This is a genomic window from Pseudomonas sp. LB3P58 (assembly GCF_054897895.1).
The window spans coordinates 2492941-2550611 of the sequence record NZ_JBUBVE010000001.1; the positions used below are offsets into that span (position 1 = coordinate 2492941).

A 57671-nucleotide genomic window follows, 5' to 3' on the forward strand; every position below is an offset into this window, starting at 1 on the left:
GGTGCCGTATAAGATTCGACGCAACCTGTTTAGAGAAGAACTCACTCCCGAAGCGCCTACGGAATGGGAGTTCCGGTATATCTATTTTGCAGGCGGCACCAATGATGTCGAGTCTGAAATATCCGCCTTCGCCATCGATCTCACGCCGCCTTATAAAGTAAAAACCCCGGCCTCCGACCGAACCCCTGGAGCTCCAACATGGCCTGCCGATTTAGGTCCGGCTGTTCCCATCGATGAGGGCTACCTTGAAGGCAAGACCGGTATCATCGTGAAGCCAGTGATTCCGGCAAATTACGAAGCAACTGACGTATACAAATTTTTCTTCGGGCCTGCGCCGGATCCAGGTCGCGACACTCCCGTGTTCCAGGGAATATTGTCGACGGCTCGAGAGGCTGAAATTCCCGTTGCTGTATTTGTCGCTGCCGCTGATGGCCCCAATCAGCTTATCTACGTGTCCACAGACCTGGCAGGTAATGAAGGACGCCGGTCAAACTTCAGTCTGCGAACCGTGCAGCATGCGCAGGATCCGGATCCCGACACGGTCAAACCGCCAATTGTGACGTTGGCCAATGGTACGGACGGTGATGGCTTGATCGATCTTGCAGACACGCAAGTGGATGGCCGAGGTGTTGAGTTCAAAGTCACGGTCCCTACACCCAACGCTGAGGCGGATACAATCCTTGGCTATTGGGGTGGCCAAGAAGTCGGCCCCGAACAGCGTGTGGGTGCTAACACCGAACTGACCTTTCACGCCCCCTATGCGCTTGTACGGCGAGTGTATGGCGAGACCGATGGTATCGTCGTGACCAATGTCAGCTACAAGATGTTTCGTGGTGGCAGGCCGTTGGCTGACTCGGATGTTGATATCGATGTTGATGTTTCGTTTATTGGTCCGGATCCGATCACCATTGGTCTGGAAGCGCCAACGCTGACAACAACAGACGGCAGTGACGACGAAATCACCGAGGGCGATTACGGAGATACCGCAATCACCGCGAATATCGTTATTTTTGCTGCGCCACCGACAGAAGAAGGTTGGTTGATCGACTTGTTCTATGACGACATCAAAATCGGTAACTCTATCCCTCTGACAACTGGACAAGGGGGCACTACCATTCGCCGTGTTATTCCTTGGCCTACTGTTCAGGCTCAAGGCAGTGGGACGAAAGTTCTGCGTTATACCTTGCATTCTCCAGGTTCGCGAAATCCAACGAACTCCAGACCGAAAGATATCCCAGTGGAACCATTCCCGATTGAAATGGCTGCACCGGAAATCATGAATCTGGCTGGACCGGCAAGAAGGATTGGTTGCTCCACATTGAACTTCCCTACTGCGACCGTTCCCAATGACGGTACTGCGAGGCGAAACCTGATTGTGCGTGTATTGCCCAATCCATACACGGTCGATGGAGAGACCATTACTTTGAAGTATCAGGCATTTAGTCAAGCGACGCCGCCGGAGCCAATCCCAGGCACCGATGCAGAAGCGACTTATCCGATTACAGGAATATTTCCTGGAAGCGGCGCTCTCATTGAGATTGGCGAATATGCCGAAGACTTCAGACCAGCCCACTTGGCAAATGGCGTAGTGACTTATTCCATTTCCCGCGGTGGTGCAGGTATCAACCCAACCCCAGATTCACTGCCTGCTATACGCGCTCTGGATCTTGATGATAGTGAAGGTCGGTATTGTGAAGAGTTTGTGACCATTCCAGCTCCATAAGTTGTTGGTTAAGGGGCGGCGCGATCAGGAGGATCGTGGCCGCCCCTCCGTACTTAATATCTGGAATCAGAATTATCCAGCCTGAAAGGTTTTTCGTGTGCCAAATGAGGATATGTCCTACATAAACTTGTGAGTCTTCTCTATAGCCTTGCGACCCTCTAAGAATGGCTACAACTGCCATTTCGCCAGCCAAAAGCAGGTATTCATTATGCGAGGTAAGTCATTATCGGGTCCAAGCCGTTCACGGCGTTACATTGTGTTGAGCCCATCGTTGTTGACAATCTTTAGCGCCTTCGTCAGCGCAGCGCCGGTCGTTGGCGGCCAGGAAACGGTAAACGGTGGAACGCCGGAACAATGGGACCTTGCTCAAAACGCCACTCTGACGGTCAACGGCGCGCAAACGCTGGCCATCAACTCTGACAGCTCTACGCTGATCGTAAATCCAGGAAGCACGACACAGCAGATATCGGCTCGCAACGGGTCAACGGTCAATCTGAGCGGCACGACCGTTTCAGCTACTGGTGGTCTGGCGGCGGTTTTCTTGAGCAGCACTCAAGCGAGTATCGACAGCAGTACGATTACGGGGAATCGTGTAGGACTTCAGGTGGTTCGCGATGCGAATACGCAGAACGGCTCCAGCGTTTCTGTCGCAAACGGAACGAAGATCACTGGAGTGACCGGGGGAGCGCTGGTCAGTGCCTACAGCGTCCTGAATCTCAATGATTCCGACCTTCTCGGAACCGGGACCAGCAGTTACGGACTACGGTTGAGGAGCGGTCAGGCGAATACCCGAAACAGCACGATCATTGGTGGCCAGGAAGGTGTAGTTATCGACCTTGACCCTAACCAGGTTCAACCCGCGGTGCTGAATCTTGAGAACACGACGGTGCAAGGTAAAACCGGTGCAGCGATTCTGGTTGATTTTTCCAACGCCTCGGATTCGACGGCAGCCATTACGTTGACCAACTCTCGCCTGCTTGCAGGAAATGGCACGCTGTTGGATGTCAGAGGGGGCGCGAATACCTCGCTGGTGGTCAACGACAGTACGCTGACTGGCGACATCGTTACGGAGCAGGGCAGCACCACTAAATTGACCTTGCAAAACAACTCGACACTGTCGGGACAACTGCAAAACGTGGCCGGCGCCACGATCAACGACAGCTCCCAATGGGTGTTGACCGGTAATAGCAGTATCGATCAATTGACCCTTAACAACGGTGGCTCCGTAGTCTTTGGTGCCAGCGACGCGTTCTACCAACTGAACGTAAACTCACTGTCTGGAAATGGCCGCTTTGTGATGGGCACCAACTTCACTACAGGTGAGACTGATGTGCTCAATATCACCGGTACCGCCCAAGGGACACACGAACTGTTGATCGCGAGCAGTGGTGTTGATCCGGCAGGCGGACAACCTATCCGCGTGGTGCAAACAGCAGGAGGCGACGCTCAATTCTTCATGAATCGCGACGTCGATCTGGGTACGTATTCCTACGGTTTGGCGAAAAGTGGCAACGATTGGATACTTGATCCCAGTACGCGAACGATCAGTCCGGGGGCTCGTTCCGTGCTTGCATTGTTCAACACGGCTTCGACTGTATGGTTGGGCGAGTTGACCTCGTTGCGCACCCGTATGGGTGAGTTGCGCTTCAATGGCGGTCAATCCGGCGCGTGGGGCCGTACCTACACCAACAAATACAACATCGCCGATGGCTCAGGTGTCGGTTATCAACAAACCCAGCAAGGTTTCACCCTGGGCGCGGATGCGGCGCTTTCTCTCGGAGACGGCCAATGGTTAGTGGGGGTAATGGCGGGTCAAAGTCAATCTGATCTCAATCTCAATGCCGGTACTTCAGGCCGCGTGGACAGTTACTACATGGGTGCCTATGTCACGTGGTTAGACACCCAGACAGGCTATTACCTCGACGGTGTGTTGAAGGCAAACCGTTTCCGTAATGATGCCAAAGTGGCGTTGAGCGATGGGACCCGAGCCAAGGGAGACTATGACAACTCGGGGCTGGGTGGTTCTGTCGAGTTCGGCAAACACATCAACCTCGACAATGGCAACTTCCTTGAACCCTTCACTCAATGGTCAGCCGTGGTCATCCAGGGCAAGGACTTTTCCCTGAGCAACGACCTGCAAGCTGAAGGGGATCGCACACGCTCGTTTATCGGGAAGGTGGGCGCTACCGCTGGCCGAAATATAGCGCTGGGGCAAGGACGTGTGGTACAGCCGTATCTTCGCGCCGCATGGGCTCATGAATTCGCAAAAAGTAATGAGGTGCAAGTCAACAACAACGTGTTCAACAACGACCTGTCAGGCTCCCGCGCGGAGTTAGGCGCTGGCATCGCTGTAGCAATGACCGATAATCTCAACGTGCATGCAGACGTTGAGTACAGCAACGGTCAACACATAGAACAACCTTATGGTGTAAATTTCGGTCTTCGTTATAGGTGGTAAGCAGTCTGTGAAAGCAAATAAAAAAGGAAGCAACTGCTTCCTTTTTTATTTTCAGATCAAACGGTTACGCCGCTTGCGTTAGATTGCGAGGCTGATGAAATGTGGCAAAGGCGCCTTTTGCTGAAAAGATCACATCAAGCGTCAGCTGTTTAGGGATGTCATCGTCTTGATTTTCGACGATAACTTTTCTCAGTGTCCCGGAAAAAATCCCTGAAGTCTCATCAAGTTCAAGATCGGCTGTTCCCGAGAGCTGGGTATAAATAATCGGTTTGGCTGGATCGCTGCTATCGGCGAATGTCAGGCGTACTTGATGTGAATCCGGCTTCAGTTCGTAGGACTTATTTTCCAATCCCTTGGTAAACGAAAGAATGATTTCTTTTGTCGTGTATTCCGGCTGTGGCTCGCGTTGCCGGGCAAACATGACGTAAGCCTCGCCATGAGGCAGTGGGAAAGTGCTCTCCGAGAGTTCTACCAGACCTGCGCTGTATGGTTCTCTGCCGTTTATTGTCCCGGCACAACTACCTGCACCCACGGCCTGTCTGCGTTTCTGCGTAATCATGTTCATCAATACCATCTCCATAGTCATGACAAGGTATCCCGCTATTAAAGAAATGTCCGGGATGGGGTATAAAACCGCCATTGGGCGTCGCTGTAAACTGTCAAACTTGACAGTTTACATAGTCCTGTTGTTGTGGTTTTTATCTGGTCGTTTGGAGCGAAAGGAAAGTTTTATTAGCCGATCCATACACTTAGCCACGTCGAACCTGCCAGCAAAACACCCATGGAGCGATTGAAGTTTCGCAAGGCTTTGGTTGAACGAAGCCATTGATTGACACTCGACCCAAGAACCGCCCAAGCAGTCATACAAGGCAGGGCTATACCGAAAAATGCAAAACTCAAATAAACGATGTGATCGGCGCGATTGTCGGCAAACACGCTGACGACGGCCATGGCCATCATCCAGGTCTTCGGGTTTACCCATTGCAGGCCTGCGGCGGTCAAAAGGCCCGGACGTTTTTGATTGCCGGAAACATCGGGATCGAAGTTATCAGTCGCAGAATGGTAAATCTGCCATGCCAGGTAGCTCAGCCAAGTGATGCCAAGCCATTGCATGGCGTTTTGCAGCAGTGGAATACGGCTCAGGAACTCACCCAAACCGCAACCCACCAGCAGGACGATGATTGCAGCACTGGCGCAGGCACCAAAGATGATTGGCAATGTAGCCTTGAAGCCAAACTGAGCACTGTTGCTCAGCACCAGAATATTGGTCGGCCCCGGCGTGATGGAGGCGACGAACGCAAACAACATAAAAGGTAGCAAGGTCGGGAAGGTGGACAACATGGCATCAGGCTCCGTGGATTAACTCAGGAGCCAATCCTCACAAAGCCTGCTTCACGCGTCTGGAAGATTTGAGCAGCGCTTGCGATACAGCGCCGGCGTCAAGCCATATGCCCGGACAAACCAGCGACCCAAATGACTCTGATCGGCAAACCCCAGTTCCATCGCCACCGTCGCCGGTTGCTCGCCACGGGCCAGCATTCGCCGGGCAGTGGCCAGGCGCAATTGCACCAGATACGCGTGGGGTGCCAACCCATAAGCGGCCTTGAAGGCGCGGGTCAGGCGGAAGCGATCAACTCCGGTGACGGCGGCCAGTTGGTCGAGGCCGATGTGGTATTGAGCGTTGGTGTGCAGGTATTCCCGAGCCTTCTGCGCCACCAGCGGCAGGCGCGGATCCTGGCCATAGCGGGCGCGCCAGTGCAGGTGACTGGTCAGGCGTTCGAGCAAACCGTCGAGGGCGGTCTGGCGGACGATTTTCAGCTCGCCGTGATGCAGGGTTTGAAACGCCTGGCTGGAGGCGTGGGCCAGTCGCGAGTCGCTGGCCAGGGTGTTGGCGAAACTCAATTGACTGTTGTCGGGGGCATTTTCGAAGACTGCACTGAGTTCACGTTTCAGCCATTGCGGGTCGAGGTACAGCATGCGGTAGGTGAAACCGTCTTCGGTTGGCGCGTCGCCGTCGTGGATGTCACCTGGCTCGAGCAGAAACACCTTGCCCGGCGTGCTTTGGTGCTTTGTTCGCCGACAGTGAAACTGCTGAACCCCTTGTTCGGTGACGCCCACCAGATAGCTGTCATGCCAGTGCGGGTCGTAGGCATGGCCTTCGAAATGCGCGCGCAGGGTCTCGATGCCGGTGTCGGCGTCCTGGGCCAGGTCGATCCAGTTGTGAGTCGTCATGCTGCACCTGTGAGACGGATAGCCGACTTATTTAACGCTCGCGCCGAGGGTGATGACTAGAACGTTTGTGCAGGGATCAGTTGAACAGTCCCGCCGCGATGTTGATCGAGAACCCGAGAATGGCTGTGTTGAACAGAAAGCCGATCAGCGACTGCGCCAGGACAATCTTGCGCAAATCCCGAGTCGCCACGCCAACATCGGACGTCTGCACCGCCGCGCTGATGGTGAACGAGAAATACAGGAAGTCCCAGTAATTGGGGGTTGTCAGACCTTCAGCAAAACGCAGTGCGGGCTCTTTGCCGCCCCAGGTGTAGAACAGACGGGCGTAGTGCACGCTGAAAATCACCCCGATCAGCAGCCATGAACCGATCACGGTCAATGCAGTAAAACCGTAATGCAACAGCTTGCGTGTGGTTTCCAGGTCCCTGCTGCCGGCCAGTTCAAAGGCGATGGTCGCCAGGCTCGCCATCGCGGCGATGCATACAACAAACAGCACCAGCCCGGCGTTTTCGTCTTCGACCTCGGCAATGCGCTTCACGTCCGGCGCTTTGGCGCGCGCGGTGAGCCAGAGCATCAGGACCAGGTAAGTCCAGACCCCGGCGTTCCAGCCGAAGAGGATTTTGCTGATGATCGAGTCGGCCGGCGCCAGAATGCCCACTGCGACGCCGAGGGTGGCAGCGGCGGACAGGCGAGGGTGGGTGCGGGCGAGGAAGGGCATGTGAACTCGATACGTCAGGGCTTTGCAAACACCTTAGCCCAGCGCGGTCGGGTGTGACCACAGACGATCAGGCAAACGCTGATCCTGTGGGAGCGAGCCTGCTCGCGATGAGGTCGTAACATTCAACATCCATGTTGACGGTTACACCGCTATCGCGAGCAGGCTCACTCCCACATTAGGCCGGTGTTGTTGGTTAGAGGTCTTTATGCCGTTTGCGGACCAACTTCATCACCACCACAAAAAACACTGGCACAAACACCACCGCCAGCGTCGCCGTGATCATCCCTCCAATCACCCCCGTGCCGATGGCTTGCTGGCTCGCCGAACTGGCCCCGGTGGCAATCGCCAGCGGCACCACACCAAGAATGAACGCCAGCGACGTCATTACAATCGGCCGCAGTCGCAGGCGCGCGGCTTGCAGGGTGGCGTCGATCAGGTCATGGCCTTCGTCGTACAGGCTCTTGGCGAATTCGATGATCAGGATCGCGTTCTTCGCCGACAGCCCGATGATAGTGATCAATCCGACCTTGAAAAACACGTCGTTGGGCATCCCGCGCAAGGTCACGGCCAGTACCGCGCCGAGTACGCCGAGCGGCACCACCAGCAGCACCGAGGTCGGAATCGACCAGCTCTCATACAACGCGGCCAGACACAGGAACACGATCAGCAACGACAAACCGAGCAGGATCGGCGCCTGACTGCCGGACAAGCGTTCCTGCAACGACAACCCGGTCCATTCCTGCCCCAATCCCGCCGGGCCAAGTGCAACCAGTCGTTCGATTTCCGCCATGGCTTCGCCGGTGCTGTGACCGGGCGACGGTTCGCCGGAAATGCTGATCGCCGGGTAGCCGTTGTAGCGAGTCAATTGCGCCGGGCCCTGGGTCCACTTGGCCTGGACGAAGGCCGACAACGGCACCATTTTCCCGGCGCTGTTGCGCACGTGAATCTTCAGCAGATCGGCGACCTGACTGCGCTGATCGCCTTCAGCCTGAACCACCACACGCTGCATCCGCCCCTGATTGGGGAAGTCGTTGATGTAGGCCGAACCGACGGCGGTGGACAGCACGTTGCCAATGTCAGCAAAGGACACGCCCAGCGCGTTTGCCTGTTTGCGGTCGACTTCCAGTTGCACCTGCGGCGCTTCGGCCAGCGCGCTTTCGCGCACGTTCATCAGGATCGGACTTTTCTCGGCAGCCGCCAGCAACTCGCTGCGCGCCTGCATCAACGTGGCATGGCCGAGGCCGCCACGGTCCTGCAAGCGGAACTCGAAACCGCTGGAAGTGCCGAGGCCATCTACCGGCGGTGGCAGTACTGCAAACGCTACGGCGTCCTTGATCTGGCTCAACGCGATGTTGGCGCGATCGGCAATGGAACTGGCCGAGTCGTCGCTACCCCGATCAGACCAGTCTTTGAGCGTGGTAAACGCCAACGCTGCGTTCTGCCCGCTACCGGAGAAGCTGAAACCGAGAATCACCGTGCTGTCGCCGACACCGCGTTCAGTGGCGTTGTGGGCTTCGATCTGCTCGACCACCTGCACCGTGCGGTTCTTGCTCGCGCCTGGTGGCAGTTGTATGTCGGTGATGGTGTAACCCTGATCCTCCACCGGCAGGAACGAGGAGGGCAGTCGACTGAAGCACACGCCCAATCCGATCAGCAGCACGCCGTAGATCAACAGGTAACGGCCCGTGCGTTTCAGCGCATAGGCGACCCAGCCCTGATAACGCTCGGTCAGTTGCTCGAAACGCCGGTTGAACCAGCCGAAGAACCCGCGCTTCTCGTGATGTTCGCCCTTGGCAATCGGCTTGAGCAACGTTGCGCACAGCGCCGGAGTCAAGGTCAGGGCGAGGAACGCCGAGAACAGAATCGAAGTCGCCATCGACAACGAGAACTGCCGGTAAATCACCCCGACCGAACCCTGCATGAACGCCATCGGAATGAACACCGCGACCAGCACCAGCGTGATGCCGATGATTGCGCCAGTGATCTGCTTCATCGCCTTGCGTGTTGCCTCTTTGGGCGACAGGCCTTCGGTGGCCATGATTCGCTCGACGTTCTCCACCACCACAATCGCGTCATCCACCAGGATGCCGATCGCCAGCACCATGCCGAACATGGTCAGTACGTTGATCGAGAACCCCAGCGCCAACATGGTCGCAAACGTGCCCATCAGCGCCACCGGCACTACCAGCGTTGGAATCAGCGTGTAGCGGATGTTTTGCAGGAACAGGAACATCACCGCGAACACCAGCAACATCGCCTCGCCCAGGGTGTAAACCACCTTGGTAATCGAGACTTTGACGAAGGGCGAGGTGTCGTACGGGATCTTGTACTCGACGCCTGCCGGGAAGTAACGCGCCAGCTCATCCATCTTCGCCCGCACCAACGTAGCAGTGCTCAGGGCATTAGCGCCCGGCGCCAGTTGCACGCTGACGGCGGTCGACGGTTTGCCGTTGAGGCGGGTGGAGAACTGGTATTCCTGACTGCCGATCTCGACGCGCGCCACGTCTTTGATGCGCACAGTTGAGCCGTCGGGATTGGCTTTCAGGACGATGTCGGCGAACTCTTCCGGTGTCGACAACTGACCTTTGACCAGAATGGTTGCAGTGATTTCCTGGGTGGTGCGGGTCGGCAAATCGCCTATGCTACCCGCCGACACTTGCGCGTTCTGCGCGACGATGGCGGCGTTGACGTCAGCCGGGGTCAGGTTGAAACCGATCAGCTTTTGCGGGTCGATCCAGATTCGCATGGCCCGTTCGGCACCGTACAGCTGTGCCTTGCCGACGCCGTCCAGGCGCTTGATCTCGTTCATCACGTTGCGCGCCAGGTAATCGCTGAGCGCTACGTCGTTGAGTTTGCCGTCGCTGGAGGTGAGGGTGATCAGCAGCAGGAAGCCGGCGGAGACTTTCTCCACCTGCAAACCCTGCTGCGTCACCGCTTGCGGCAGGCGCGACTCGACCACTTTCAGGCGGTTTTGCACATCGACCTGCGCCATTTCCGGGTCAGTGCCCGGCTGGAACGTTGCGGTGATGGTGGCGCTGCCGAGGCTGCTTTGGGATTCGAAATACAGCAGATGGTCAGCGCCGTTGAGTTCTTCCTCGATCAGGCTGACCACGCTTTCGTCCACGGTTTGCGCCGAAGCGCCCGGGTACACGGCGTAGATTTCGACTTTCGGCGGCGCGACGTTGGGGTATTGCGCCACCGGCAACTGCGGAATGGCCAGGGCGCCGGCCAACAGGATGAACAGGGCAACCACCCAGGCGAACACCGGGCGGTCGATAAAGAACTGCGGCATAAAAAGCGTCCTGCTTACTGACCAGAAGCCTGGGCAAGTGGAAGAGGGGTGTCGTCGATCTGCACTTTTTCGCCGGGACGGGCGTGTTGCAGACCTTCGGTGACGATGCGATCACCGGGCTTGAGGCCGCCGGTGACAATCCAGCGATCGTTCTGCACGGCGCCCAGTTCGACCGGTTGCTGGCCGACCCGCTGTTCGGCGTCGAGCACCAGCACTTGGGCGATGCCGGCGCTGTCACGCTGGATGGCCCGTTGCGGCACACTGATGCCTTGCTGAATGACCGCTTGCTCCAGACGCACGCGCACGAAGCTGCCCGGCAGCAAGTCGAGGTCCGGGTTGGGGAATTCGCTGCGCAGGATGATCTGGCCGGTACCCGGGTCGACGGTGATGTCGGCGAACAGCAACTTGCCCGGCAACGGATAGAGGCTGCCGTCGTCCTGGATCAGCGTGGCTTTGGCCTGGTCCTGACCGACCTGCTGCAACTGGCCGGAACGGAACGCCCGGCGCAGGTCGTTGAGTTCGCGAGTCGATTGGGTGAGGTCGGCGTGGATCGGGTTCAGTTGCTGAATCAACGCCAGCGGCGTGGTTTCGTTCTGCCCGACCAGTGCGCCTTCGGTCACCAGCGCGCGGCCGATGCGCCCGGAGATCGGCGCCGTGACCGTGGCGTAACCCAGGTTGAGTTTCGCCCGTTCCACGGCGGCTTTGTTCGCGGCGACGTCGGCAGCGGTTTGCCGGGCATTGGCCCGGGCGTTGTCATAATCCTGGCCGCTGATGGCGTTGCCTTCGATCAACTGCGCGTAACGCTGCTCTTGCAGGCGCGCCTGGAACGCATTGGCCTCGGCCTTGCGCAGCGCCGCTTCGGCACTGTCCAGGTCAGCCTTGAACGGCGCCGGGTCGATACGGAACAACACTTCGCCTTTTTTCACATCACTGCCTTCACGGAACGCCCGTTGCAACACCACCCCGGCCACCCGGGCGCGCACTTCGGCAATCCGTGGCGCGGCAATCCGCCCGCTCAGCTCACTGGTGATCGACAGGGGGCTGGCTTGGATGGTTTCGATCCGAACCGTGGCCAGAGGCGCCTGTTCTTCGGCCGTCGAGGCCTTGTCACAAGCGCTCAGCGTCACCGCCAGTGCAATCAGGCTGAGCCTGGCAAGCAGATTCTTTGACATGTAATACCCCAATAATGACCCCCCGCATCCTACGGGGAGGCGACGAGGGTAGCGGTGAAGCTTTGTAGGCGCTGTGTGAAATTGTGTAAGGGTTTTACTCAGGCACGGGTGAGGGCGTATATCCTTCGCAACTTGATTACTTTTGCGCCTGCCAGGCCGCCTTCGCGAGCAAGCCCGCTCCCACATTTGAAATACATTCCCCTGTGGGAGCGGGCTTGCTCGCGAAGAGGCCGGATCAGGCACCACAGCACTTTCTGGAACACCCCACATGCCCAACATCCTCCTGGTCGAAGACGACACCGCGCTCTCCGAACTGATTGCCAGTTACCTGGAACGCAACGGCTATAGCGTCAGCGTGATCAGCCGTGGTGACCATGTGCGCGAGCGTGCGCGGGTCAATCCGCCGGACCTGGTGATCCTCGACCTGATGCTGCCGGGGCTCGATGGCCTGCAAGTCTGCCGCTTGTTGCGCGCCGATTCGGCCACGCTGCCGATCCTGATGCTCACCGCCCGCGATGACAGCCACGATCAGGTGCTGGGCCTGGAAATGGGCGCCGACGACTACGTCACCAAACCCTGCGAACCGCGCGTGTTGCTGGCCCGGGTGCGGACTTTGTTGCGGCGCAGCAGCCTCACCGAGCCGCAGACCGCCAATGACCGCATTCTGATGGGCAATCTGTGCATCGACCTCTCCGAGCGCACCGTGACCTGGCGCGAGCAATTGGTCGAACTGTCCAGCGGTGAATACAACCTGCTGGTGGTACTCGCTCGGCATGCCGGCGAAGTGCTCAGTCGCGACCAGATTCTGCAACGCCTGCGCGGCATCGAATTCAATGGCACCGACCGCTCGGTGGACGTGGCGATTTCCAAGCTGCGGCGCAAGTTCGACGACCACGCCGGCGAGGCGCGCAAGATCAAGACCGTGTGGGGCAAGGGTTACCTGTTCAGCCGTTCCGAGTGGGAATGCTGAGTCGATGTTCAGAATCCTGTTTCGCCTGTACCTGGTGACCATCGTTTCGTACAGTGCGGCGATCTATCTGGTGCCTGACGTGGTGATCAAGGTCTTCCAGGAGCGCTTTGTCACCTACAACCTCGATTATTCGCGCGGGTTGCAAACCCTCATCGTCAAACAGTTCCACGCCGTGCCCCCGGAGCAGTGGCCGGCATTGGCCGCGGAGATGGACAAGGAATTCCAGCCGCTGCACATCGTCCTGACCGGTAACGACGACGCCGATTTCACCCCTGATGAGCGCAAACGTCTGCAGCGTGGCGAGCACGTCGTGCGCATTGGCGACTGGGGCTGGCGCACCCTGGCGGTGTCGCCGCTGAACGAGCGGACGGTGGTGGAGATGGTCGTGCCGCCGGACCCGATGGACGTGAGCCTGTTGTACTGGAGCATCAACGTGCTGATCGGCGCGACCATGCTCGCCTGCCTGTTGCTGTGGCTGCGCCCGCACTGGCACGACCTGGAGCGCCTCAAAGGTACGGCTGAACGTTTCGGCAAGGGCCACTTGAGCGAGCGCACACAGATTTCCAAAAGCTCCAACATCGGTAGCCTGGCCAATGTCTTCGACACCATGGCCGGCGATATCGAGAACCTGCTCAACCAGCAGCGGGACCTGCTCAATGCCGTCTCTCACGAATTGCGCACGCCCCTGACACGACTGGATTTCGGTCTGGCGCTGGCACTGTCCGACGATTTGCCAGCCGCCAGCCGCGAGCGCCTGCAAGGTCTGGTCGCGCACATTCGCGAACTCGATGAGCTGGTGTTGGAACTGTTGTCCTACAGCCGCCTGCAAAACCCGGCGCGGCTGCCGGAGCGGGTCGAGGTGTCGCTGGATGAGTTTATCGACAGCATCCTCGGCAGCGTCGACGAAGAACTGGAATCCCCGGACATCGTTATCGATGTGCTCCTGCACGGACAACTTGAACGCTTCGCCCTCGACCCAAGGCTGACAGCCCGCGCTATTCAGAACCTGCTACGCAATGCGATGCGTTACTGCGAAAAACGCATTCAGATTGGTGTGCAGGTGTGTGCCAAGGGGGCTGAAATCTGGGTGGACGATGACGGGATCGGTATTCCGGATGAGGAGCGTGAGCGGATATTTGAACCGTTTTATCGGTTGGATCGAAGTCGGGATCGGGCCACGGGTGGGTTTGGTCTGGGGTTGGCAATCAGTCGTCGGGCGTTGGAAGCTCAGGGTGGCACGCTTACCGTCGAAGCGTCGCCATTGGGCGGGGCGCGATTCCGTTTGTGGTTGCCAGCTACGGCTTGAACCTAGAGCACCCGAATCGACGGACGGTAGTGATTATCGGGCTGTTTTCGGCCTGACCTGTCACATTTGACAGTAGCCAGACAGGCGCCATGGATGTTCCATAGCCTCCACAGCCTTCCACCTTTTTCATCCCCGGAACGCTGCCAATGACAGGGAGCGCTTCCATGACCGACATGTCCGTACTGACGCTATACGCGCCACGAATTCCAGGCTGGCAAGGGGTTGTGCCTGGCGCTATCAACGCTCACGGCGGAATTCCACTGGCGCTGACCTATCTCTATCCCGGTCAAGGGGTAAAAGTACTGGTCGACGCTTATCTGGAACAATTGGCCGAAGACAGCATCGATCTTTACCTCAATGGCGTTGTGGTGGATGTGGCTATCGTCAAGTCCACGACGGACAAGCTGTTTACCCTGTACCTACCCGTTCAAGCGCTGCTCGACGGACTCAATACCCTCCACTACACCATCCGGCGCGGTTCGGAGAATATCGACTCTTCGACGACGTTGCGGGCGTGGTTCCACAAGCGACGCCCAGGGCTCAAGGACCTTGAAGGTAACCACGAGTGGCACTCGGAACTGGCGATCAACGTTTTACCGCCCAACGTGCTGGACGACGGGGTAGACCCTGAACAGGCCCGGCAAGGGGTGATTTGTACCGCGTTTTATCCTTTGACGAGAGCGTTCGACAAGATCCGCGTGAGGTGCGGGGGCGAAACGATTGACCACGTAGTCACCGAGGATGAGGCGAGATCCGGCGACCCCGTTCAGGTTCGGATCGAGGAAGCGGTGTTCAAAAAGGTCGGTGACACCGCGAAATGCGTCCTGACCTATACCGTGTGGGACTGGATTGGTAACAGCGTTGATCTGGACGCGCTCTGGTCGGCAGCCCTCGAACTGTTCGTCAGCCTGAACGGCATCTGGTTCGAAGCACCGATGGTAAACGAAGACCCGGAGGATACCTCGGACGATCCGGACAGTATCGATTTGGGCAAGCTTCGAGGAAATCCGGCGATCGCCCAAATACACGCGCGTCAATGGCTGAAGGACGACATCATTGAGTTGACCTGCACGTTCACGTCAGCGACGGGTTCGACCGAGGTGCTGACCTTGAAAGAAAAAGTCGACAGCACAGGGGTCACTTACAAACTGAAGGTGCCCAACGCTCAATTCGTGGCGGCGGTGGGTGGTTCCGCCACCTTCAAATATAAGTTGCTGCGCGCTGGCAAAGAGGTTGGACGATCCTTCACGACTCGGGTCGATGTGATTGGTGAGGCGCTGATCGATCTGCCGCTGGTGACGGTTGTTGGTGTACCGGGACTGGTGGTTGATCCGCTCGCCAGTTTGGCTGGCCAAATCGCGCGCGTCGAATTTGCCCAAGCGCAGACGGGCGACCAATGCCAACTCCTTGCCCGCCCCGTGACGGCGGACGGCTTGCCGACATTTACCGCCAAGCCGTTCAATGCCAATAACCGGGTCAATAACACGCTGGCGATTGAAGATCTGGTTGCCCGACACGGCACGGTGATCCGCTTAACGTGGGAGCTGACGCGAAACGGCATCAAGACCCGTTCGAACCCTACATTGCTGACGGTGCAGAAAATTGCCGATGGGGATTCGAGACTGCCAACGCCGAAGGTGCCTCAGGCGCCGGATGACAAGGTGTTGGATTTGACCAAGTTTGAAGGTGATGCCGAGGTGAAGGTGTTGCCGTGGTTGGGGATTCGGGTTGGGCAAGAAGTTGAACTGAAGTGTGTCGGGATCGATAGCGCGGGCGCTGAGTATGTGATTCCACTGCTGGGAGCACATAAAGTAACAACGGCGGAGATGAACTCGGGGCTTAGTGTGCCGGTGCCGCGGGGGAAACTGCAGGTATTGAAGAATGACAGCACACTAAAGGTGAGATTGAGTGTTTTGTTAGGTCAGAAAACTGAGGAGGTAAGGCCGGTTCTGTTTCCAATGCGTGAATTGAATGTACGAGCTTTACCCGCGATTCTCACTGAAAACTTTGATGATCAATTGATGAAATTTATAGTTTCAGGTTCAGTGATTGAAACCTCAACTATGACGATTGGGTTTGTATCGGGGAACGGGGTGGTGGGGATTACAACTGCTTCGGAAGGGTTCTTTGATATCCCGGGACAGATAGAACGTCAAGTTTTGCATATAGGTTATAAGCATTCGGGGACACACCGCATTGCGTTGACCCTGAAGAAACCATGCCTTGAAGTCTCGTTCTGGTATGGCGCGACGAATGAAGTCACGAATATCGCATTTTTCTATGGGGTAAACGGCCTGTTAGGACAGCGACCTTTGCTTGTGAACTCAAATGGTGCTTGTGGAATGGTTTTTTCTGAGCCCGGCATTGTTCGAATAGAGATCCAAAACTCAAATCACGACTGGCTTTTTTTTAGATAACTTTTCATTTATTTGAGTCGTTGACTATATCGGGGGCATACCCCCATAGGCGCTAACCAAACATTACAGATGAGCAAATAACCAAATAACGGGACGGATTTATTTAACGGTCAGTTAGCGTCTGCATTCTCTCGTAGCAGCTGCCGAGCCTGCGAGGCTGCGTTCGAGGACGCAGTCCTCGCCAACCCGGCGGAAGCGGTTTTCCTGAAAGAACCGGTTGCCTGGTTTTACGAGTGCTGCGCACTCGAACGCTGCCTCGCGCTGCTCGACAGCTGCTACAGGGGGTTAACCTGGCATTTCGGTTGATGGGATCAACCCAACCCCAGCCACCTGCATCCGCTCGATTGCTGCGGCCAGCGAGCCGTCCAGATCAATCGCCCGACACGCATCCATCACCACAATCGCGTTAAACCCTGCCGCCCGCGCATCCAGCGCAGAGAACATCACGCAGAAATCGAGTGCCAGCCCAACCAGATAAACCGTGTCGATACCGCGTTCTTTCAAGTACCCGGCCAAACCTGTGGTGGTCGTTCGGTCCGCCTCCAGAAACGCCGAATAACTGTCGATGTCCGGGTTGCAGCCCTTGCGGATGATCAGTTGGGCGTGGGGCAGGTCCAGATCCTTGTGCAACTCGGCACCGGGTGTGGCTCGCACGCAATGGTCCGGCCAGAGCGTCTGTTCGCCGTAAGGCAGTTGAATCACGTCGTAAGGTGCGTGGCCCGGGTGGCTGGAGGCGAAAGACGCATGTCCGGCCGGGTGCCAGTCCTGGGCAATGATGACTTGGGTGAACCGGGCGCCGAGGCGGTTGATCAGTGGGACGATCCGGTCGCCCTCCGGCACCGGTAGATGGCCGCCGGGGATGAAGTCGTTCTGTACGTCGATGACCAGCAAAGCGGTGCGTGAAGAAATCGGCATGGGATGGTTCCTCCTTGGAATGAGACACCGAGCATAGTGACAAAACGGATCACGCGCTAAGCCGGCCTCTCAACAATTTCGCCATGTCCTCCAGATCCACCACCGGGTTATGCCCGATCAGCATCCAGGCATGTTGCATGTCAGCCCAAAAGACAATGTTCATCCCGTACCGGCGCTCCTGGGCGAATTGCCGGCTGCCGCTGTTGGAGCGGGTGACGCACAGCGCCATGGGACCGTGCGCCGGGTCCAGGTAGGTGATCTGGGCAATGGCGACGCCGTCGTACTCGAGGATTTGCGCGCGCTTGAGCTCGGAGCGTGGCAAGGCCAGTTGCGCCGGCACAAGATTCAGGCCCAGACGTGCATCGATGGTCCGCAGTTGCGCTCGCTGAGCGGCTTCGTCAGTGGGCAAGTGGTCCAGGGTTTGCGGCACGTAAAGCGACATGTACTCGGCCACCAGCCCGCGCCAGTTTTCCTTTTGCTGGCTCAACTGCCAACCGAGGAACAGCCGGTCCGCCAACACGCCACTCACCACCAACCCGGCGGCCGCCGCGAGAAACCAGCGCCGATTCATGGCCGGGCGTTCAGGTGAAGGCAAGGTGTCGAGCATCGATTGCAAGCGGTCCACGGGCGCCTGGCGACCCAGCTCATCGTAGGCCTCCTTGAACGGCAGGCTGCTGCGGGCCAGCCATTGCAGGCGCAGATTGAGCGTAGGGTCCTCGGCAATGGCCGCGTCGATGCGGGTGCGCTGTTCGCTGTCGAGCTGGTTGTCGAGGTAGGCCACCAGTTGCTCATCCGAGAGTACCGTCGGGCGTGCGTGATCGTTCATCGACGTTCTCCAGTGGAAGGGTTCGGCACGGCGTGCAATGGCGGGTATTCGGCCAGTTTCGCCCGTGCAGCGGCCAGGCGACTCATGACGGTGCCGATGGGCACGTCCAGCACGTCGGCCACTTCGCGGTAGGACAGACCTTCGACATAGGCGAGAAACACCGTTTCCCGCTGGGTTTCGGGCAAGGCATCCACACGCCTGATCACCTGCGCCGCGAGGACATGGGTTTGCGCCGCGTATTCACCGTCGAACGACAAGGCGTTGTCGGCATCCACCAGCCCCTGTCCATGACGCACTCTTCGGGAGCGAACTTCGTTGAGCCAGATCGAGTGCAGAATACTCAGCAACCAACGGTCCATGCGGGTGCCCGGGACAAACTGCCCGGCACGCTCGAGCGCCCGCACGCAGGTGGCCTGCACCAGGTCTTCGGCGACATGCCGTTGCCGGGACAACAGCAGGCCGTAGCGCCATAAACGCGCCAGGTGCTGGCCCAGTTCTGCCCGTATTGCCTGATCGCTGGCGATGGCGACCTCCGTCTGCTCGGTGTGTCAGGTTTTCGATGAATCGTTGATGGCTTCGGCCAGGTCCTGGTATTCCTCGCAGGTTTTGCTGCCGCAGATGGTTTTGATCTGCTGCAACTGCTCCTGCGCCAGGTCCAGCCGACCTTTGACCACATACGCTTCGCCGAGGTATTCGCGAACTTGCGCGTAGTGCGGGTCAAGTTTGACCGATTGCAGGTAATAACCGATGCCTTCGTCGGTACGCCCCAGTTTACGCGTAGCGTAGCCGCGATAGTTCAAGGCCTCGGCGGTGTTTGGCTGTTTGAGGGTGTCGAGCAGGGCCAGGGCTTCTTCGTAGCGACCGTCCTTGGCCAGGCGATAGGCGTAAACGGTGCGGTCGGCGTCCGGTACCAGGCTGCTGGTTTGCTTGAGGCATTTTTGCGACCGGGAGTCGAAGACCTGCCCTTTGGGGCAATTCGGTCTTGCGGGGGCGTCATCGCCACCACCATTGGCGAATGCAAGCGAACTGGACAAGGCGACTGCCAGCAGCAACTGGACGGTTAACACAACGAAACGGGTGTTCATGGGTGATGCTCCACAGGTTAATTCGCTTCAGTTCGTGCCATGCCCCGGCAACATGCGGCGCAAAGTGTTATCACGCAAGCTGAAATGGTGAACTCTCAGGGGGGATGAAAGGTGAACACCACAGGGTGAACAATTATTCATTTCTTTCTGGCGGTCTGTGCAAGGAAAGCTCAAATCGAGGCGCTATGCTCGACAGCATTCGTTGTCGATCTGGAGCACTGCCATGAAAGATCAGGTCCATCACTCGGCGGCTGCCGGCTATAGAACCGGCGCTGATACCTACGTTCGCGGTCGTCCGGATTATCCGCCGCAAGTGGCCGATTGGCTGACGGGCACCCTTGGTTTGAACGCGGACAACGCCGTGGTTGATCTGGGCGCCGGCACTGGCAAGTTCACCGGTCGGCTGATGGCGACCGGTGCGCAAGTGATTGCGGTGGAGCCGGTGGCACAGATGCTTGAGAAATTGTCCGAAGCTTTCCCCGAAGTGCTGGCCGTCAGCGGCACCGCCATGGACCTGCCGCTGCCGGATGCATCGGTGGACGTGGTGATCTGCGCCCAGGCGTTTCACTGGTTTGCCAGCGCCGAAGCACTGACCGAAATTGCCCGTGTACTCAAACCCGGCGGCAAACTGGGGCTGGTGTGGAACCTGCGGGATACCCGGGTGAGCTGGGTGCCGAAACTGGATGCGATCGTCAATGCGCTGGAGGGCGATTCCCCGCGCTATTACACCGGGGCCTGGCGACAGGCGTTTCCGCATCCGGCGTTCGGACCGCTGGCGGAACAGCGTTTCAGCCATGGGCATACAGGTTCGCCTGAGGACGTGATTTTCAACCGCGTGCGCTCCACCAGTTTTGTGGCGGCATTGCCGGCGAGTGAGCGGGCGAAGGTTGACGAGCAGTTGAGAGCGCTGATTGCCGCCGAGCTCGAACTCCGTGGCAGAGACGTGCTGACGGTACCTTATGTGACGGCAGCGTTTGTGGCGGTGAAGAGCAGCTAGCCACACCGCAACCTTGTGGGAGTGAGCCTGCTCGCGATGGGGCCGACACATTCAACGTCAATGTTGACTGAAAGTCCGCCATCGCGAGCAGGCTCACTCCCACAAGGTTTGCGGTGTGCAAGTGCTTAACTGATGGGCATTAGCCCAACAACCGGATTGGTTCTCCCGCAGACCAAGCCTGAATGTCCCCAATCATCTGCGAAAAAAACTGGTGATAGTTCTGCTGGCTGACATACCCGACATGGGGCGTGGCCAGCACATTGTCCAGGGTTCTGAACGGATGATGAGGCGGCAAGGGTTCCTGCTCGAAGACGTCCAGCGCAGCACCGGCCAGTCGCCGTTTCTGCAACGCCTTGATCAACGCGGCCTCATCGACAATCGGACCACGGGCAGTGTTGACCAGCAGCGCCGTGGGCTTCATCCAGTCCAGCGCCTGGGCGTCCACCAAGCCTCGGCTGCGATCGCTGAGCACCAGATGGACCGACAGCACATCGGCCTGTTCGAACAGTTCCTGTTTGCTGACGTAGGTCACGCCGACCTCGGCTGCACGTTCGGCGGTCAGGTTCTCGCTCCAGGCAATCACCCGCATGCCGAACACCTGACCGAACTGGGCAACGCGCGTGCCGATGCTGCCCAGGCCCAGGATCGCCAGCGTCTTGCCGTGCAGGTCGCCACCCAGGCTTTGCTGCCATAAACCGGCGCGCAGGGCGTTGGCTTCGACCACCAGGTTGCGGGTCGCCGCCATGATCAGCGCCCAGGTCAGTTCCGGCGCGGCGTGCTTGTAACTGTCGGTGCCACAGACCTGAATGCCCAGCGCGGTGGCGGCTTTCAGGTCCAGGGCGGCGTTGCGCATGCTGCCGGTGACCAGCAGCTTGAGTTTCGGCAAGCGCCGCAGCAGGTCCTCATCGAACCGGGTGCGCTCGCGCATCACGCAGATCACCTCGAACTCGCCCAACCGTGCCGCCAGGGTTTCGTTGTCGGCAGGGTAGTCATGGATGAAGTTCACCTGGCCGATGTCGTCCAGCACCGACCAGTCCACCACGCCACGGGCCACGTCCTGCCAGTCATCAATCACCGCAATCTGCACTGCCATCAGCCTTACCTCATCAATGAACGGGGTTGGTTTTGTTCAGCCAAGCGAGCAGGGCCTGGTGGAATTGCGCCGGTTCTTCCATTTGCGGCGCGTGGCCCATGCCGGGGAATTCGACCAGCGTCGACCGGGGAATCAGCTTCGCCACCTGCTTGCCGAGGACGTCGTAGTGACCGAGTTTCGCCTTGACCTCGGGCGGCGCGATGTCGCTGCCGATGGCCGTGGTGTCGGACGTACCGATCAGCAGCAGGGTCGGCATCTTCAGGTCCTTGAACTCGTAGTACACCGGTTGGGTGAAGATCATGTCGTAGATCAGCGCCGAATTCCACGCCACCTGCGTATGCCCCGGTCCTTTATTCAGCCCGGCGAGCATGTCTACCCAACGATCGAAATCCGGTTTCCAGCGGCCGCCGTAATAGGTGTTGCGTTCATAGGTGCGGATGCCGTTGGCCGTGAGTTTTAGCTCGCGTTCGTACCATTGATCAACCGTGCGATAGGGCACGCCGAGGGCTTTCCAGTCTTCCAGGCCGATGGGGTTGACCAGTGCCAGTTGTTCGACTTGATCGGGGTATTGCAGCGCATAGCGAGTGGCGAGCATGCCGCCGGTGGAGTGCCCGAGAACACTGGCCTTCTGAATGCCCAGGGCCTTGAGCAGTTGCTGGGTGTTGGTCGCCAGTTGCTGGAAGCTGTACTGATAGTTGTCCGGTTTGCTGGAGGTGCAGAAACCGATCTGGTCCGGGGCGATGACCCGGTAACCGGCCTCACTCAAGGCCTTGATCGAACTGTCCCAGGTGGCACCGCAGAAATTCTTGCCGTGCATCAGCACCACGCTGCGTCCATTGGCCTTGCCGTGAGCGGCGACATCCATGTAACCCATTTGCAGGGATTTGCCCTGGGACTCAAAGGCGAAATGCTTGACCGTGTAGGGGTACTCGAACCCTTGCAGTTCCGGGCCATATTCCGGGCCTTCAGCGTGGGCGATGACAGGCAACGCAGCGGTCAGCAGCAGGCCGGGCAGCCAGCGCGAGCGGGTGAGGGACATGGGTGAACTCCATTGGAAATCGGCCGATGCTGGATCGGCATGATTAGGGCGACATTAAACACAGGCAATCGCCGTGGATAATCGTTCAACCCATCCAGCCCACTGTGGCCATGGCCAACACACCATAACGGGCGCCTTTGGCAAGGGTCACGATCAGCAGGAATCGCCCCAGCGGCTCGCGCATCACGCCGGCCACCAGGGTCAGCGGATCACCGATCACGGGCACCCAGCTCAGCAGCAACGACCAATGACCGTAGCGCTGATAATGGACTCGGGCTTTTTCCAGATGGCGCGGGCTGACCGGAAACCAGCGCCGGTCGCGAAATCGCTCGATGCCGCGACCCAGCCACCAGTTCAGCAGCGACCCCAAAACATTGCCCAACGTCGCCACGGCGAGCAGCGACCAGAGCCAATACTTGCCGCTGAGCAACAGCCCCACCAACACCGCTTCGGACTGCAAGGGCAGCAAGGTGGCTGCGCCGAATGCGGCGAAGAACAGCCCGATGTACGCACCGAACATCAATGGGCAGGGTAGTCCGCCACCACCACGTCAGTGCCGTCTTTCTTCAGACCGATCACTTGATACGCATCGCTCATGCCGTCCATTTCCATGCCGGGTGAACCCATGGGCATGCCGGGGGCGGCAACACCCAATAGATCGTCGCGCTTGCTCAAGGCCAGCACCTGATCGGCGGGAACATGGCCTTCGACGAATTTGCCGTTGATCAAGCCGGTATGGCAAGACGCCAAACGCGGAGGCACGCCGTGCTGTTGCTTGAATTCGCTCATGTTGGCTTCGACGTGATCCTCGACTTTGAAGCCGTTGGCCTCTAGATGACTGATCCATTTTTTGCAGCAGCCGCAATTGGCATCGCGGTGGACTTCAATCGGGATCAGGTCGGCGGCCTGGGCCAGGGAGGAGATGAAGAGGGCGCTCAGGGCAGCCAGACGCAGGTGGGTTCGCATGGGGATCTCGTCTCGGGTTGCGGCCAAAAAAGACGCATTTTGACCGGTTTTTCCAACCAGGCATCGTGGGATTGTTTCGAAGTGATACGAGGCTGGGCAACAAGATGATCGTAGATCAAAGCTGTCAGCCGGATGAGCGCTGGATTACAAGATTGTCAGGTTTGGTTGATACAGCCAGGCAGGCTGGCTGGCCACGGCCTCCATGGGCGTTGCATTTACCCATTTCGAAACGTATGTGCAGCCCTCTGGAACAAGGCGCTTGGCGATTTGTATCGTAAATGTAGAAGAATTGTAAAAAAGCAGAAATAGTTGTTTGAGAGGGGACAATGCCGCGTCGATACTCCTGCCCACTTCAGTCAGGTCAACAGGGATTAATGATGACCGCTGTACCTGAATATCGGCATACAAAAGGAACCTGGATATGAGTATCGGCCCCATCGCCAATTGGACGATTCGTGGCGACAATGCCCCGCAGCCGCAGAACACTCGCAGCCTCAAGGCCAACCAGATGTTGCAAGCGGTGGGAAAAAACCCGCTGGCCTTGAACGTCATCAAAATGGATCAGATGAAGCTTCACAGCCAGATCAAGGGCTTTGATCCGGAGAATGTCACGTCCACCCAGTTGGGCAAGTTGAGTGCTTTTCTCGTCGAGAGGGGGCTGATCAGCGGCGTCACGGCCGCCATGTTTGCCAACGCCGGCGACAAGTTCGATCGTTTTGGTGTTCAGGCGGAACCTGATCAAAAGTTCGATGCGCTGGAGTACTTCGCCACTCAACTCAATGGCATCGAGACCAACAACCTCAAAGGCAACAAGTACGCCAATTACCTGATTCCCGAGTACAAGCAAGCTATCTATGTACTGCAGAATTTGAAGGACTACGGCGATGCTGCCGATCAGACCGTCAAGAAGAAGTCGATCAACACGCGAGCATGACGGCATCGCCTGTCAGACCTGCCACGGGTGTGAGCAGGTCGACAGGCAATGATTTACCGGTCGAGCAACTTCATGACTTCCTCCGGGTAACGTAAACCTGCGGTGGCATTGGCCGGGAATATCGCTTCCAGAGCGAGTAACTCTTCACGACTCAATTTCACGTCCAGCGCGGCCACATTTTCTTCCAGGTATTTACGCTGTTTGGTCCCCGGAATCGGGATCACGTAATCGCCCTGAGCCAGCACCCACGCGAGCGCCAGTTGGCCGGCAGTGACGCCTTTTTCGGCGGCCAGGTCCTGCACTTGCAGCACCAGCAGCAGATTCTTCGCGAAGTTCTCGCCTTGAAAACGCGGGCTGAAACGACGGTAGTCGTCTGCCGCGAAATCATCAGGGCTTTTCAGCGCTCCGGTGAGAAAGCCTCGACCCAACGGGCTGTAGGGGACGAAGGCGACCCCCAGGCGCTGACACGCGGCCAGACAACCGTTTTCCTCCTGATCACGGCTCCACAACGAATACTCACTTTGCAGTGCACTGATCGGATGAACCTTGTGTGCCCGCTCGAGCGTTGCGACCGAGGCCTCGCTCAAACCCAGGTACCGAACCTTGCCGGCTTTCACCAGGTCGGCCATGGCGCCGACGGTTTCCTCGATGGCCACCTGCGGATCGATGCGGTGCTGGTAGTACAAATCCAGGGTCTCGACACCGAGGCGCTTGAGGGTGCCGTCGATAGAGGCGTGAATGTAATCCGGTCGGCCGTTGACGCCCCGCGCAACCGGATTGCCCGGGTCGCGGACGATCCCGAATTTGCTGGCCAGAAACACCTGGTCGCGCTTGCCGACGATGGCCTTGCCGATCAGTTCTTCGTTGGTGTGTGGGCCGTACATGTCAGCAGTGTCGAGCAGGTTGATTCCCAGCTCCAGCGCGCGGTGCAGAGTGGCCGTGGCTTCGCGGATGTCCACGCCAGTCGTGTAGAAATCGGTCATACCCATGCAGCCCAGACCAATCGCGCTCACTCGCGGACCGTTTTTGCCCAGTTGACGTGTTTGCATGAAATCAGCTCCCTGTGAATGTGAAACCTATTGTTGACCTCGACAGAAACAAGATAAACCGGCTAAAACTGCTATCACTGTTCGTAATTTCTAAATAATCAGCCGGTAAGCAAAAACAATGGACCGTTTTAACGCCATGCGCGTGTTCACTCGAATCGTCGAACTGGGCGGCTTTGCCAAGGCGGCGGACAGCCTGCAATTGCCTCGGGCCTCAGTGACCATTCTGATCAAACAGCTGGAGGCGCATCTCGGTGTGCAGCTGCTGCAACGCACGACGCGGCAGATCAGCCTGACGCTCGACGGTGCGGCCTATTACCCTCGTTGTGTACGGTTGCTGGCGGACCTGGAGGAAACCGAAGCGGTGTTCAGCGCTGCACGCAATAACCCCAAGGGGCTGTTGCGCGTGGACATGCCGGCGGGCGTGGGACGCTTGATGGTGATCCCGGCATTGCCGCAATTTACTGCTCGATATCCTTTGATCGAGTTGGAAATCGGCTTGAATGACCGGCCTGTCGACCTGATTCGCGAAGGCGTCGATTGCGTGCTGCGGGGCGGCGACTCACTGGACGATTCACTGGTGGCGCGGCCGTTGGCCATGCTGGACCAGGTCACGTGTGCCAGCCCCGACTACTTGAAGCGATTCGGAACGCCCCTGTGTATGGCTGACCTTGAAGGCCATCAGATGGTGGAGTACTTCTCCAGCAGCAATGGCAAGCGTTATGGGCTGGAATTCATGGTCAATGATCAGGTTCAGGCCATAAATCTACCCAAGCAAGTCTCGGTCAACAGCGCCGATGGTTATTTGGCCGCTTGTGAGGCGGGATATGGTCTGGTCCAGACCCCGTATTACCACGTCGCCCGCCAGCTGAGCGAAGGCCGTTTGTGTGAAGTCCTCAGGACAGTGCCGACACCGGGGATGCCGCTGACGGCGCTCTACCCGCCACACCGCCAGTTGTCCCGGCGGGTGAGGGTGTTTGTTGATTGGTTGGTGGAGCTTTGCGCGCAGCCGGGCAATGACTTTTATCGAAAAGACTCACGCGGCTGAGCGGGTTCTGTTCAGTGCTTCGGCGCTACTCTGCGTGTTGGCGTTTTGCTGTAAATCGTCATGCAAGCGTTGCATGTGCGGGCAGTGCAGGTTGAGGTGTCGAGACTGCGCCCCTCGATGAAACAGTGCGAACCACCCATTGGTGTTTGATGTAGGCATCAGCCCGGTAAAGGCGAAGCCAAGGGCTGCCAAATTGCGCAAGTCCCCGGAAAAGTGCCGTGACAACTGAAGTTTGGCCGAAATGAGCCAGTGCCTGGGCAATTGCCGGATCTGGTCCAGCAGACGTTTGGTCAAACGCTGAATGACCATGTCGAATCTTTGATGGTGTTGCGTGAGTTGCAAGGGCCGGGAAGACAACGGCGTCGTGTCCGGATAAGTCCCGAACACGGAACACACGTGCTGCATAAACCCCCGGCAGCTGTCAGGCCATGGGATGTCGGGGAGTGGACGCGTATGTCCTTCGACGACGTAACAACCCATCACGATGGTTTCCGGCAGCGGCTCAGCGAAGGGCGAAGGGACGTAGTCAGGAAGCAGACCCGTGCTGTGGAAGCCGATGTTTGCTGCCATGCGTTGCGTGTAGGGATGGTGGGTCACTTGTTTGATCGAGACGCTCTTGAACCCCATGGAACCTGACAGCGACAGCAACTCCCGGCCCAGACGGGTCGCGATACTCTGGCCCTGCGCCGCGGGATGCACCACGCTGAGGGCCAGTTCGGTGGTGTCCGCAGGTGTGTCATGGCACAACGCGGCATGCCCTAGAACGCGTACGTCGTCCACCGCCAGCATCGACTTCCAGCGCCCCTCGGCATTGTGCTGATTGATCATATTCGGCAAGTAAACATCCGGCTGAACGTAATGATCGCCATAGACCTCGCGAAACAACTGGCTCACGGCACGTGCGTCGGATGGCCGATAGGGTCGAAAAATCAAATGCGGCATCATGCGGGCTCCGGCGACGGTGCGTCATACACGCGCAAGTCCAGGACCCGCAGTTGTTTGCCGGAGCGTGGGTGAAGCTTCAGGGCTGTGACATCGCAGGACAGCACTCGCAACTCCAACAGACCCTCGCGGCTCAGTTCCTCGATGGCGGGATAGTGTTCAACCAGCGCCTCGTACAACGCTCGGCACACCGCTACGGTGGCCATTGATAGCGCTGAGGGAACCCACTTCACACTCAAAATATCTTTGTATCCGTCATGTTCGATCAGCAATTGCCATTGGTCGTTATGGGCAATGCGCTGGACGATCTGCTGGATGACATCGATCAGCAGCGACAGCACCCCGACTCGCACTCGCTGGCTGTGTGCGCTACGTCCCTTGAGGGCGAATTTGCGCTTCGGGGTTGCGCCGGGTTCGCGCCAGCACGCGCGGTCGCCCACCGGATAACGCAGCAGTGGCATGAGCCGGCGAGTCAGATTGGTCACCACCAATAATCCGGTGCGATCGCATTCTTCTATGACTTCTCCGGTGAGTTCATCGACGATCTCCAGCAAGGTTTGTGGTTCAAACACCCGATGCTCGCCCAAGGCGCAGTCGCGGTCGCTGGCCCCGATAAGGCCGGCGTCTACGCTGGCGTAGCCAATGGAAGCAATGCGCACGTTGGGAAACACGTCGGTGAGGATTGCCAACTGCGGGGCAAACAGGCTTTCGCCGCCATATAGCAACGTATCAACCCCGCACAGTACCCGCCGATGCTGGTTCAGGTAGGCCGCGAATCGCAGCAGCTGTGCCGGTACGCCGACGAGCACGTTGATCCGATGCTGATCAATCGCATCGGCCAGTACGTCCAGCTCGACGTGCCCGGTAAATGGAAACTCGCAGATCGATCGCCTGACGTGCGCCAGTGAGTCGTGGATGAACAGAAAACTGGCGTAAAGATCACCGGAAAAAAACAGATTGGCGACACGGTCGCCGTCTTTCAGCTGAGAGGAGAAACTTTCTCCGAACGTACTGACCAGTATTTGCCATTCGTTATAGGTGTACACCGTCAGTTTGCCCTGGCTGGTCGATCCACCGGTTTTAAACACCAGCGCATCGTCGACCTTTCCGGTCAGGACCGGCCAATGACTCAAGTCATGGCTGTCAGCCCAATAGTCCGCCACGTTGGTCAGCGGTAGATCTTGTAACGTAATGCCCTGCGGCGGTAAGTGTTCCAGTTGCTGGCGGTAGTAGTTTGAATGTTGCCGTATATAAGGCAGCAGTTGTTCGAGCGAATAAGTTGATTTCACTGGATTCTCTTTTTTATATCAGATGTCTAGACGGTTAAAAAACAAGTTGTGAGTAGCTGACGGTATTTTTATTTTCTTTTATCAATAACCAAGGGTGTTTTGCCGCTGTGTTTGTTTCGAGTGAACGCTTGCTCCATGCACACTTGAACTTCGACAGTTAACAGTTTGGCGTTTACGGCATTAGCCAGCGCTTCATGGCTCAGCAATGCGTTGCGAACCTGGTTGATGTCTGCATCCGTTAGTACGTTGAGTCGCTCGACGCCATCAGAGGTGTGGTCCAGAACAATCTGAATGGGCGCGCCGACGCTATCCTGCAGAGCCGACGGCGAAATGAACTCCGTGCCCATTCGCACCAGTTTGCCGTGGCGCTGGAGCAGTTCGAATCGGGGTGAGTCCAGCCCGCACGGACAGACTCCGGGTATCCAGCGACCGGTGTCGCCCACGTCATATCGGCGCACGGTTTGGCCTTGCCGTGCTCGTGAAGTAAACAACAGGCGACCGATCTCATTGGCCAGAACCGGTGCATCCTGTTCGATCTGCACAATTTCCAGATGCTGGGTATCGCACATCAAGTGAAACACCCCGTTCGCGGTGGCTGCGCACGCATGCCCCAAGGGACCGGCGTCGACGGAGCCATAGATCGCCGAGCGGATCATCGAGACCCCGCAGCTTTCCATGAGGCTCACGCTGGTTTGCCCCGGATGCTCGCCACCGAGGAACACTTTGCCGATACCTGCGTACGCGCGGAGCCGGGTCTGCTCGTTGAAAAACAGTCGATGCAAGGTGCTCGGCATGCCGATTAGCACGGTCACACGCTGGTCGACGATCAATTGGGCGATTTCGCTGAAATCATCGTCCTGAGGCGCACCCATGGGGAAGTGCGTGACGCCCATCTGTTCCAGTATTTTGGTAAAACTGAGAAACCCTCCGTACAGGCTGCCGCCGTAAAACAGGTTCATGACCCGGTCCTCTGAAGGATCAAGCCCGGCGGCGAACAGGCCGTCGGCCGCTGCGCGCATCTGCCGTTGAAAGTCGCGATAGCTGAAACCGGCGAGGGCCGGAGCGCCGCTGCTTCCTCCAGAGCGAAAATACAATTGCGCCGCGGTGCCCATCGGCTGGGTCGTGAAGGCGTTTTTGTCCATGATCGGCTCATGGGCGGTGTCGGGGGTGGGCGGGACCGGGTCGAGCGTTGCACGGCCCGTCAGCACATCAGGTGCCAGACTCACCGAAAGGCGGCGACTCAGACGCGTCAGCGCGTAGACGCCATCATGCGGCTCACCGGCGTAGCCGTCATGAATCCCGCCACACGCTGCAATACGGGTGACCCCAGCGTTGACCAGCGCACGAGCAAGGCCTGGCGTTTCTGCCGCAGAGCAAATCAGCGCGCAGCTTTGCAGGACCGTGCGCCAGGGCAACAGCGTCTAGGCGATCAAGTGTTGCGGCACGGGCTTGAGCAGCACCGTACGAAACAGCGGCGACGGTGCGAGCGTCTGATGGTGTTCCCAGATGATCCGCCATCCGTGGCCGGCCCAGACCTGGCCGGTCTGGTTCGCAAAACAGTAATCCAGTTGCGCCATGGCGGTGCGGGTGGTGATCTCGCAAGCCTCTTGGTCGGTGGGCACTAGCGCCGGCCAGTGCGACGCGCGACGTTTGAAGGCTTCGCTCAAACGCTCGCCCAGATCCAGCAGGATGGCCGGGTCGTTGCTGTCCACCAGCACCCATTGCGGGCTGGAACACGCTTGTTGATCCAGACTGCACACCTCATCCACCAACGCATCCAGCGTCGAAGGGCTGGCCGCGTCAGGCGACAGATAAGCGAAACTGATCCTGTGCCCCCAATCGATCCAGCGACATCCGGCGGGGATCTGCTGACGAATCGCCTTGAGCGCCTTTTCACCGCCCCAGGCTGACACGCCATCGGCCTGAGCGCAGAGTTCGGCTATCCGGGAAGTGCCGACAGGCAGTACCGCGACGAATTCGGCAAGCCTGCCACTGGTGTCGTACTTCACAAAGGCAGCCAGCAATTGCGCAGTCAAACCCGCATCGCTGGCGCTGGGGCGTAACCAGTTAACGTTACCGGCCAGCAGGCTTTCGAGAACCGCACAGAACGCGAGCATCGGCGCATTGCCCGGCGTCACATGCACCACCAGCCCCAAGGGGTGCCAGCTTTCAAAGTGCGGTTGTTGGTAGTCGATACGCCTCAGCGAACGGGGTTGCGCACCCAGTTCTCGCTCAAGCTTCGTGCTCAGATTGCTGTGCTGGCAGAAATCGATCAGCCCCTGACATTGATCGTCGTCGAGGGGCAGGTTCAGGCTGCGAGTCTGTAGTTGCGTGGCGAAACGAGCCGCGGCTTCGATGACGGTCTCGCTGTCGATCGGTGCAGAAAGCAACCCGGGCAATTGTTTTCGAAGGTTGTCGAGGACGCTTTCCGGGGTGACGTCGTCACGCAGTTGGCCATTGATGAGGTACATATCAAGCCCCTCCGAGCAGTTCTGAGGCTGCCATGGCGCAGCTTCGATTGGCGGAGGTGCCAGCGCGTCCGTGCAGCTCGAACCAATCGGTCGTCAGGCCGCATCCGCAATGTGCGCCGGGGTGTAATGTCGCCAGATCGCCCATGACCACAGCGTGAGCAGGGCTTGACGAAATGTACGGGGAGACGAATTCCAGCAAGCCGCGCTGGCCGTATGGCTGGACAGTGAAATCGGATGGGTTGCGCACGAAAACCTTCGAGTAAATGGGGGCATGAAAATGATGGCGGGCACATTGGATATAGGGCACGGCATGCTCGACGGCACCGTAACCATCCCGACAGCGGGACAGGTCGATACCCAATTGCCGATTGATTCGGGCATACAACTCAAGCAGGGGAATCTCTTGTGCTGCCTGGGTTTTCCAGCCGCCACCCAGAAACACCAATGACTGGGCGGGCAGCTTGAGATTCGGTGCGCTGGTGTTTTCCATGTGCTGTAGCGCATGGGAAAGGAACGCAGGAAATCCGAGAATCCGCACAGGTAAGCCCTCGTCGGCAAACTCTTGCAGGGCGCGAACAACACCAAACAGGTCGAACTCGTGTCCGTTACCCGTCAGGCGCAATCCGTAGACGACTCGATTGACGGGTGCATAGCCGCAAAGAAACTGGTCGGTGTAAGCGGTGCCCAAGGTGATGGCCGCCTCGGGCTCGTAGCTCAGGAGCAAATAATTGCAGGGGCTGTCCGGAGTATCCCAGCCGTAATGCCGGAAAATGTGGCTCACCATGCCTTGGGCCGCCGCCATGCTGCGAGGGTCATAGCGCATGCGACTCTTCTGGCCGCTGGTGCCAGACGATGTCAGCTCCAGCGCGCCTTCGCCGGTGGGGCCGAACAACAAGTGACGTTTGAAATAGTTGGCGAAAATCGGTGGCAACCGGGACCAGTCATCCAGTGTCTCCAGGTCCTTTGCATCGAGCCCGTTGGCGTTTAGCCAGCGTTCGTAGCCAGGCGTGTGGTGACAATGAAACAGGCTGATTTCCCCCATCGCCTGGTCGAATAGACCCTCGGGTACGGAATCCAGGCAATAGGGTTGCGTTAACGCGCAGAGCGCATCGGTGTGGGGTAAATGGATCATCAAAAGACCTATGTTGTGGTGTCAGACGGCAAGCGCGATGTGAGAACGCCGCAGAAACAGCCGCAGAGGAAGCAGGCAAAGAAGCCCTGCAATACCAGCCATCAGGGCAAAGGATTCGTGGCTATTACCGGCGCCGGCTGCAGCGATAATCGAGCCGCCACCGCCCATGACGGCGATCGAGATCATGCCGATCATGGCCGAGACCAGACCTTTGCTGTCGTCGCTGGCGAACAGCGCAAGCCGGTACAGCGCGGCATTGCTCATGCCAAGGCCAACGGCGTATAGCGCCAGGCAACTGATCAGCACGACTGTCGAAGCACCGTAGAAGCTGACGGCGACTAGCGCGATGAGCCCGCCGCAAAACGGCCAAAGCGCGTATCGAATCAATTGTGGCAATTCAGTGTTGGCAATCAGTCGGTTGAGTATCAGATTGCCGAGAATGACCGCCGCAAATACCGGGATTTGCCACAGGCCGTACTGCAGCGTTGAAAGCCCTTGGTTGTGGATCAGCAAGAGCGGCGCCAACCCGATCCAGGCAATCAACGGCAGGCTCATCACGCCCAGCGCGACAGTGGCGCAAAGGAATCGCGGGTTAGTCAGCAACGCGGCATAGCGGCGCAGGGTGCCGCGCCATTCAAAACGCACGGGCTCCAGCCGCTGACCGTCGTGGCGCAGGGTGCCCACGGTTTCCGGCATGAACAGGTAAAGCCCGAACCAGACCATCACGCCGCCGAGACCCAGCAGTAAAAACAATTCCCGCCAGGACAACCACTCCAGCAGCAGACTGCCGAGCAACGGCCCCAGAAGCGGGGAGAGCAGCGCAACGTTCCCCAGCAACGCCATGATTTTGACCGCGTCGGCTTCGCAGAAAACTTCTTGCAGGGCCGGGTAGCTGACCGCGATGACAAACCCCAACCCCATACCCTGAATCAGTCGCAAGCCGTTGAACGCATAAATGCTTTGCACGTTGAACGCGGCGGCACAGGCCAGGGCGAATACCGCACAACCGATGAGCAACATCCGGCGGCGGCCGAAGTGATCAGACAGCGGGCCAATCAGCCATTGCAGAAGCATGCCGCCGGCCAGATAAAGATTGAAGGCGTAGGGGACATGATCGGGGCTGGCATCCAGTTGTTCAGTGACGGTCAACATGGCTGGCATAATCATGTCGCTGGCCATATAGGTCAGCAGTTCGAAAAAAGTGATTGCAAGGCAAAAGCCAAACAAATGGTGGGGGCTGATATTGATTAAAGGCTTGTGCATGGCATCCCTGTTCTTGCTCGAAGTTTAATAACGGGTTTATTGCGATGCACCGAGAGTAATCATCGAATATGAATAGCTCAAATGGACGATTAAGACCGAAAGCTTCAATGGTTATCGCTATGTTTCGATGTGCACAGGGATGGAAACAAGAAGTGAATACCCATGTACGAAAAATGCCCGCGACAGGGCGGGCATTTGTTCAGTCGTTATTGGGTGGGGTATTTGCCTTACGAATGAATGTTCATTTATTCACGCTTTATGCCACAACCAACCGTTATCGATGCTGGTAATAACCCGGCCCGCCACGGTCGTAATGGTGGCCGCCGTGCCAGCCGCCGTGGGGGAAAACGATGCAGCCGCTCAGGGTCAGGAGAGCGAGCAGGGGAATCAGCAGTGTGATTCGACGGAACATTTCAAAATCCTCATGGTTATCGCCGCTATGAAGCCAAATCTCTTCATCGGCTGTAACATGAGACCCCGTTTGTAGCGTCCCATCCCCGGAGAAAGGTAGGGGCTTGGCATGCGTTCTGATACAAATCGGATACATTTTCAGGTTCAGGAACTCGCAATGACTCAGTCGCAACGTTTGAAATACTCGATTCTGATCTCCCTCGTGGTGTTGGGGATCATGTTCGGCCTTTCGTATCTGCAAAACACAGGCGTCATCAGCGAGAAGCTGTTTCAGTACATCGCCATCGGCGTGGCGGTAATCGTGGTGGTGATCAATGGCGTGATGCGTCGCAAGGTCAAACCCTGAGCGACGCACCTTGAGCGGATCACTCGCGTTGGAGCATGGCTGCAGCGTGCGGATGCAGGCTGTAGCTTTTGTCCGGATTGAGCGTGATAACGCCCTCGCTGCACAAGCGTTTCAACACTTCCCGCACACTGAGGAAGGACAGGGGGATATCCAGGTCCAGCAAGTGGCTGTGCAGGCCGCGCACGCCAAGGCTACGGTCGCTTTCGGCGGCGGTCAGCAAGGCGTCGATGACTTTGAGGCGGATCAGACTGGTTCGCAGACCAAAGCTCTTGAGCAGCAACCTGATCCGCTCGTTGCCATTGCGCTCACTGCGTTGACTAAAAACACTGGAGCCCATGGCAGAGCCCTTTGGCGCATTGCTACCGTCCGTTGGCAGTTGCGAGTTGTACATGCAAAAACTCCTTTTCCGAGCCGGCCAGGAAATGTGATGGGTGCTCTCATTGAATAAGACGTACGAGCAGGGCAAATAATGAAGCCCCGAATGTAGAAATTTTGTCGCCATCACGTCAGCGGCCTGTGAGATGCCTGTGAAAAGCGCTTTTCACGGCCTAAATTTTTGTCATTTGTTTCGTTTCCAGGGGAAGGCGCAGTGCGTGTATGACGCAGGGTGTTTGTCTTTTCGATCAGGAGCGAGCGTGATTATTTCCAGGCAGTTAACCCGGTTCAGCCTTGCAGGTGTGTTGGTGGGCTTGAGTCTTGCGGCAAACGCACGCAGTCAGCCGGAGCAGGCGAGTGCCGACATTCGCCGGACCAGTTTCGGTGTGCCGCATATCCGTGCCGACAACGAGCGCGGGCTCGGTTATGGCATTGGTTACGCCTACGCTCAGGACAACCTGTGTCTGCTGGCCAATGAGATCACCACCGTGAACGGCGAACGTTCACGCTATTTCGGCCCGGATCAGTTCACCGTCGAAGAGCGCGAAAACCTGGTCAGCGATCTGTTTTTCAATTGGCTGAACACGCCACAGGCCGTCGAGGGTTTCTGGCAGGCGCAAACCCCGCCGGTGCGCGATCTCATCGAAGGTTATGTGGCGGGCTACAACCGTTCGCTGACCGAGCGTCGGGCGCAGGGTTTGCCGCAGCAGTGTCAGGGCGACTGGGTGCGCGAGATTACCGCCCAGGATCTGGTCAAGTTAACGCGACGTCTGTTGGTCGAAGGCGGAGTAGGGCAGTTTGCCGAAGCCTTGGCGGGCGCGACGCCACCCAGGGCCGTTACTCATGTGGCAGGCGACCCTGTGTCGTTCCAGGTGGCTGCCTCGCGCATGCAGCGTTTTGCCCTGGATCGCGGCAGCAATGCCGTGGCAGTCGGCAGTGAACGTTCTTTCAACGGTCGGGGAATGTTGCTGGCCAATCCGCATTTCCCTTGGGTCGGCGGGATGCGTTTCTATCAAATGCACCTGACCATTCCCGGCAAACTGGACGTCATGGGCGCGGCGCTGCCGGGGCTGCCGATGATCAACATCGGTTTCAACCAGCACCTGGCGTGGACCCACACCGTGGACTCGTCCAAGCATTTCACCTTGTATCGCCTGCAGCTCGATCCCAAGGATTCAACCCGTTATCTGCTCGACGGCAAGTCATTGCCGATGAAGAAACAGACCCTGACCGTGGACGTGAGACAACCGGATGGCCAGACCAGACCGGTTTCTCATGTGGTCTACAGTTCGCAGTTCGGCCCGATCGTGCAATGGCCCGGAAAACTCGACTGGGACAACCAGTTCGCCTACAGCCTGCGCGACGCCAATCTGGACAACGACCGGGTCTTGCACCAGTGGTATGCAATGAACCGTGCGGTCAGCCTCAAAGAGTTGCAGGCCTCGGTGCACAAGATCCAGGGGATCCCGTGGGTCAACACCCTGGCGACGGATGATCAGGGGCAGACGCTGTACATGAACCTCTCGGTCGTGCCGAACGTCAGTGCCGACAAACTGGCCAGGTGCAGTGATCCGCGGGCCGGGTTGCAGATGATCGTCCTCGACGGTTCCAATAGTGCGTGTGCCTGGGACATCGACCCGCAGGCTGCGCAAAAAGGTATTTATGCGGCAGACAAGTTGCCGCAGCTGTTGCGCAAGGATTTTGTGCAGCACTCCAACGATTCGGCCTGGATGGCTAACCCGGCGCAACCACTCACCGGTTTTTCGCCACTGATCAGCCAGGACGGCCAGCCATTGGGGCTGCGCTCACGCTTTGCACTGGATCGCCTGAATACGTTGAACAGGGCCGGCCCAATAGCAGCGGCGGATCTGCAACACATGGTGATGGACGACCAGGTGTATCAGGCAGCTCAAGTGATGCCGGACCTGCTGCAGTTCTGTGCGGCGGCACTGGGTACCGATGCGCCCGCGCTCACACCGCTATGTGCCAGTCTCAAGACCTGGGATCGCAGTGCGAATCTGGACAGTGGTCTCGGGTTTGTGCATTTCCAGAATGTCATGGAGTCGCTACAGCAAACGCCTGATCTGTGGCGTGTGGCGTTCGATCCGAAAGACCCGCAACACACCCCTCGTGGCCTGGCAGTCGACCGTCCGGAAGTCGCAAAGGCGGTTCGCGAGGCGATGCTGGCGTCGGTGGCGCAGATCAACAAGATGGGGCTCAAGGCCGATAGCCGCTGGGGTGATATCCAGGTGGTCAGCAGTGGCGGCCAGCAGACGCCGATTCACGGTGGACCTGGCACTCTTGGAGTTTATAACGCCATTCAGAGCGTGCCGAGAACCGACGGTAAACTCGAGGTCGTCAGCGGTACCAGTTATTTGCAGGTGGTGACCTTCGATGACAAGGGACCGCAGGCCCAGGGGCTGCTGGCTTTCTCGCTATCCAGTGACCCGGCCTCCCAGTACTCCAGAGATCAGACCGTGGCATTCTCCAGGAAGCAGTTGAGTGTGTTGCCGTTCACCGAACAGCAGATCAGGTCCGATCCGCAGTACCAGGTTCAGACAATCCATGAGCAGGATGCAAAAACCGGGAAGGTGGCCGCACAGTAACGCTGAAGATGCTTGAACCAGGAAGTGAAGGCCGCACCCACAAGGGGCACGGCCTTCAGCTTTTTGGGGCTTGTAGCGGAATGGAATTGAGGACCGGATTGCCATCTTTGTTGCGAGTCAGGTAGACCGGCAATACCTTGGGCAGGGACGCCACCAGGTTGTTGAGCTCTTTGATGTTGTAGATGCCGCCGATACGAATCGAGCCGGTGCTGTTGTCGGCCACCATCACCGGTTTGCTCAAGTAGCGATTGATCAATGGCAGTGCGTCGGTCAGCGCCAGATCATCGAGCACCAGTTTTCCGCTGCGCCACGCCAGTGAGTTGTCATTGTCGTAGGTCTGACTGATCCTGGGAGTGAAGTCGCCGCGTCTGAAGCTCGCCTGCATCGCTGGCTCAAGGCGCAAGCCGTCTCCCGTCAGGGCATCATTGCTGCTGACCAGCACCGAACCTTCAATCAGGTTCACGCGTACCTGATCTTCATACATCCAGACGTTGAATTTGGTTCCGGTGACCCGAATCCTGCCTTCGGCCGCTTTGACAATGAAGGGGTGTCGAGTGTCATGGCTGACGCTGAAGAAGGCTTCGCCTTTTTTCAGCGTGATCCGACGTTGATCCTTGTAGTTGCTGAACGTCAGCTCACTGCCCAGGTTCAGCTCCACCTGACTGCCATCACTCAGGGTGACCTGGCGGACATTGTCGTTCGCCTCGAAATGTTGGTAGGAATTGGGCAGCCAGCCCAGGTTCCAGCCGCTATAGGCCGCCAATGGCAACGCCATGGCGCAAACCGCGGCGGCGATACCGAAGGTGCGCCAAGGCGTAGCAGGTTTGGCGCGGACCATCGGGACCACGGTTTCTGGACGCGGCAGGTCACCCGCGACATCCCAGATCTCCAGCATGGCCTCGTACTCGAACGCGTGAAGCGGATGAGCGTCATGCCATTGCTCGAACGCCAGCCGCTCTTCAGCAGTGCAATCGTTGGCGTGCAGACGCATGCACCAATGCGCAGCGGCATCGGTGACAGCGTCATATTCGGCTTGCGAGAGAGGGTTGTCGGTCATTGACTCTTCCTGATTTCCTGCATTCTAACCTTGTGAGGAAGTCTGCGAGAACAACCGTCATGGCAATAACCCATCAAACGGGCACTTATTTTTAAAACTCACGGGGTGCTGGTGTGCAGTTGGCGCCCCATATGGCTAATGAGCCATGCAACGCTGTCGGCGTTGCCGAGTTGCACCTTGAGTCTGATCAGTGGATCTCTCTTGAAAATGTTGCGGGCACCGCTCAGGTTTTCTCCGCCGGTCAAGGTCAATAAATGTTTTTTTACCCGATCAGTATTTTCATATGAAGTGCTGCCTGGATCCTCCCACACACCGGTATCAGGATCCTCGGTCATGAACAATTGAGTAAGGGGGGTCTTGATCGAGAGTGCGGTGTCCTGAAGCGTGGTCAATGCATCCTTGAGGTTACTGGCGGTTGCGCTGGTCGTTTCAATCAGATGGGAAAATGGTCTGCTGGAATCGAGGTAAGCAATGTCTTCGGTTTTGCAGACGATATGGGAAAGCTCATGAATAAGGGTTACTGCTCGGGCATGCGGGTTGATAGGGAAGGCAGGGTCGGTAAGATGTGGGCGGTAATTGTCGAAACCAGTGTCGAAGAATTTTTCTGCCAGATAAATTTTCCGCTTTGCATCCGTTGGAATGGTGAAACCGAATGTATTTGCCGCGCCACTGAGCAGCCTGCCGATTGCAAAACGATTGGTCTTCGGCTTTCTGAGTGAGGGGTCCAACAAGGCCGCAAACATGTCGCCCAAGACTTTTTCAAGCTGCTCCACATGCGCGGACTGCACTTGCGGTACGTCAATAAAATCCATGATGAGTTGATGCACGGGGGTAACCGTGTGGTCGGAAGACTTCAGCAATTGCAGGTTTTGAAAGCAGTTCCAGGCGTAGGTGGTTGCCAGGTCCAACGCTTCGTCAATCTGACGGGCCTTTTGCGGAAACAGTCGACGGATTTCGGGCATTCCATTGGCATCGACGTTCATGCCCTCCCAAACCGAAAGTGCGGTGCGCAACCGTTTGCCGATGCTGAAACGGGGCGCTGGCGTTTCCCTATCCAGAACCCATTGTTTCGAGACGTTCTGACTCAGCCGAGGACCGCGAATGTGTGTGTCGGCGATGCGCCAGCGTGTGCCGAGCTTTGCGACCGGATATACCTTTCCTTCAACCGGTGCGTAGGTTTTTTTTGTCGTCGGATGGGTATAGAGCCCAAGACTTGAGTTTAATGCGAGCGAATTCAGATCGACGTCGATGCTTTCATGACGCTTCAACTGCGTACGTTCGGGGGCTGTAATGGCAACGTTCTGCCATTTGAACCGGGTGTCGGGCGTTTCTGGCGCAGGTGCACTTGGCGTAGAAGATGGCTTCGCTTGCGCTTCCAGCGATTGTCGCAACGTGGCCAATTGTGCAATGCCGCTGATGAACTCCTTTATCGCCGCCCCCCATTTGTGCGTTTGAAGGTCCTCGGCGGACTGCTTGATGTCTTGGTAACTGCGCCACACCGTGATCGGGTAGGCAAGCTTGCCCGTCAAGAACGTAAATGCCTCATGCAAATCTTCACCCAGCACATGCTTGATGGTTGCCCATTCACCCTGCTTGTTGTCATCGGTCTGACAACCTAGCAATCGGACTAATAACTCGACGTTGTCGTTGAACAAGTGTTTGAACAGATTCCCCTTGATCGGATTGGACGCCAGCGTCACTTCGGGGAGGCGGTTACTGGAGGTCCTCATCCTGTACTCAAGCAGTATCCGATCAGGCTGCGGGAGGTTCATCAGTACCCAGTCGAGCAGACTGCCGCGGGTCTTCAGTTCAGTCAGCAGTTGTGTTTCATTCTTGTATTCTTTCACCCCGTGCCGAGGGCTGTGAGGCGCGACAAGGACCTGTGGTGCGGTGCTATCGGCCGATGAGCCAATCAGATAGACGCCTGGCACTTTGATCGCCTGTTCACTCTTGATGCCCAGGAGCTCAAGTGGGCGGATGATCGCGTGGGCACCATCGACTGCCGCGCGTGCGATAGCGTCAGGCATGTCCATGACTTGGCGTATCAGATCAAACCCCGTTTCGCTCAGGCGCTCCTGCAGTTTTTCCGTGTGGGCGTAATGCATCAGCTGCCAGGGTAATTGCGTGTAAAACCGCTTCCTGCGGTCGGCTGCGTTTGCCTGGGTGTCTGCAAAGGCTTCGTTCAATGTTTTCTGCTGATGTTCGCCCAGCTTCAAGTTTCGTATCAGGTCCCTGATGTAGCTTTGGTCCATCTCCTCGGGAATCACGGTGCTATCCAGCGACACCCGCCTGAAATGGGTTATGTCCAGATTCTTGAAGTGGGTCAATGCAAAGTCGGTCAAGGTTTGGGTGCTGGCCGCAGACCTCGGCCGTGCGCTGATCAGGATCTGGACCTTGTCCGGATCGATGTCGAACTTATCGGCCTTGAGTTGTTTTTCAAGTGCATGGTGAGCCGTGCGCGCCAGGGAGCGTATGCCGGTGAGGTAGTCCTGGTCGTCGGTGACGTTGTTGAGGTATTGCTGAAGCAACTCCCCATGCAATATCTGATCTTTGATGGACGCCTTGGCCAGCCATGCCGGCAGTTTTTGCTGAGTGGTCAGGGATTGGGCAATGTCCGTCGCGCGGTCTAACCCGGTCATCGGTTGGCGTAACGCCACCCGCTTCAGAAGACTGGCCAGGGTCGTCGCAGGGAGCTTCGTGGCCAGCGCACGGGTGACGCACGCCTGGTCCAGCTGGACATAGGGCTTTTGCACCTGATCGAGAAAATGCTGATCTATTCGCTGTAGTGGGGCGAGGGTGTAGTGCTTGCCAGGCAATCGCTCGCTGCGTCCAAGGTTCTCCAGAAGTGTGGTGCGATCATCGTCGTCTTTGAGGCGTCGCCCCAGCTCGGTCAGCAGAGGTGCCAACGCGTTGTAGGCTTCAAATCCCGACGCAGGTGTCCATAGAATCGCCTTGCCCGAATGCAACGGGTCCAGGCCACCTCGTTCGGTCAGCACAAAACAACTGGCCAGTTTCAACGGCTCAGCAGAGTCGCCCGCCTTCAGCGCCAAGGAAAACACGTCCGGCAAAAAGCCGTTCAATGCCGCTCGCTGCAAGCGTACCGGAGTATCGAGTACGGTTTTGATGATCGCCTGTTCCGTCGCACCCAGGGTGCGCATGACGGTGTGCAGCTTCAATTCACTGCGCAATGCCGTTGACAGGGTATGAGTGAAACTCGATTGCAGGCTCCCGAGTGACGAATTGACGATACGCTCCGCTTCGGCAATCGTGCGGGTGGTTGGGGGAATGACCGGGTGGTTTTCGAGGAGTTGGTCGAGCGCCACCTTAACGGAGGAGAGTCGGGCCAGTTGCTCTTTGGCCGACTCGGCACGAACGGTGGCCGGTTGCGCGCTCCAGCGCTGGTCTGTGTGTGTGCTCCAGCGTCCCGCGGCATCGGCCGCCAGCAGTCGATCGTCGATCAGTCCCCGGACATCCAGTGCGTTGTCGATCAAGGCATGGGGATCCTGTGTACCTTCGCTTTCACGGTAACGGCGCAGCGCGTGGGACAGGTTCTCCCGTTGTTTGCCAAGGATGTCGTCCATCAATTGTTCAAACACCGGGCTGATGATCGGTTCACCGACAATGACGCGCTCATCCGGCTCCAATGAAAGAAACGTGCCGCGTTCGTCAAAAGACATGAAGTTGAGCAGCGTGTCTTCGTGGCCTTCGCTTTTCATCATCTCCAGGACGATTTTCCTGACAGCGGGCAAGTCGCTCGTCGCCTCGATGCCTCTGGACTGGGTGTACAGAAAGCCCAGGGTTTCGCGGCTGCCGATCATCAAGGTCGAGGCCAGCTGCGCGTAATGCTTGAAGGGCGCGGTGACACGCACTTTTTCGATGCGAAGAGGATCGACGGTTTCAGGTTCGAGGCTGACCTTCATCAGTCGCAGGTATTCCTGCGTCGTTAGAACACCTTGCTGACGCGCAAGCAAAAGCTTCACGTGAAAGGTATCGCGCAACACCTCGGCAAAAAACGCCGAGCGTGACTGTCCGTTGCTCATCGTTGTGTTCCAGAACGACTTGAGCAGGCCTTGCAAGTGAGGGGTAAAACTTTGCGCGATCTCTTTGACGGCGCTTTCCCAGGCCTGGTTATCGGCGTCGTTGCTCACACTGTGTTGGGGATTGGAAAAGACTCTGGAATCGCCAGTCGGCCACTGGTTGGTCAGGTAGAAATGCAGCAGGGCATCGCTCAGTGAATGCGAGGAAAGCGTGTGCTGGTAATCGCTGTCGTCGAAGGTTGAAATCGTCCTGACAAAGCTCTTCAGTCGAGTAAGGCGCTGGTCCAGTTTGGGAAACGGTTTGTACAACGCGTTTTTGAGGGTCTCGTCCAGCATCGATTGCAGCGTTGGCAGCTTGACCAGCTCGCCCATCATCGTCTTGATGTTCTGAGCCTGATTGCGATCGAGGGTGAGCTCCTGCTCCTGGAACACCGCACCTGCGATTATTTGCGTGGCAATGTCTGGCGCAGTGGCGGTGGGTAAAGTGCTGCGTTGTTCGATGGAGAGAATGCGCAATAACTCACGCTTCCCAGTGGGCTGTGCCAACCACTCCTTGAGCTTACTTTTGAGGTCGTCCATGTCCGCGAATTTGATCAGGCCTTTCCAGGGTGTGTAGAGCGTGACTTCTCCATCGTTGGGCCGGCTCATGGCAAAAGCACCGGCCAGGGGGAAATCGGGTGCATCAGGCACGCTTAATAACAGCTGATCGACGTGCATGGGCTTGTTATTGGCGATACGGATTTCATGCGTCGCCAGATAAACAACCTGCAACCACTTCAGGTCATCAAGCGTGAAGGACAGTGCCTTTTCGCGTTCACCGGGCTGTTTGGCATTGGATGCAAGTTCTGCCTCGTCGAAAAAATACGGCAGTGGGGGAGCAATCATGGTTTTTCCTCGATGTGCTGCGATCGGCGAGTAATCGCCGGTCGTTGGGTTGAGGAAAAACAGTACGGTCAGTGGAAGGCTCAGGTGCGGTACATATTGCTTGAGCCGAACAGGCTGTCGAGACTTGACAGGACGCAGGTAGAACAGCGCTTAATCGACAACTGTTTTGGGTTGCCCTGCAACCTCGCTTCACCCTGTTGCCCGTACTCAATAATAAAACTGGAGCTTCAGATGACCGCAACGCCCGAAGTGGCCGTCAGTTCGAACACTCAAACGCTCGATTTCGACGCGCTCGTTCTTTTGCTTGAGCAGATTTTTCAGCGCCATGGCACCTCCGCCGAGGTGGCCAGGACACTGGCCCTCAACTGCGCCGGCGCCGAACGCGATGGCGCCCATAGTCATGGCGTGTTCCGCATTCCCGGTTACGTGTCGACGCTCCAGAGCGGCTGGGTCAATGGCCAGGCCGTGCCGGTGGTCGAGGACGTGGCTTCGGGCTTTGTCCGGGTCGACGCCGGTAATGGTTTCGCCCAGCCGGCCCTCGCGGCAGCGCGCGCCTTGCTGGTGGAAAAGGCCCGCAGTGCCGGCATTGCGGTGCTGGCGATTCGTAACTCCCACCATTTCGCCGCCTTGTGGCCGGATGTCGAGCCCTTCGCCTATGAAGGCCTGGTGGCGCTGAGCGTGGTCAACAGCATGACCTGCGTGGTGCCGCACGGCGCCGATCGTCCGCTGTTCGGGACCAACCCGATTGCGTTCGCCGCCCCTCGGGCTGACGGCGATCCGATTGTCTTCGACCTGGCAACCAGCGCCATTGCCCATGGCGATGTGCAGATCGCCGCACGCAAGGGCGAGCGTTTGCCGCCAGGCATGGGTGTGGACGGTCTCGGCCAGCCGACCCAGGACCCGAAAGCGATTCTTGAGGGCGGCGCGTTGCTGCCGTTTGGCGGGCATAAAGGTTCGGCGCTGTCGATGATGGTCGAGCTGTTGGCGGCGGCGTTGACCGGCGGCAATTTTTCCTTCGAGTTCGATTGGTCGAACCATCCGGGGGCCAAGACGCCGTGGACGGGCCAACTGTTGATCGTGATCGATCCCAGCAAGGCGGCCGGACAGAACTTTGCCGAGCGCAGCCAGGAACTGGTCCGGCAGATGCACGGTGTGGGGCTCAAGCGTTTGCCGGGGGATCGACGTCACCAACAGCGGGCCAAGTCCAGCACCGAAGGCATCCAACTCGATGCTCAGACGTTGGCGAGCTTGCGGGCATTGGCCGGGCTCTGAGTTCTGCATACTCTCAGTCTGCATAAAAACCGGGCATGAAAAAGGCGAGCTGCGTGCTCGCCTTTTTGCTGGGTACTGATTAAAACCGGGTCGCTTAACGCCGACCCAGCAACAACCCGACTACCAGGCCAAAACCGGCAGAGATCGCCACGGTCTGCCACGGATGACCACCGATGTAGGTTTCAGTGGCTTCGACCGCAGGTTTGGTCCGGTCACGAACGCGGGTGACGGAGTCCCGCGCCTGTTGAAGTTTCTGGGCGATCTGCCCACGAAGTGTGTCCGCTTCCTCTCCGACGAGCGAGGCACTGCTTTTGAGCAGCTTTTCCGACTCTTCGATCAGAGCCTGAAGTTCGCTGAAGGCTTGATCCTTGATCTGGTCTTCGGCGACTTGTGCGGCGGTTTTCCGGGCCATTGAGGTACTCCTTGCAGATAAATGGACAGTGAACAGTGGAGTCTGCCGTCAGCGAAAAAGTTGCAGTGGATTTTAGCGTTGAGCCAACCCTGACGAAAAATCCTGAGTCGGACATTTCTTCCTACAGTGTAAGATGTCGCCTATTTTACGCAGCAGGTAACTCCCATGAGCTTCAATCTGGCCGACAAACCCCTTGCCGAGCGCGCTGCGCTGGAAGATGAGAAATCCCGTCTGTTCGATCTCTGGCAAAGCAACCTGGGCAAATCCAAGGGCGAAGCCGCGCGGTTGTTCGGTGAACGCGCCAAGCGCAAAGGCAAATGGGCCGAGTGGGTCCGTGCCGAACTCGACGGCATGTCGCCCCCGGAATTCGCGAACATGGTGCGCAGTGAAGTCAATCGCCTGATGGCTGCCAAATAGCGCTCGCGAAGCTCGCGACAATCGCTTCCCGCACTTTCAGCACCACCGGATCGAGCTGTGTACTGGTGCGCCAGCCCAGTTCGATCGGGTATCGCGGCAACGCCAAAGGGCAGGGCAGCAGCGCCAGTCCGCTAAGCGCTGCAATGCTTTGCGCCGCATGGGCCGGAATGGTCGCCACGGCCTGACTGCCCTTGAGCAAGTGCGGCAATGCGGCAAAGTGTGTGGTCGAAGCACATACCCGCCGACTCAACCCCAGCGCCGCCAGCCCCTCATCGGTGATCCCGATAAAGCCGCCCGACGACACCAGAATGTGTTCGCGGGCAACGAACTCATCAAGGCTGAGGGTCTGCTGTCCCTCGGCCAGGCTGAGCGGGTCCACCAGGCACAGATAACCGCCTTCTCCCAGCACCTGACGGCTGAGCAAGCGCTCGGAAAACCCACCGGCGGTGATCGCCAGATCAATGCTGCGTTCCATCAACGCTTGAGCGACGATCTGGCTGTGAGTCTGACGAAAGATCAGCCGCAGCTTCGGCGCGACGCGGGCGATTTCTTCGATCAAGCGGCGCCCATAAGCGATTTCGAAATCATCGGACATCCCCACGGTCACCGAGCGCCCGTCGTAATGGTGGGCGGCCGGATCGACCATCGCCAGGCTCTGCCGGCATTTGTTCAGGGCATCGCTGACCACCGGTTTCAACTGGTTGGCCTTGAGCGTGGGCGCGAGTCCGCGGCCGGTGCGCACGAACAACTGATCGCCATACATCTCGCGCAGCCTTCGCAGTGCCGCGCTGACCGCCGATTGCGTCACGCCCAGACGCAACGCGGCCCGGCTGGCGCTGGACTCTTCATGCAGCGCTTCGAAGACTTTCAGCAGGTTGAGATCGATGGAGGCGATATTCATTTGGTTCATATCATTCAGCAGTGAATGGGGCTTTATTGATGATCCCGTGGCGCCTGAGAATGAGCAACACCTCATTGCTTTCGGAGTTACTGCGATGCCCAAGTCAATCGTTGCTGCACTGCAAATCGGCTCTTTGCCCGGCGGCAAAGCCGAGACCCTGGAACAGATCCTTTCTTGGGAAAACGCGATTATCGAATCCGGCGCTGCGCTGGTGGTCATGCCGGAAGCGTTGCTCGGCGGTTACCCCAAAGGCGAGGGCTTTGGTACTCAGCTGGGTTATCGACTGCCGGAAGGGCGTGAAGCCTTTGCCCGGTACTTTGCCAATGCGATCGACGTGCCCGGCGCGGAAACCGAAGCGTTGGCCGGGTTGTCAGCGCGCACCGGCGCCAACTTGGTGATCGGCGTCATCGAGCGCGCCGGCAGCACCTTGTACTGCACCGCGTTGTATTTCGATCCGCAGGCCGGGCTGGTCGCCAAGCACCGCAAACTGATGCCCACCGGCACCGAGCGGTTGATTTGGGGTAAAGGCGATGGCTCGACGTTGCCGGTGATCGACAGTCAGGTCGGGCGGATCGGCGCGGTAGTGTGTTGGGAAAACATGATGCCGCTGCTGCGCACCGCGATGTACGCCAAAGGCGTGGAGGTCTGGTGCGCGCCAACGGTGGACGAGCGGGAAATGTGGCAGGTGAGCATGCGCCATATCGCCCATGAAGGACGCTGCTTTGTGGTCAGCGCCTGTCAGGTTCAGGATTCACCGCAAGCCTTGGGCGTGGAGGTCGCCAACTGGCCGGCGGACCGGCCGTTGATTGCCGGTGGCAGCGTGATCGTCGGGCCGATGGGCGACATTCTGGCAGGACCGCTGCGTGACAGCGCCGGTTTGCTCACCGCAGTAATCGACACTGACGAGCTGGTCCGTGCCCGTTACGACTTCGACGTGGTGGGTCACTATGCGCGCCCGGACGTGTTTGAGTTAACGGTGGATGAGCGGGCGAAACCTGGCGTCCGTTTCAACACATAACTACTGTGGGAGCGAGCCTGCTCGCGATAGCGGTGGGCCAGGCAACTAATGCGTTGAATGTGCCGCCGTCATCGCGAGCAGGCTCGCTCCCACAGTTGATGGGTGTCGGGTTCCTTGTAGGAGCGGGCTTGCCCTCACCAGGTGCCGGTCGTCGACGTTGGCAGGCTGAGTTTGCCACTGTCCACGAAACGCATCGTGCCAAACAAGCCGCCCGCGAGTTTGCCATGCAGGACGTAGGGCAGGTTGTCGAGGGTTTGGGTTTTGCTCAGGCCCAGTGTCTGGCGCAACACGGAGAACGCCGAAACACTTACCGGAACGGTCAGCACGGTTTCGGAAAAGCGTGCAATCGAGCCCGATTGATCGCTGACACCGGAGGCGAGTGGCTGGCCGTTGACTTCCAGGTCCAGGGCCACGCCGTTGTAATTGATGGCGGTTTCGTTGGGGTTTTGTACGCGTATTTTCACGGCAAAGCGTACTTCCATGTCCTGGCTTTGCAACGGCTCGAAGCCGACCACGTTGATGTTCAGCGGGTCGCGATTGGGCAGCAGGGCGCAGGCGTTCAGGGAGAGCAACAGCAACGAGAGGGATAAAGCGAGGAGTCTGCGCATGAAGGGTTCTCGACAGAAAAGGGACCGAACCGCTGACGGCTCGGCCCTTGAGCAACGTTCGGCGGTTCACCTGTGCGACCACGCTTACTGTGAGGGGTTCGCCGCACGCTGTCACTTCTTCATGAGCGGCGCGGCATCAGCTGCCTTTGACCGGCGTCGACAAGGTCACAAGATTCACATAATCATCCCAGAACTGCTTCTGGTCGATGGCAAACACCACCTTGGCTTTTTGCGTGCCCACGGGTGGACTTTTCTTGTAACCCAGGGCACGACCGTAGTCGGCACCGAACTGGGCATTGACATCGACCCACAGTTCGCGGGATTCGGTGACGATGCCCGGCTCGACCAGAAATAGGGCCGGCAGGCTGTCCCAGGTAAAACTGTGATAGCCGGGGTCTTTGCTGAACAACGGCGCGAATTCGTGTTTGTACAGATCGGCAATCGGTCCAGGCCGGGCGATGACGCGCTGGTAGATCGAGGCATCGAAGGTGACCTTTTCGCACACATCGTTGGGAAAAATGATGTGTTCGATGGGTGAGCGCAGGACGATCTTCGCCGCCTCGGGGTCGAACCACCAATTGAATTCAGCGGCCGGTGTGGTGTTGCCCGGAATCTCGATGGCCCCGCCCATGTACACGATGCGTTTGATCAACGGCACGATGTCGGGGGCGGAGCGAATGGCCAGGGCGATGTTGGTCAGCGGACCGACCGCCAGCAACGTCACCTCATGGGGATTGGCGCGCACGCTGTCGACGATGAACTGGGCGGCGGTTTCCTTGCGCAGCGAAGTGTGGGTCGCCAGGCCATCCGGCGGGGCGATCAGTTGCGCGGCGGACGTCGGACGCGGCGCCTTGAAAGCACCCGGCCAACCAGCCCCGAACAGGGCTTTTTCCTGCGAGTAGGTGGCGAAGTCATGAAGCAACGGGTAGGCCGCGCCGGAATAGACGCCGACGTCCTTTTCCACACCCATGCGCTCTACCGCCTTGAGGGCATCCACCTGTTCCTGGTCGACCCAGGCGTTGCCGCTGACCAGGGTCATGCCGAGCAGGTCGATGCGTTTCCGGGCGTGGAGTTGGGCGAGCATGATGAAGGCCTGGCCATCATCGTTGAGCACGTTGAAGTCGGTGTCGAAGATGACTTTTTCCGCCGCTTGCAGGGAACCGGCGCATAGGCCGGCAGCGACAAGCAGGGCACAGCGTTTGATGAAACCTTGCATGAATTCTCACCTGATAATTGGAATGACTGCCGAAGGATTGACACCCATCCACTGTGGGAGCGGGCTTGCTCGCGAAGGCGTCCGGTCAGTCAGCATCCCCGTCAACTGACACACCGCTTTCGCGAGCAAGCCCGCTCCCACATGGACGGTGGTGGGTCAGCGGTTGACCAGTTTGGCCGGCAAGGCGATCACCAGAAAGCTGCTGAGAATCAGGCAGCCGGCAAAGAACCACAGCGCACCGGCGCTGCTGCCGGTGACGTCGATGGCGACCCCCATCAGCGAATTGCTGACCAGCCCGGCGATGTTCGCCAACGAGCAGGCGAGGGCGAAGCCGGTAGCCGCCGCGGTGCCTTTGAGAAAGGTCGCCGGCAGACTGAAGAACACCGGCACCGCGCCGATGATCGCCGCCGACGCGATGGCGAACAGTGCCACGGTCGCCACCACGTTGTGGACGAAGAACGGCGCACTGGCCATGGCGGCGGCGCCCACCAGAAACGGCACGATGATGTGCCAGCGACGTTCGCGGTGTTTGTCGGAGCTGGCGCCGATCAACAGCATGCCCAACAACGCGGCGATACTCGGCAGCGCCGTGAGTACGCCGATGTGGAACGTGTCGCTGATGCCTGCATTGCGGATGAAGGTCGGCATCCAGAAACCCATGGCATAGGCACTGAGCAGGATCGAGAAGTCGATCCCGCCGAGCATCCAGACCTTCAAGTTGAAGAAGCCGTCGCGAAAACTGTGTTTGCTGTCCCCGCCACTGGCCTCATCGGCGCGCAGTTCTTGCTCCAGCAGGTTTTTTTCATCGTCGTTGAGCCATTTGGCCTGGCGATAGTTGTTGGGCAGGGCCCAGAAGGTCAGCACGCCCAGCATGACACTCGGTACCGCCTCGATGAGGAACAGCCATTGCCAGCCATGCAGGCCGCCAAAGTTATCGAAATAACCCATGACCCAGCCGGACAGCGGGCCGCCAATCACGCTGGACAGCGGCAGGCCGATCATGAACAAGGCGATGATGCGGCCCCGTCGATAGGTCGGAAACCAGGTCGTCAGGTAATACAGAACGCCTGGCAGAAAGCCTGCTTCGGCGGCGCCGAGCAAGAAGCGCAGGATGTAGAACTGAGTGGTGGATGTCACGAGCATGGTGCAGGCCGATAGAAGGCCCCAGGTGATCATGATGCGGGCGATCCAGATCTTGGCGCCGACTTTCTCCAGCACCAGGTTGCTCGGCACCTCGAACAGGATGTAGCCGACAAAAAACAGTCCGGCACCGAGGCCGAAGGCGGTTTCGCTGAAGTGCAGTTGATCGAGCATCTGCAGTTTGGCGAAGCCGATATTGATCCGGTCGAGGTACGCGGCCAGGTAGCAGAAGCACAGGAAAGGGATCAGCTTCCAGGTGATCTTGTGGTAAAGCGCTTGAATCGGGTCGGCGACCGTGGTCGCAGGTGCTGCATTCGCAATGGGCATTGGGTGTCTCCTGGCGGTGACTTATGGTTTTTATACAGCCGCTTTTTTCCAGCGCTCTGGCGCGCTGAAAGCGACGTCCAAAGGCAGTGTCAGAAGACTGAGGGCGTACCCTCAGTTTTTATCGAAGACCAGCGCTCTAAATGGCGCGGTTCTTGTGGTACGCCTTACATTTTTTTGAAGTGCGCGATGGCCTCCTGCTTGCTGACGACATCGCCGTACTTGCTGTCGATATCGAACAGGTTGGCTTCATGGGGCGCCGAATGCCGGTCGCCGACGCACTCGCGCACGACGATGGTGCGAAAACCGTGTTGCACGGCGTCCACCGCTGTCGCCCGAATGCAGCCGCTGGTGGAGCAACCGGCCAGCACCACGGTGTCGATGCCTTGGGCGTGCAGCATCGAGGCCAGGCTACTGCCGAAAAAGGCACTGGCGTATTGCTTGCTGATCACCACTTCATCCTCTTGGGGCTGTACCTCTTCGCAAAACGCCGCCAAGGGGTTGCCCTCGACCATGTCTTTCATCACCGGGGCTTTTTTAACCCAGATGCCACCGTCGGCGAAATGGCCGGGATGGTAGCGAATATTGGTGTGCACCACCGGGATACCCTGACGACGGGCGCTGGCCAACAGCTCAACGCTTTCGGCCACGGCACTGACCACGCCGGGTGCGAACAGCGGCGCCCCTTCGGTGGTGTAGCCACGCATGAAATCGATCATCAGCAACGCGGCTTTCTGGCCGAAACCGATGCGCTGGCCCCACACGCCCTGATAGTTGTCGTTGGCGGTTTGTTCGCTCATGTCGCTCACCTCTTAATAGGCGCCGGAGAGCAGGGCGCCCGCACCGGGAACAATCGGTTCCAGGTCCAGAGCCTTGAGCATGGCGTAGGTGGTGGCAATGGCGGCGGTGAGCACCGGTTTTCCGGTTTGCGCTTCGACTTGCGCCACCACGGGCAGTGACTGCATCTGCACGCAGGCCGAGAGCACGATCACGTCGACGCCTTCCAGGTTCATGCCGGCCACGATGCCCGGTAGATTCGCCGGATCGTGACGCGCCACGGCGAGGTTGTCGGGAATTTCCAGTGCGCGCCAGTCCACGACTTCGAAGCCTTCTGCGCGGATGTAATCCACCACCAGTTCGGTGAGGGGTTTCATGTACGGCGCGACGATAGCGATGCGTTTGGCGCCCAGCACTTTCAGGCCTTCGATCAAGGCGCCGGCGCTGGTAATGACCGGTGCGTTGCCGTCGTTATCGGCGGTGGCCTTGCGCAGCCGTTGCTCGGATTTGCGGTGGTAACCCAGACCCATGGCCATGATCGCCACCAGGCACGCGTAACCCAAGACGTCGACCTTGGCGTCGGACAATTCCACGGCACAGCGGTCGGACTCGCCGTCCATCGCCGCCAGCTCTTCCTTGCGCACTTGTTTCATGCGCATGCGGCTGGAGTGAAAGGTGAAGCGCTCGGGGCGGATCAACTGACGCGCGGTGAGCATCGCCGGGATCTCGGTTTCCATGGTGGTGTTGGAGCTCGGCACGATCTGGCCGATGCGGTAAGGCGTGAGCATAAAAGTCTCCGGATTCGATTAGTTCAGGCGTGGGCCAAGGAAATCACCGAAGGCGCTGAAGAAGCCGTCGAGGTCATCCCAGGGAATCATGTGCCCGGCGTTTTCGACGTGGACACTGCGAATGTTCGGTTGCAGGTCGAGTATTTCCGCTTCGTCCTCGGGCTGAATAACACCACCACGGCCGGCGATCATCAGTAACGCCGGGGCCTGGAGTTTCGGCAGGTCCTGATGGAAATCCACGTCGTGGAAATCGTTGAAGGCCCGCACGATCGCCGGCTCGTAGCAGGTGTGCAGCCACTCGGTGCGCAGCTGCAGTTGCTCGTCGGTCCAGGTGGCACAGAAGGCGCGCATCGCCTCGGCGTCCATTCCTGCCAAGGACTGGCGGATCGAATCGACGTACCACGGCAGTTTGCTCGGGTATTCGCGCCGACCAGGGCCGGACACCGGTGGATCGATCAATACCAGACGGTTCACCCCGACCGGATGCCGCACCGCGCTGCGCACGGCAAATCGGGCGCCCATGGAATGACCGACCAAGTGGTAGTTGTCGAGCTTCATGGCCTGGGCAAAAGCGCCGATGTCGTCGGCGCAGGCGTCAGCGCTGTAGTCCAACTCTGGGCCGGTGGAGGAGAGGCCACGACCACGGACGTCCAGCACGTAAGTGTCGAAATGCTCGCCGAGTCGTTCCGCGACAAACCCCCAGGTGATCGCCGGGCTGGTGATGCCGGGAATCAGAATCAGCGCCGGGCCGTTACCGCCATAGCGCAGGTAGTGCTGGCGAATGCCGTTGGCCTGGATGTTACCGCCATGGATGAACGTACTCACGCGGCTACCCCCGATTTCAGCGGCTGGGCGTACAGGTCATAGCCGTAAACCCAGGCCGGATCTTCCTGGGTGCGCAGCCAGGTGTTGGCGTTGGACACGGACTGCACGCGGGAGGCGCGTTCCTTGCGGTTGGCTTCATAGAGTTCGAACGCGGTGCGGTAATCGCCAAGCCCGGTTTCCTGCAGGCAGCGAGTGAGCATCGCGGCGTCTTCGATGGCCATGCCGGCGCCTTGGGCCATGTGCGGTTTCATCGGGTGGCAAGCGTCGCCCAGCAGCACCAGTCGCCCACGGCTCCACAGCGGCAACGGGTTGCGGTTGCGCAACGGCCATTTGGTGACGCTTTCGGTGGATTCGATCAGTGCCTGGACCGTCGGGTGATACCCCTGGAACGCCTCAAACATTTCTTCGCGGCTGCTGTCGACGAACGCACCCTGGAAATCCCACTCCGGGTGTGGCACGCCGGTCACGTAGTAGTACTCGTCGCGCTTGCCGGTGGTGTAGTAGACCATCATGTGCCGATCCTCGGTCCACCACTTGATGCAGTCTTCGAACTTCAAATCGTATTTGGCCAGTTGATCGCCACGGATCAGCGCGCGGTGCGCCACCCAGCCGCTGTACAGCGGTTTTTCCGCGCCGAGCAACTCTTCACGAATCTTCGAATTGATGCCGTCGGCGCCGATGACGATGTCGGCGTAGGTCACTTCGCCATCGCTGAAGGTCAGGCGCACCTGGCGGTCGGTTTCTTCGAGGGTTTCCAGGCGTTTGTTGAAGTGCACGGTGTCGGGTTTGATCGTCGACATCTGCAGGGCGTGCAGGTCGCCGCGGTGCACGGTGATGTAGGACGCGCCATATTCCTTGCGAGCGAAATCTCCCAATGGGATGCGTGACAGGTAATCGCCACTCAAACCGTCACGACTGAACCAGTGATCCGGGTGCGAACCCATCAGGTCGAGCTGTTGCTCGATGCCCATGCGCCGGAAGATTTTCATGATGTTGGGACCCATGTGAATCCCGGCACCGAGGCGGGAGAACTCCGGTGCCTGTTCGTAGATGTCCACCTCAAACCCGGCTTGTTGCAGCAGCGTCGCAGCGGCGGCACCGCCCAGACCCGCACCGACGATGGCGATTTTTTGTGTTCTTGCCATAGGGATTGTTCCTCTTTTTCGAATGGTCACTGGCGATGTCGTCGCAAGGTTTTTAAAGTGTATACGCTATAAAATTTAAAAAGAAAGAGCCGTTTGGGAAAAATTATTTTCAGCCATATTTGTCCGTAGTCACCAAATGTAACCAGTAAATATTGGTTTTGTGTGAGTTGGTAACGTTATGGCTTGGCGCTTGCAGTCAGCCTGCTTTTAGGGTCTTATCGTTAACAAATGGTGTATACGCTATAAAAATGCACTGGAGTGAGGCGAGGCGCCTCGACTTGGTGCGCAACAAACGATCGAGGAGACAGGAAAATGCCGGTAAGCGATTGCGAATTGACCCAGATGTTCGAACACGTGTTGAAGCTGTCGAAGGTCGACCCGACCCAGAGCGTCGCCGTACTCAAGAGCCACTATTCGAACCCGCGCACCGTGCGTGCGGCGATGGAGGCGGCCCAGCGGCTGGGGGCCAAGGTCTACGCGGTGGAGTTGCCTTCGTTCAACCATCCGACGGCCATGGGCAATGACATGACGGCTTACTGCGGCGACACCGCGTTGACCGGCAATATCGCGGCGCAGCGGGCGCTGGAAGCGGCGGACTTGATCGTCGACACGATGATGCTGCTGCACTCACCGGAGCAGGAGCAGATCCTCAAGACCGGCACGCGAATTCTGTTGGCCGTCGAACCCCCGGAAGTCCTGGCGCGAATGCTGCCGACCGAGGCTGACAAGGTGCGGGTGATGGCGGCGGAGCAATTGCTCAAACAGGCCAAATCAATCCACGTCACCTCCCGCGCCGGCAGCAATTTCCACGCCGCGTTGGGGCAATATCCTTCGGTGACCGAATACGGTTTCGCCGATGAGCCGGGGCGTTGGGACCACTGGCCCAGCGGTTTTCTGTTCTCCTGGCCCAACGAAGAAACCGCCGAGGGTGTGCTGGTGCTGGATGTCGGCGACATTGTGCTGCCGTTCAAGAACTACACCCGGGAGAAAATCACCCTGGAAATCGAGAAGGGCTTCATCACCTCGATCCACGGTGGTTTTGAGGCCGAATACCTGCGTGACTACATGAAGTACTTCAACGATCCAGAGGTCTACGGTATTTCCCACATCGGCTGGGGCTTGCAGCCACGGGCGCAGTGGACTGCCATGGGGCTGCACGACAAAAACGATGGCATGTGCATGGATGCCCGGGCGTTCTACGGCAACTTCCTGTTCTCTACCGGACCGAATACCGAAGTTGGTGGCACCCGCAAAACCCCATGTCACCTGGATATTCCACTGCGCCATTGCGATGTGTATCTGGATGACCAGGCGGTGGTGATTGGTGGGGATGTGGTGGCACCGGAGGCTTCCCGGGTTCGCTGAAGGCTGCATGATTGCCTGTGTAGGAGCTGCCGAAGGCTGCGATCCTTTGATCTTGATTTTAAAAACAAAGTCAAAAGATCGCAGCCTTCGGCAGCTCCTACATGGGGTTGTGGTGCATCCTAGGAAGGCGGCAACTCTTGAGTCCACCCGCCAACCTGTCCATCATGCCTTCCCACCACTTTTCGCTTTTCGAGTCCGCCGTGCCTGAAACTCCTGATTCCTCCTACGTTTTCTCCGAACAAGTCGGGCATTTGCTCCGCAAGGCCTATCAACGGCACATGGCGATTTTTCAGGCGAACGTCGGCGACTCCCAGCTCACCGCGGTGCAATTCGTCACCCTGTGCGCCGTGCGTGATCACGGTCCCAGTTCGTTGACTGAACTGGTCAAGGCCACCGCCGTGGACCAGGCAACCATTCGCGGCATCGTCGAGCGGCTCAAGGCCCGGGAACTGATCACCCTTGAACCCGACCCGCAAGATCGGCGCAAAGTCATTGTTGGCTTGTCCGAAGCCGGCGATCGTCTGGTACAACAAACCGTGCCCTGTGCCGGGAAAATCACCGAGCTGACCATGAGCAACCTCAACCCTGCAGAGCAGGTCGCCGTGCTGTTTTTGCTGCGCAAGATGATCGACGACCCACAGGACTGATCAGCCTGTTCGGCCTTTGGCATCGTTTTTGCTCTCTTTTCATGTAGTAACCACTTCACCACTCGAGTGTGTCGCGACGCCACAAACTGATTCTGGCCCGCGACCTTTTCTTCGACTTTTTGGTGTAGTGAATACTTCATCAACTGAAGCGGGCGAAGCGAATGACAAGCCAGGAAATCACGGTAGCGCTTGAGGTCAACGGCCACACCAGCACCGTCACCGCGATGGCGGATACGCCGTTATTGCTGATCCTGCGCAATGACCTGCAACTCAACGGCCCCAAGTACGGTTGCGGCCTGGGCGAGTGCGGCGCGTGCACGGTGATCATCGATGGTGTGGCGGCGCGCTCCTGCGTGTTTCCGCTGGCCGGTGCCGTGGACCGGCAGATCGTCACCCTCGAAGGGCTCGGCAGCCGAGCTGATCCGCACCCGGTGCAGCAAGCCTTTATCGATGAGCAGGCGGCGCAATGCGGTTACTGCCTCAACGGCATGATCATGACCGCCAAGGCCTTGCTCGACCGCATCCCGCACCCCAGCGAAACCCAGATCCGCAACGAACTCTCGGCCAACCTTTGCCGATGCGGCACCCATATCGAAATCCTCCGCGCGGTGCTGCGTGCCGCCCGTCAAACGCCTTGAACGTGGATCGATGACCATGACTGACGCAATCCCCACCCGCGACCAATGGCTGGCCAAGACCGGCGTTCTGCTGATCGTCGACGACATCCTGCCGCCATCAGGCCCGGTGGCCAAAGGCGGTACGCCGCTGATCAAGCCCAAGGAGCTTGGGTTGTTCATCGCCATCAGCGATGACGCACGGGTGTATGCCTTCAACGGGCATGTCGACCTCGGCACCGGTATCCGCACTTCGCTGGCGCAGATCGTCGCCGAAGAACTGGACCTGCAACTGGAGCAGGTGTGCATGGTGCTGGGCGACACCGAGCGTGTGCCCAATCAAGGCGCGACCATCGCCAGCGCCACCCTGCAGATTTCAGCGATCCCGTTGCGCAATGCGGCCGCCGAGGCCCGGCGGTTTCTGCTGGAGCGGGCGGCAGAACGCTGGTCGGTGGAGGCGGGCAGTCTGAAGGTCGAGGCCGGGGTGATTGTCGCAGCGGACGGACGCACCACGTCCTACGCCGATCTGGTGCGCGGCGACCACGTAGAACTACGCCTCTCAGGCACCGCGCCACACAAGCCTGCCGAAGATTATCGGCTGGTCGGCAAGGGCGCCGCGCGGGTGGATATTCCGGCCAAGGCCACAGGTGAACTGACTTACGTCCACGACATGCGGGTGCCGGACATGCTCCACGGCCGGGTGATTCGTCCGCCCTATGCCGGGCTCGATTGCGGTGACTTCGTCGGCAACAGTCTGCTGGACGTCGACGAGTCTTCCATCGCGCATATTCCCGGGATCGTGGCAGTGGTGGTGATTCGTGATTTCGTCGGGGTGGTGGCGCTGCGCGAAGAACAGGCGATCAAGGCCGCCCAGGCCCTCAAAATCAGCTGGAAAGCCTGGAACCAGTCGTTGCCGGACATGAGCAATGTCGAACAAGCCATCCGCGATAACCCGCGAGTGCAGCGCGTCGTTCTCGACCAGGGCAACGTCGACGACGCCTTGGCCGGGGCCCATGAGCGTATGCCGCGAACGTATCTGTGGCCGTATCAGATGCACGGCTCCATCGGCCCCTCCTGTGGGTTGGCGGACTATCAGCCGTCGGGCACTCGCGTGTGGTCCGGTAGCCAGAATCCGCATTTGCTGCGAGCGG

The 57671-nt window shown here is 58.5% G+C and carries 49 protein-coding genes and 1 pseudogene (2 of these 50 only partly in view); 17 read left to right on the plus strand and 33 right to left on the minus strand.

The window, feature by feature from the left end:
• Positions 1-1723 carry the 3' portion of a hypothetical protein gene (locus ACYZTZ_RS11765; RefSeq protein WP_461998302.1) on the plus strand. It extends 323 nt beyond the left edge of the window, so the window shows 1723 of its 2046 coding nt (coding positions 324-2046); its start codon lies off the left edge, out of view; it ends in the stop codon at positions 1721-1723.
• Between the two features lie 208 nt (positions 1724-1931).
• Positions 1932-4181, plus strand: coding sequence for an autotransporter outer membrane beta-barrel domain-containing protein (locus ACYZTZ_RS11770; RefSeq protein ID WP_461998303.1), 2250 nt, complete (start codon positions 1932-1934; stop codon positions 4179-4181).
• Between the two features lie 64 nt (positions 4182-4245).
• Here ACYZTZ_RS11770 and ACYZTZ_RS11775 read toward each other — a convergent pair whose 3' ends face one another.
• The 6 genes from ACYZTZ_RS11775 to ACYZTZ_RS11800 all read right to left on the minus strand — a co-directional run bounded on the left by ACYZTZ_RS11775 (position 4246) and on the right by ACYZTZ_RS11800 (position 11595).
• Positions 4246-4746 (minus strand): hypothetical protein, encoded by a 501-nt coding sequence (locus ACYZTZ_RS11775; RefSeq protein WP_461998304.1) that lies wholly within the window; start codon positions 4744-4746, stop codon positions 4246-4248.
• Positions 4747-4913: 167 nt separating this feature from the next.
• The gene (locus ACYZTZ_RS11780) at positions 4914-5522 is read right to left on the minus strand and encodes a LysE family translocator (RefSeq protein ID WP_461998305.1); all 609 of its coding nucleotides are present in this window, start codon (positions 5520-5522) and stop codon (positions 4914-4916) included.
• Between the two features lie 51 nt (positions 5523-5573).
• Positions 5574-6413 carry an AraC family ligand binding domain-containing protein gene (locus ACYZTZ_RS11785; RefSeq protein ID WP_461998306.1) on the minus strand — a complete coding sequence of 280 codons (840 nt, stop codon included), beginning with the start codon at positions 6411-6413 and terminating at the stop codon, positions 5574-5576.
• A gap of 76 nt (positions 6414-6489) precedes the next feature.
• Positions 6490-7131 (minus strand): DUF1345 domain-containing protein, encoded by a 642-nt coding sequence (locus ACYZTZ_RS11790; RefSeq protein WP_461998307.1) that lies wholly within the window; start codon positions 7129-7131, stop codon positions 6490-6492.
• A 193-nt stretch (positions 7132-7324) separates the two neighbouring features.
• Positions 7325-10423 (minus strand): multidrug efflux RND transporter permease subunit, encoded by a 3099-nt coding sequence (locus ACYZTZ_RS11795; RefSeq protein ID WP_461998308.1) that lies wholly within the window; start codon positions 10421-10423, stop codon positions 7325-7327.
• 14 nt (positions 10424-10437) lie between these two features.
• Positions 10438-11595 (minus strand): efflux RND transporter periplasmic adaptor subunit, encoded by a 1158-nt coding sequence (locus ACYZTZ_RS11800; RefSeq protein ID WP_461998309.1) that lies wholly within the window; start codon positions 11593-11595, stop codon positions 10438-10440.
• Positions 11596-11863: 268 nt separating this feature from the next.
• On the opposite strand from ACYZTZ_RS11800, the gene ACYZTZ_RS11805 reads away from it, so the two are divergent.
• The 3 genes from ACYZTZ_RS11805 (at position 11864) to ACYZTZ_RS11815 (ending at position 16288) form a co-directional block, all read left to right on the plus strand.
• Positions 11864-12565 carry a response regulator gene (locus ACYZTZ_RS11805; RefSeq protein WP_008155184.1) on the plus strand — a complete coding sequence of 234 codons (702 nt, stop codon included), beginning with the start codon at positions 11864-11866 and terminating at the stop codon, positions 12563-12565.
• 4 nt (positions 12566-12569) lie between these two features.
• Complete coding sequence (locus tag ACYZTZ_RS11810) at positions 12570-13871, plus strand: ATP-binding protein (RefSeq protein ID WP_461998310.1); 1302 nt, start codon at positions 12570-12572, stop codon at positions 13869-13871.
• Positions 13872-14035: 164 nt separating this feature from the next.
• Positions 14036-16288 (plus strand): hypothetical protein, encoded by a 2253-nt coding sequence (locus ACYZTZ_RS11815; RefSeq protein ID WP_461998311.1) that lies wholly within the window; start codon positions 14036-14038, stop codon positions 16286-16288.
• Positions 16289-16573: 285 nt separating this feature from the next.
• On the opposite strand, the gene pncA is transcribed toward ACYZTZ_RS11815, so the two are convergent.
• From pncA to ACYZTZ_RS11835, 4 genes are read right to left on the minus strand one after another with little or no spacing between them, the layout of a single operon-like run.
• Positions 16574-17203 (minus strand): bifunctional nicotinamidase/pyrazinamidase, encoded by a 630-nt coding sequence (gene pncA / locus ACYZTZ_RS11820; RefSeq protein WP_461998312.1) that lies wholly within the window; start codon positions 17201-17203, stop codon positions 16574-16576.
• Positions 17204-17252: 49 nt separating this feature from the next.
• The gene (locus ACYZTZ_RS11825; protein ID WP_461998313.1) at positions 17253-18029 is read right to left on the minus strand and encodes an anti-sigma factor family protein; all 777 of its coding nucleotides are present in this window, start codon (positions 18027-18029) and stop codon (positions 17253-17255) included.
• Positions 18026-18523: a sigma-70 family RNA polymerase sigma factor gene (locus ACYZTZ_RS11830; RefSeq protein WP_221174556.1), complete on the minus strand. Its 498-nt coding sequence runs from the start codon at positions 18521-18523 to the stop codon at positions 18026-18028. Before ACYZTZ_RS11830 ends, ACYZTZ_RS11825 begins: the two co-directional genes overlap by 4 nt.
• Positions 18524-18577: 54 nt before the next feature.
• A complete protein-coding gene (locus tag ACYZTZ_RS11835; RefSeq protein WP_461998314.1) occupies positions 18578-19114 on the minus strand; it encodes a tetratricopeptide repeat protein in 537 nt (178 codons plus the stop codon).
• Between the two features lie 223 nt (positions 19115-19337).
• On the opposite strand from ACYZTZ_RS11835, the gene ACYZTZ_RS11840 reads away from it, so the two are divergent.
• On the plus strand, positions 19338-20111 hold the full coding sequence (locus tag ACYZTZ_RS11840) for a class I SAM-dependent methyltransferase (RefSeq protein WP_461998315.1): 774 nt from the start codon (positions 19338-19340) through the stop codon (positions 20109-20111).
• A 139-nt stretch (positions 20112-20250) separates the two neighbouring features.
• Here the strand turns inward: ACYZTZ_RS11840 and ACYZTZ_RS11845 are convergent, their stop codons facing one another.
• The 4 genes from ACYZTZ_RS11845 to ACYZTZ_RS11860 form a co-directional block, all read right to left on the minus strand.
• On the minus strand, positions 20251-21204 hold the full coding sequence (locus tag ACYZTZ_RS11845; RefSeq protein WP_461998316.1) for a D-2-hydroxyacid dehydrogenase family protein: 954 nt from the start codon (positions 21202-21204) through the stop codon (positions 20251-20253).
• A gap of 13 nt (positions 21205-21217) precedes the next feature.
• Complete coding sequence (locus ACYZTZ_RS11850; protein ID WP_461998317.1) at positions 21218-22243, minus strand: alpha/beta fold hydrolase; 1026 nt, start codon at positions 22241-22243, stop codon at positions 21218-21220.
• A gap of 85 nt (positions 22244-22328) precedes the next feature.
• Entirely contained in the window at positions 22329-22763 is a 435-nt protein-coding gene (locus tag ACYZTZ_RS11855) for a YqaA family protein (protein WP_033055118.1), read from the minus strand.
• On the minus strand, positions 22763-23209 hold the full coding sequence (locus ACYZTZ_RS11860) for a DUF411 domain-containing protein (protein WP_461998318.1): 447 nt from the start codon (positions 23207-23209) through the stop codon (positions 22763-22765). Before ACYZTZ_RS11860 ends, ACYZTZ_RS11855 begins: the two co-directional genes overlap by 1 nt.
• 421 nt (positions 23210-23630) lie before the next feature.
• Here ACYZTZ_RS11860 and ACYZTZ_RS11865 point away from each other — a divergent pair, with 421 nt between their 5' ends.
• Positions 23631-24143: a hypothetical protein gene (locus ACYZTZ_RS11865; protein WP_056739921.1), complete on the plus strand. Its 513-nt coding sequence runs from the start codon at positions 23631-23633 to the stop codon at positions 24141-24143.
• 53 nt (positions 24144-24196) lie between these two features.
• Here ACYZTZ_RS11865 and ACYZTZ_RS11870 read toward each other — a convergent pair whose 3' ends face one another.
• Positions 24197-25192, minus strand: coding sequence for an aldo/keto reductase (locus ACYZTZ_RS11870; protein WP_461998319.1), 996 nt, complete (start codon positions 25190-25192; stop codon positions 24197-24199).
• Positions 25193-25310: 118 nt separating this feature from the next.
• Here ACYZTZ_RS11870 and ACYZTZ_RS11875 point away from each other — a divergent pair, with 118 nt between their 5' ends.
• Positions 25311-26237, plus strand: a complete 927-nt coding sequence (locus tag ACYZTZ_RS11875) for a LysR family transcriptional regulator (protein WP_461998320.1) — start codon at positions 25311-25313, stop codon at positions 26235-26237.
• On the opposite strand, the gene ACYZTZ_RS11880 is transcribed toward ACYZTZ_RS11875, so the two are convergent.
• The 6 genes and pseudogenes from ACYZTZ_RS11880 to ACYZTZ_RS11905 form a co-directional block, all read right to left on the minus strand.
• The gene (locus tag ACYZTZ_RS11880) at positions 26226-27179 is read right to left on the minus strand and encodes a GNAT family N-acetyltransferase (RefSeq protein WP_461998321.1); all 954 of its coding nucleotides are present in this window, start codon (positions 27177-27179) and stop codon (positions 26226-26228) included. The genes ACYZTZ_RS11875 and ACYZTZ_RS11880 overlap by 12 nt on opposite strands.
• Entirely contained in the window at positions 27179-28468 is a 1290-nt protein-coding gene (locus ACYZTZ_RS11885) for a phenylacetate--CoA ligase family protein (protein ID WP_461998322.1), read from the minus strand. Before ACYZTZ_RS11885 ends, ACYZTZ_RS11880 begins: the two co-directional genes overlap by 1 nt.
• A 68-nt stretch (positions 28469-28536) precedes the next feature.
• A pseudogene (locus ACYZTZ_RS11890) lies at positions 28537-30939 on the minus strand (acyl-CoA reductase).
• A gap of 1 nt (position 30940) precedes the next feature.
• On the minus strand, positions 30941-32071 hold the full coding sequence (locus ACYZTZ_RS11895) for a LuxE/PaaK family acyltransferase (protein WP_461998323.1): 1131 nt from the start codon (positions 32069-32071) through the stop codon (positions 30941-30943).
• A 21-nt stretch (positions 32072-32092) separates the two neighbouring features.
• Entirely contained in the window at positions 32093-33334 is a 1242-nt protein-coding gene (locus ACYZTZ_RS11900) for an MFS transporter (protein WP_461998324.1), read from the minus strand.
• A 274-nt stretch (positions 33335-33608) separates the two neighbouring features.
• A complete protein-coding gene (locus ACYZTZ_RS11905) occupies positions 33609-33746 on the minus strand; it encodes a hypothetical protein (protein ID WP_008155215.1) in 138 nt (45 codons plus the stop codon).
• 156 nt (positions 33747-33902) lie between these two features.
• Between ACYZTZ_RS11905 and ACYZTZ_RS11910 the strand changes: the two genes are divergently transcribed.
• Positions 33903-34091: a hypothetical protein gene (locus tag ACYZTZ_RS11910; RefSeq protein WP_028620074.1), complete on the plus strand. Its 189-nt coding sequence runs from the start codon at positions 33903-33905 to the stop codon at positions 34089-34091.
• A gap of 19 nt (positions 34092-34110) precedes the next feature.
• On the opposite strand, the gene ACYZTZ_RS11915 is transcribed toward ACYZTZ_RS11910, so the two are convergent.
• Positions 34111-34482 carry a fe2+ zn2+ uptake regulation protein gene (locus ACYZTZ_RS11915; RefSeq protein WP_461998325.1) on the minus strand — a complete coding sequence of 124 codons (372 nt, stop codon included), beginning with the start codon at positions 34480-34482 and terminating at the stop codon, positions 34111-34113.
• A 244-nt stretch (positions 34483-34726) separates the two neighbouring features.
• Here ACYZTZ_RS11915 and pvdQ point away from each other — a divergent pair, with 244 nt between their 5' ends.
• Positions 34727-37072 carry a bifunctional acylase PvdQ gene (gene pvdQ, locus ACYZTZ_RS11920; protein ID WP_461998326.1) on the plus strand — a complete coding sequence of 782 codons (2346 nt, stop codon included), beginning with the start codon at positions 34727-34729 and terminating at the stop codon, positions 37070-37072.
• A 55-nt stretch (positions 37073-37127) separates the two neighbouring features.
• Here pvdQ and ACYZTZ_RS11925 read toward each other — a convergent pair whose 3' ends face one another.
• Both ACYZTZ_RS11925 and ACYZTZ_RS11930 read right to left on the minus strand, forming a co-directional pair.
• Positions 37128-38129, minus strand: coding sequence for a FecR family protein (locus ACYZTZ_RS11925; RefSeq protein ID WP_461998327.1), 1002 nt, complete (start codon positions 38127-38129; stop codon positions 37128-37130).
• A 98-nt stretch (positions 38130-38227) separates the two neighbouring features.
• On the minus strand, positions 38228-43051 hold the full coding sequence (locus tag ACYZTZ_RS11930) for a dermonecrotic toxin domain-containing protein (RefSeq protein WP_461998328.1): 4824 nt from the start codon (positions 43049-43051) through the stop codon (positions 38228-38230).
• Positions 43052-43282: 231 nt separating this feature from the next.
• On the opposite strand from ACYZTZ_RS11930, the gene ACYZTZ_RS11935 reads away from it, so the two are divergent.
• The gene (locus tag ACYZTZ_RS11935; protein WP_461998329.1) at positions 43283-44323 is read left to right on the plus strand and encodes an Ldh family oxidoreductase; all 1041 of its coding nucleotides are present in this window, start codon (positions 43283-43285) and stop codon (positions 44321-44323) included.
• A gap of 94 nt (positions 44324-44417) precedes the next feature.
• Here the strand turns inward: ACYZTZ_RS11935 and ACYZTZ_RS11940 are convergent, their stop codons facing one another.
• Positions 44418-44735: an ElaB/YgaM/YqjD family protein gene (locus ACYZTZ_RS11940; protein WP_056739945.1), complete on the minus strand. Its 318-nt coding sequence runs from the start codon at positions 44733-44735 to the stop codon at positions 44418-44420.
• A 165-nt stretch (positions 44736-44900) separates the two neighbouring features.
• Between ACYZTZ_RS11940 and ACYZTZ_RS11945 the strand changes: the two genes are divergently transcribed.
• Entirely contained in the window at positions 44901-45152 is a 252-nt protein-coding gene (locus ACYZTZ_RS11945) for a hypothetical protein (RefSeq protein WP_008155229.1), read from the plus strand.
• On the opposite strand, the gene ACYZTZ_RS11950 is transcribed toward ACYZTZ_RS11945, so the two are convergent.
• Positions 45127-46062 carry a LysR family transcriptional regulator gene (locus ACYZTZ_RS11950; protein WP_461998330.1) on the minus strand — a complete coding sequence of 312 codons (936 nt, stop codon included), beginning with the start codon at positions 46060-46062 and terminating at the stop codon, positions 45127-45129. The genes ACYZTZ_RS11945 and ACYZTZ_RS11950 overlap by 26 nt on opposite strands.
• A gap of 85 nt (positions 46063-46147) precedes the next feature.
• Here ACYZTZ_RS11950 and ACYZTZ_RS11955 point away from each other — a divergent pair, with 85 nt between their 5' ends.
• Entirely contained in the window at positions 46148-47071 is a 924-nt protein-coding gene (locus ACYZTZ_RS11955; RefSeq protein WP_461998331.1) for a carbon-nitrogen hydrolase family protein, read from the plus strand.
• Positions 47072-47205: 134 nt separating this feature from the next.
• On the opposite strand, the gene ACYZTZ_RS11960 is transcribed toward ACYZTZ_RS11955, so the two are convergent.
• From ACYZTZ_RS11960 to ACYZTZ_RS11990, 7 genes are all read right to left on the minus strand, one after another.
• Complete coding sequence (locus ACYZTZ_RS11960; RefSeq protein ID WP_461998332.1) at positions 47206-47679, minus strand: LEA/WHy family protein; 474 nt, start codon at positions 47677-47679, stop codon at positions 47206-47208.
• Between the two features lie 136 nt (positions 47680-47815).
• Positions 47816-48895, minus strand: a complete 1080-nt coding sequence (locus ACYZTZ_RS11965; protein ID WP_461998333.1) for a nucleoside hydrolase — start codon at positions 48893-48895, stop codon at positions 47816-47818.
• Between the two features lie 156 nt (positions 48896-49051).
• Positions 49052-50362 (minus strand): MFS transporter, encoded by a 1311-nt coding sequence (locus tag ACYZTZ_RS11970; protein WP_056739956.1) that lies wholly within the window; start codon positions 50360-50362, stop codon positions 49052-49054.
• 164 nt (positions 50363-50526) lie between these two features.
• On the minus strand, positions 50527-51159 hold the full coding sequence (locus ACYZTZ_RS11975) for an N-carbamoylsarcosine amidohydrolase (RefSeq protein WP_461998334.1): 633 nt from the start codon (positions 51157-51159) through the stop codon (positions 50527-50529).
• 12 nt (positions 51160-51171) lie between these two features.
• Positions 51172-51924: a maleate cis-trans isomerase family protein gene (locus ACYZTZ_RS11980; RefSeq protein ID WP_008149891.1), complete on the minus strand. Its 753-nt coding sequence runs from the start codon at positions 51922-51924 to the stop codon at positions 51172-51174.
• An 18-nt stretch (positions 51925-51942) separates the two neighbouring features.
• Complete coding sequence (locus ACYZTZ_RS11985; protein WP_461998335.1) at positions 51943-52749, minus strand: alpha/beta fold hydrolase; 807 nt, start codon at positions 52747-52749, stop codon at positions 51943-51945.
• A complete protein-coding gene (locus tag ACYZTZ_RS11990) occupies positions 52746-53894 on the minus strand; it encodes an FAD-dependent monooxygenase (protein WP_461998336.1) in 1149 nt (382 codons plus the stop codon). The genes ACYZTZ_RS11985 and ACYZTZ_RS11990 overlap by 4 nt, the downstream gene beginning before the upstream one ends.
• 312 nt (positions 53895-54206) lie before the next feature.
• Between ACYZTZ_RS11990 and ACYZTZ_RS11995 the strand changes: the two genes are divergently transcribed.
• The 4 genes from ACYZTZ_RS11995 to ACYZTZ_RS12010 all read left to right on the plus strand — a co-directional run.
• Positions 54207-55259 carry a 2,5-dihydroxypyridine 5,6-dioxygenase gene (locus ACYZTZ_RS11995; protein ID WP_192408376.1) on the plus strand — a complete coding sequence of 351 codons (1053 nt, stop codon included), beginning with the start codon at positions 54207-54209 and terminating at the stop codon, positions 55257-55259.
• A 164-nt stretch (positions 55260-55423) separates the two neighbouring features.
• The gene (locus ACYZTZ_RS12000; protein ID WP_415760748.1) at positions 55424-55906 is read left to right on the plus strand and encodes a MarR family winged helix-turn-helix transcriptional regulator; all 483 of its coding nucleotides are present in this window, start codon (positions 55424-55426) and stop codon (positions 55904-55906) included.
• Between the two features lie 161 nt (positions 55907-56067).
• Positions 56068-56544, plus strand: a complete 477-nt coding sequence (locus tag ACYZTZ_RS12005; protein ID WP_461998337.1) for a (2Fe-2S)-binding protein — start codon at positions 56068-56070, stop codon at positions 56542-56544.
• 16 nt (positions 56545-56560) lie between these two features.
• A protein-coding gene (locus ACYZTZ_RS12010) for a molybdopterin cofactor-binding domain-containing protein (RefSeq protein ID WP_461998338.1) crosses the window boundary here: on the plus strand, positions 56561-57671 show its 5' portion. 2444 nt of this gene lie beyond the right edge of the window; 1111 of the gene's 3555 nt are visible here — the first part of the coding sequence; it begins with the start codon at positions 56561-56563; the stop codon falls past the right edge of the window.

Bases quoted from the DNA above. Each gene is read 5' to 3' on its own strand.
- ACYZTZ_RS11770 (WP_461998303.1), top strand. From the start codon at position 1,932: ATGCGAGGTAAGTCATTATCGGGTCCAAGCCGTTCACGGCGTTACATT.
- ACYZTZ_RS11775 (WP_461998304.1), bottom strand. From the start codon at position 4,746: ATGAACATGATTACGCAGAAACGCAGACAGGCCGTGGGTGCAGGTAGT.
- ACYZTZ_RS11780 (WP_461998305.1), bottom strand. From the start codon at position 5,522: ATGTTGTCCACCTTCCCGACCTTGCTACCTTTTATGTTGTTTGCGTTC.
- ACYZTZ_RS11785 (WP_461998306.1), bottom strand. From the start codon at position 6,413: ATGACGACTCACAACTGGATCGACCTGGCCCAGGACGCCGACACCGGC.
- ACYZTZ_RS11790 (WP_461998307.1), bottom strand. From the start codon at position 7,131: ATGCCCTTCCTCGCCCGCACCCACCCTCGCCTGTCCGCCGCTGCCACC.
- ACYZTZ_RS11795 (WP_461998308.1), bottom strand. From the start codon at position 10,423: ATGCCGCAGTTCTTTATCGACCGCCCGGTGTTCGCCTGGGTGGTTGCC.
- ACYZTZ_RS11800 (WP_461998309.1), bottom strand. From the start codon at position 11,595: ATGTCAAAGAATCTGCTTGCCAGGCTCAGCCTGATTGCACTGGCGGTG.
- ACYZTZ_RS11805 (WP_008155184.1), top strand. From the start codon at position 11,864: ATGCCCAACATCCTCCTGGTCGAAGACGACACCGCGCTCTCCGAACTG.
- ACYZTZ_RS11810 (WP_461998310.1), top strand. From the start codon at position 12,570: ATGTTCAGAATCCTGTTTCGCCTGTACCTGGTGACCATCGTTTCGTAC.
- ACYZTZ_RS11815 (WP_461998311.1), top strand. From the start codon at position 14,036: ATGACCGACATGTCCGTACTGACGCTATACGCGCCACGAATTCCAGGC.
- pncA (WP_461998312.1), bottom strand. From the start codon at position 17,203: ATGCCGATTTCTTCACGCACCGCTTTGCTGGTCATCGACGTACAGAAC.
- ACYZTZ_RS11825 (WP_461998313.1), bottom strand. From the start codon at position 18,029: ATGAACGATCACGCACGCCCGACGGTACTCTCGGATGAGCAACTGGTG.
- ACYZTZ_RS11835 (WP_461998314.1), bottom strand. From the start codon at position 19,114: ATGAACACCCGTTTCGTTGTGTTAACCGTCCAGTTGCTGCTGGCAGTC.
- ACYZTZ_RS11840 (WP_461998315.1), top strand. From the start codon at position 19,338: ATGAAAGATCAGGTCCATCACTCGGCGGCTGCCGGCTATAGAACCGGC.
- ACYZTZ_RS11845 (WP_461998316.1), bottom strand. From the start codon at position 21,204: ATGGCAGTGCAGATTGCGGTGATTGATGACTGGCAGGACGTGGCCCGT.
- ACYZTZ_RS11850 (WP_461998317.1), bottom strand. From the start codon at position 22,243: ATGTCCCTCACCCGCTCGCGCTGGCTGCCCGGCCTGCTGCTGACCGCT.
- ACYZTZ_RS11855 (WP_033055118.1), bottom strand. From the start codon at position 22,763: ATGTTCGGTGCGTACATCGGGCTGTTCTTCGCCGCATTCGGCGCAGCC.
- ACYZTZ_RS11860 (WP_461998318.1), bottom strand. From the start codon at position 23,209: ATGCGAACCCACCTGCGTCTGGCTGCCCTGAGCGCCCTCTTCATCTCC.
- ACYZTZ_RS11865 (WP_056739921.1), top strand. From the start codon at position 23,631: ATGAGTATCGGCCCCATCGCCAATTGGACGATTCGTGGCGACAATGCC.
- ACYZTZ_RS11870 (WP_461998319.1), bottom strand. From the start codon at position 25,192: ATGCAAACACGTCAACTGGGCAAAAACGGTCCGCGAGTGAGCGCGATT.
- ACYZTZ_RS11875 (WP_461998320.1), top strand. From the start codon at position 25,311: ATGGACCGTTTTAACGCCATGCGCGTGTTCACTCGAATCGTCGAACTG.
- ACYZTZ_RS11880 (WP_461998321.1), bottom strand. From the start codon at position 27,179: ATGCCGCATTTGATTTTTCGACCCTATCGGCCATCCGACGCACGTGCC.
- ACYZTZ_RS11895 (WP_461998323.1), bottom strand. From the start codon at position 32,071: ATGATCCATTTACCCCACACCGATGCGCTCTGCGCGTTAACGCAACCC.
- ACYZTZ_RS11900 (WP_461998324.1), bottom strand. From the start codon at position 33,334: ATGCACAAGCCTTTAATCAATATCAGCCCCCACCATTTGTTTGGCTTT.
- ACYZTZ_RS11905 (WP_008155215.1), bottom strand. From the start codon at position 33,746: ATGTTCCGTCGAATCACACTGCTGATTCCCCTGCTCGCTCTCCTGACC.
- ACYZTZ_RS11910 (WP_028620074.1), top strand. From the start codon at position 33,903: ATGACTCAGTCGCAACGTTTGAAATACTCGATTCTGATCTCCCTCGTG.
- ACYZTZ_RS11915 (WP_461998325.1), bottom strand. From the start codon at position 34,482: ATGTACAACTCGCAACTGCCAACGGACGGTAGCAATGCGCCAAAGGGC.
- ACYZTZ_RS11925 (WP_461998327.1), bottom strand. From the start codon at position 38,129: ATGACCGACAACCCTCTCTCGCAAGCCGAATATGACGCTGTCACCGAT.
- ACYZTZ_RS11930 (WP_461998328.1), bottom strand. From the start codon at position 43,051: ATGATTGCTCCCCCACTGCCGTATTTTTTCGACGAGGCAGAACTTGCA.
- ACYZTZ_RS11935 (WP_461998329.1), top strand. From the start codon at position 43,283: ATGACCGCAACGCCCGAAGTGGCCGTCAGTTCGAACACTCAAACGCTC.
- ACYZTZ_RS11940 (WP_056739945.1), bottom strand. From the start codon at position 44,735: ATGGCCCGGAAAACCGCCGCACAAGTCGCCGAAGACCAGATCAAGGAT.
- ACYZTZ_RS11945 (WP_008155229.1), top strand. From the start codon at position 44,901: ATGAGCTTCAATCTGGCCGACAAACCCCTTGCCGAGCGCGCTGCGCTG.
- ACYZTZ_RS11950 (WP_461998330.1), bottom strand. From the start codon at position 46,062: ATGAACCAAATGAATATCGCCTCCATCGATCTCAACCTGCTGAAAGTC.
- ACYZTZ_RS11955 (WP_461998331.1), top strand. From the start codon at position 46,148: ATGCCCAAGTCAATCGTTGCTGCACTGCAAATCGGCTCTTTGCCCGGC.
- ACYZTZ_RS11960 (WP_461998332.1), bottom strand. From the start codon at position 47,679: ATGCGCAGACTCCTCGCTTTATCCCTCTCGTTGCTGTTGCTCTCCCTG.
- ACYZTZ_RS11965 (WP_461998333.1), bottom strand. From the start codon at position 48,895: ATGCAAGGTTTCATCAAACGCTGTGCCCTGCTTGTCGCTGCCGGCCTA.
- ACYZTZ_RS11970 (WP_056739956.1), bottom strand. From the start codon at position 50,362: ATGCCCATTGCGAATGCAGCACCTGCGACCACGGTCGCCGACCCGATT.
- ACYZTZ_RS11975 (WP_461998334.1), bottom strand. From the start codon at position 51,159: ATGAGCGAACAAACCGCCAACGACAACTATCAGGGCGTGTGGGGCCAG.
- ACYZTZ_RS11980 (WP_008149891.1), bottom strand. From the start codon at position 51,924: ATGCTCACGCCTTACCGCATCGGCCAGATCGTGCCGAGCTCCAACACC.
- ACYZTZ_RS11990 (WP_461998336.1), bottom strand. From the start codon at position 53,894: ATGGCAAGAACACAAAAAATCGCCATCGTCGGTGCGGGTCTGGGCGGT.
- ACYZTZ_RS11995 (WP_192408376.1), top strand. From the start codon at position 54,207: ATGCCGGTAAGCGATTGCGAATTGACCCAGATGTTCGAACACGTGTTG.
- ACYZTZ_RS12000 (WP_415760748.1), top strand. From the start codon at position 55,424: ATGCCTTCCCACCACTTTTCGCTTTTCGAGTCCGCCGTGCCTGAAACT.
- ACYZTZ_RS12005 (WP_461998337.1), top strand. From the start codon at position 56,068: ATGACAAGCCAGGAAATCACGGTAGCGCTTGAGGTCAACGGCCACACC.